This is a genomic window from Flavobacterium polysaccharolyticum (assembly GCF_038739875.1).
Taxonomy (GTDB): Bacteria; Bacteroidota; Bacteroidia; order Flavobacteriales; family Flavobacteriaceae; genus Flavobacterium; species Flavobacterium polysaccharolyticum.
The window spans coordinates 1-56993 of sequence record NZ_JBCGDP010000021.1 but is presented as its reverse complement, the minus strand read 5'-3'; the positions used below and the strand labels follow the sequence as shown (position 1 = coordinate 56993).

At 34.4% G+C, this 56993-nt stretch carries 61 protein-coding genes (1 of these 61 running past the window's edge); 33 read left to right on the top strand and 28 right to left on the bottom strand.

Annotation, left to right across the window (positions count from 1 at the left end; translation table 11 throughout):
* Together pepT and WFZ86_RS17260 are read left to right on the top strand one after the other, a co-directional pair.
* Nucleotides 1-1030 carry the 3' portion of a peptidase T gene (gene pepT / locus WFZ86_RS17265; RefSeq protein WP_342693085.1) on the top strand. It extends 248 nt beyond the left edge of the window, so only the last 1030 of its 1278 coding nucleotides appear in the window; its start codon lies off the left edge, out of view; the stop codon is at nt 1028-1030.
* 245 nt (nt 1031-1275) lie between these two features.
* A complete protein-coding gene (locus WFZ86_RS17260; protein ID WP_342693084.1) occupies nt 1276-1806 on the top strand; it encodes a hypothetical protein in 531 nt (176 codons plus the stop codon).
* A 79-nt stretch (nt 1807-1885) separates the two neighbouring features.
* Here the strand turns inward: WFZ86_RS17260 and yajC are convergent, their stop codons facing one another.
* From yajC to WFZ86_RS17245, 3 genes are all read right to left on the bottom strand, one after another.
* Nucleotides 1886-2158 carry a preprotein translocase subunit YajC gene (gene yajC / locus WFZ86_RS17255; protein WP_159685779.1) on the bottom strand — a complete coding sequence of 91 codons (273 nt, stop codon included), beginning with the start codon at nt 2156-2158 and terminating at the stop codon, nt 1886-1888.
* A gap of 60 nt (nt 2159-2218) precedes the next feature.
* Complete coding sequence (nusB, locus tag WFZ86_RS17250) at nt 2219-3130, bottom strand: transcription antitermination factor NusB (RefSeq protein ID WP_342693083.1); 912 nt, start codon at nt 3128-3130, stop codon at nt 2219-2221.
* A 194-nt stretch (nt 3131-3324) separates the two neighbouring features.
* Nucleotides 3325-4428 (bottom strand): Glu/Leu/Phe/Val family dehydrogenase, encoded by a 1104-nt coding sequence (locus WFZ86_RS17245; protein ID WP_342693082.1) that lies wholly within the window; start codon nt 4426-4428, stop codon nt 3325-3327.
* A 196-nt stretch (nt 4429-4624) separates the two neighbouring features.
* Here WFZ86_RS17245 and WFZ86_RS17240 point away from each other — a divergent pair, with 196 nt between their 5' ends.
* The 4 genes from WFZ86_RS17240 to WFZ86_RS17225 all read left to right on the top strand — a co-directional run bounded on the left by WFZ86_RS17240 (nt 4625) and on the right by WFZ86_RS17225 (nt 8461).
* The gene (locus WFZ86_RS17240; RefSeq protein ID WP_342693081.1) at nt 4625-6403 is read left to right on the top strand and encodes an ABC transporter ATP-binding protein; all 1779 of its coding nucleotides are present in this window, start codon (nt 4625-4627) and stop codon (nt 6401-6403) included.
* A 64-nt stretch (nt 6404-6467) separates the two neighbouring features.
* Entirely contained in the window at nt 6468-6848 is a 381-nt protein-coding gene (locus WFZ86_RS17235; protein WP_342693080.1) for a PUR family DNA/RNA-binding protein, read from the top strand.
* Between the two features lie 240 nt (nt 6849-7088).
* Nucleotides 7089-7916: an alpha/beta hydrolase gene (locus WFZ86_RS17230; RefSeq protein ID WP_342693079.1), complete on the top strand. Its 828-nt coding sequence runs from the start codon at nt 7089-7091 to the stop codon at nt 7914-7916.
* Nucleotides 7916-8461 carry an RBBP9/YdeN family alpha/beta hydrolase gene (locus tag WFZ86_RS17225; RefSeq protein ID WP_342693078.1) on the top strand — a complete coding sequence of 182 codons (546 nt, stop codon included), beginning with the start codon at nt 7916-7918 and terminating at the stop codon, nt 8459-8461. Before WFZ86_RS17230 ends, WFZ86_RS17225 begins: the two co-directional genes overlap by 1 nt.
* Here the strand turns inward: WFZ86_RS17225 and WFZ86_RS17220 are convergent.
* Both WFZ86_RS17220 and WFZ86_RS17215 read right to left on the bottom strand, forming a co-directional pair.
* On the bottom strand, nt 8458-8811 hold the full coding sequence (locus tag WFZ86_RS17220; protein WP_342693077.1) for a tRNA-binding protein: 354 nt from the start codon (nt 8809-8811) through the stop codon (nt 8458-8460). The genes WFZ86_RS17225 and WFZ86_RS17220 overlap by 4 nt on opposite strands.
* Before the next feature lie 93 nt (nt 8812-8904).
* Nucleotides 8905-9837: a peptidylprolyl isomerase gene (locus WFZ86_RS17215; RefSeq protein WP_298299872.1), complete on the bottom strand. Its 933-nt coding sequence runs from the start codon at nt 9835-9837 to the stop codon at nt 8905-8907.
* A 504-nt stretch (nt 9838-10341) separates the two neighbouring features.
* Between WFZ86_RS17215 and WFZ86_RS17210 the strand changes: the two genes are divergently transcribed.
* The 4 genes from WFZ86_RS17210 to WFZ86_RS17195 all read left to right on the top strand — a co-directional run bounded on the left by WFZ86_RS17210 (nt 10342) and on the right by WFZ86_RS17195 (nt 18093).
* A complete protein-coding gene (locus WFZ86_RS17210) occupies nt 10342-13296 on the top strand; it encodes a SusC/RagA family TonB-linked outer membrane protein (RefSeq protein WP_342693076.1) in 2955 nt (984 codons plus the stop codon).
* A 67-nt stretch (nt 13297-13363) separates the two neighbouring features.
* A complete protein-coding gene (locus tag WFZ86_RS17205; RefSeq protein WP_342693075.1) occupies nt 13364-15064 on the top strand; it encodes a RagB/SusD family nutrient uptake outer membrane protein in 1701 nt (566 codons plus the stop codon).
* 76 nt (nt 15065-15140) lie between these two features.
* Complete coding sequence (locus WFZ86_RS17200) at nt 15141-16283, top strand: alkaline phosphatase (protein ID WP_342693074.1); 1143 nt, start codon at nt 15141-15143, stop codon at nt 16281-16283.
* A gap of 4 nt (nt 16284-16287) precedes the next feature.
* Nucleotides 16288-18093 (top strand): alkaline phosphatase, encoded by a 1806-nt coding sequence (locus tag WFZ86_RS17195; RefSeq protein ID WP_342693073.1) that lies wholly within the window; start codon nt 16288-16290, stop codon nt 18091-18093.
* Between the two features lie 207 nt (nt 18094-18300).
* On the opposite strand, the gene WFZ86_RS17190 is transcribed toward WFZ86_RS17195, so the two are convergent.
* The 6 genes from WFZ86_RS17190 to WFZ86_RS17165 form a co-directional block, all read right to left on the bottom strand.
* Nucleotides 18301-18648, bottom strand: a complete 348-nt coding sequence (locus tag WFZ86_RS17190) for a cupin domain-containing protein (RefSeq protein WP_342693072.1) — start codon at nt 18646-18648, stop codon at nt 18301-18303.
* A 332-nt stretch (nt 18649-18980) separates the two neighbouring features.
* Entirely contained in the window at nt 18981-19127 is a 147-nt protein-coding gene (locus WFZ86_RS17185) for a hypothetical protein (protein ID WP_342693071.1), read from the bottom strand.
* A 25-nt stretch (nt 19128-19152) separates the two neighbouring features.
* Nucleotides 19153-19536 carry a VOC family protein gene (locus WFZ86_RS17180; RefSeq protein WP_342693070.1) on the bottom strand — a complete coding sequence of 128 codons (384 nt, stop codon included), beginning with the start codon at nt 19534-19536 and terminating at the stop codon, nt 19153-19155.
* Nucleotides 19537-19640: 104 nt separating this feature from the next.
* Nucleotides 19641-20207: a PepSY domain-containing protein gene (locus WFZ86_RS17175; protein ID WP_342693069.1), complete on the bottom strand. Its 567-nt coding sequence runs from the start codon at nt 20205-20207 to the stop codon at nt 19641-19643.
* Nucleotides 20208-20247: 40 nt separating this feature from the next.
* Nucleotides 20248-21042, bottom strand: coding sequence for a polysaccharide deacetylase family protein (locus WFZ86_RS17170; RefSeq protein WP_342693068.1), 795 nt, complete (start codon nt 21040-21042; stop codon nt 20248-20250).
* 172 nt (nt 21043-21214) lie between these two features.
* Nucleotides 21215-23338: a M3 family metallopeptidase gene (locus WFZ86_RS17165; protein ID WP_425402886.1), complete on the bottom strand. Its 2124-nt coding sequence runs from the start codon at nt 23336-23338 to the stop codon at nt 21215-21217.
* 162 nt (nt 23339-23500) lie between these two features.
* Here WFZ86_RS17165 and WFZ86_RS17160 point away from each other — a divergent pair, with 162 nt between their 5' ends.
* The 4 genes from WFZ86_RS17160 (at nt 23501) to WFZ86_RS17145 (ending at nt 27905) form a co-directional block, all read left to right on the top strand.
* Nucleotides 23501-23971, top strand: coding sequence for a DUF1569 domain-containing protein (locus WFZ86_RS17160; RefSeq protein WP_342693067.1), 471 nt, complete (start codon nt 23501-23503; stop codon nt 23969-23971).
* 229 nt (nt 23972-24200) lie between these two features.
* Complete coding sequence (trmD, locus tag WFZ86_RS17155; RefSeq protein ID WP_064714047.1) at nt 24201-24878, top strand: tRNA (guanosine(37)-N1)-methyltransferase TrmD; 678 nt, start codon at nt 24201-24203, stop codon at nt 24876-24878.
* 186 nt (nt 24879-25064) lie between these two features.
* Nucleotides 25065-25415, top strand: a complete 351-nt coding sequence (gene rplS / locus WFZ86_RS17150) for a 50S ribosomal protein L19 (protein ID WP_064714046.1) — start codon at nt 25065-25067, stop codon at nt 25413-25415.
* Nucleotides 25416-25682: 267 nt separating this feature from the next.
* On the top strand, nt 25683-27905 hold the full coding sequence (locus WFZ86_RS17145) for an NADP-dependent isocitrate dehydrogenase (protein WP_342693066.1): 2223 nt from the start codon (nt 25683-25685) through the stop codon (nt 27903-27905).
* Between the two features lie 161 nt (nt 27906-28066).
* Here WFZ86_RS17145 and WFZ86_RS17140 read toward each other — a convergent pair whose 3' ends face one another.
* The 6 genes from WFZ86_RS17140 to WFZ86_RS17115 form a co-directional block, all read right to left on the bottom strand.
* Entirely contained in the window at nt 28067-28813 is a 747-nt protein-coding gene (locus WFZ86_RS17140) for an SDR family oxidoreductase (protein WP_342693065.1), read from the bottom strand.
* A gap of 23 nt (nt 28814-28836) precedes the next feature.
* Nucleotides 28837-29916, bottom strand: a complete 1080-nt coding sequence (locus WFZ86_RS17135; RefSeq protein WP_342693064.1) for an alkene reductase — start codon at nt 29914-29916, stop codon at nt 28837-28839.
* Nucleotides 29917-29925: 9 nt separating this feature from the next.
* The gene (locus tag WFZ86_RS17130; RefSeq protein WP_342693063.1) at nt 29926-30789 is read right to left on the bottom strand and encodes a pirin family protein; all 864 of its coding nucleotides are present in this window, start codon (nt 30787-30789) and stop codon (nt 29926-29928) included.
* A gap of 114 nt (nt 30790-30903) precedes the next feature.
* Nucleotides 30904-31260, bottom strand: a complete 357-nt coding sequence (locus WFZ86_RS17125) for a DoxX family protein (protein WP_315250755.1) — start codon at nt 31258-31260, stop codon at nt 30904-30906.
* Nucleotides 31261-31407: 147 nt separating this feature from the next.
* On the bottom strand, nt 31408-31836 hold the full coding sequence (locus WFZ86_RS17120) for a nuclear transport factor 2 family protein (RefSeq protein WP_315250753.1): 429 nt from the start codon (nt 31834-31836) through the stop codon (nt 31408-31410).
* 275 nt (nt 31837-32111) lie between these two features.
* Entirely contained in the window at nt 32112-33092 is a 981-nt protein-coding gene (locus WFZ86_RS17115) for a hydrogen peroxide-inducible genes activator (protein ID WP_342693062.1), read from the bottom strand.
* A 100-nt stretch (nt 33093-33192) separates the two neighbouring features.
* Between WFZ86_RS17115 and WFZ86_RS17110 the strand changes: the two genes are divergently transcribed.
* Nucleotides 33193-33609 carry an OsmC family protein gene (locus tag WFZ86_RS17110; RefSeq protein ID WP_342693061.1) on the top strand — a complete coding sequence of 139 codons (417 nt, stop codon included), beginning with the start codon at nt 33193-33195 and terminating at the stop codon, nt 33607-33609.
* Nucleotides 33610-33677: 68 nt separating this feature from the next.
* Here the strand turns inward: WFZ86_RS17110 and WFZ86_RS17105 are convergent, their stop codons facing one another.
* Together WFZ86_RS17105 and WFZ86_RS17100 are read right to left on the bottom strand one after the other, a co-directional pair.
* The gene (locus WFZ86_RS17105) at nt 33678-34184 is read right to left on the bottom strand and encodes a nuclear transport factor 2 family protein (protein WP_342693060.1); all 507 of its coding nucleotides are present in this window, start codon (nt 34182-34184) and stop codon (nt 33678-33680) included.
* Between the two features lie 142 nt (nt 34185-34326).
* Nucleotides 34327-35334 carry a zinc-dependent alcohol dehydrogenase family protein gene (locus WFZ86_RS17100; protein ID WP_342693059.1) on the bottom strand — a complete coding sequence of 336 codons (1008 nt, stop codon included), beginning with the start codon at nt 35332-35334 and terminating at the stop codon, nt 34327-34329.
* 290 nt (nt 35335-35624) lie between these two features.
* Here WFZ86_RS17100 and WFZ86_RS17095 point away from each other — a divergent pair, with 290 nt between their 5' ends.
* The 3 genes from WFZ86_RS17095 (at nt 35625) to WFZ86_RS17085 (ending at nt 37538) form a co-directional block, all read left to right on the top strand.
* Nucleotides 35625-36452 carry a helix-turn-helix domain-containing protein gene (locus WFZ86_RS17095; protein WP_342693058.1) on the top strand — a complete coding sequence of 276 codons (828 nt, stop codon included), beginning with the start codon at nt 35625-35627 and terminating at the stop codon, nt 36450-36452.
* 105 nt (nt 36453-36557) lie between these two features.
* Entirely contained in the window at nt 36558-37277 is a 720-nt protein-coding gene (locus WFZ86_RS17090) for a dioxygenase family protein (RefSeq protein ID WP_342693057.1), read from the top strand.
* 57 nt (nt 37278-37334) lie between these two features.
* Nucleotides 37335-37538 carry a hypothetical protein gene (locus tag WFZ86_RS17085; RefSeq protein WP_342693056.1) on the top strand — a complete coding sequence of 68 codons (204 nt, stop codon included), beginning with the start codon at nt 37335-37337 and terminating at the stop codon, nt 37536-37538.
* A 4-nt stretch (nt 37539-37542) separates the two neighbouring features.
* Here the strand turns inward: WFZ86_RS17085 and WFZ86_RS17080 are convergent, their stop codons facing one another.
* Together WFZ86_RS17080 and WFZ86_RS17075 are read right to left on the bottom strand one after the other, a co-directional pair.
* The gene (locus tag WFZ86_RS17080) at nt 37543-38037 is read right to left on the bottom strand and encodes a nuclear transport factor 2 family protein (protein ID WP_342693055.1); all 495 of its coding nucleotides are present in this window, start codon (nt 38035-38037) and stop codon (nt 37543-37545) included.
* Between the two features lie 14 nt (nt 38038-38051).
* Complete coding sequence (locus WFZ86_RS17075; protein WP_342693054.1) at nt 38052-38951, bottom strand: SDR family oxidoreductase; 900 nt, start codon at nt 38949-38951, stop codon at nt 38052-38054.
* Nucleotides 38952-39076: 125 nt separating this feature from the next.
* Between WFZ86_RS17075 and WFZ86_RS17070 the strand changes: the two genes are divergently transcribed.
* From WFZ86_RS17070 to WFZ86_RS17050, 5 genes are all read left to right on the top strand, one after another.
* Nucleotides 39077-39409: a winged helix-turn-helix transcriptional regulator gene (locus tag WFZ86_RS17070; protein ID WP_342693053.1), complete on the top strand. Its 333-nt coding sequence runs from the start codon at nt 39077-39079 to the stop codon at nt 39407-39409.
* Between the two features lie 128 nt (nt 39410-39537).
* Nucleotides 39538-40110 carry a DapH/DapD/GlmU-related protein gene (locus WFZ86_RS17065; protein WP_342693052.1) on the top strand — a complete coding sequence of 191 codons (573 nt, stop codon included), beginning with the start codon at nt 39538-39540 and terminating at the stop codon, nt 40108-40110.
* An 11-nt stretch (nt 40111-40121) separates the two neighbouring features.
* Nucleotides 40122-40616: a cyclophilin-like fold protein gene (locus WFZ86_RS17060; protein ID WP_342693051.1), complete on the top strand. Its 495-nt coding sequence runs from the start codon at nt 40122-40124 to the stop codon at nt 40614-40616.
* Between the two features lie 13 nt (nt 40617-40629).
* Entirely contained in the window at nt 40630-41136 is a 507-nt protein-coding gene (locus WFZ86_RS17055) for a (R)-mandelonitrile lyase (RefSeq protein ID WP_342693050.1), read from the top strand.
* A gap of 1 nt (nt 41137) precedes the next feature.
* Nucleotides 41138-42193 (top strand): alpha/beta hydrolase, encoded by a 1056-nt coding sequence (locus tag WFZ86_RS17050; RefSeq protein WP_342693093.1) that lies wholly within the window; start codon nt 41138-41140, stop codon nt 42191-42193.
* 56 nt (nt 42194-42249) lie between these two features.
* On the opposite strand, the gene WFZ86_RS17045 is transcribed toward WFZ86_RS17050, so the two are convergent.
* The 7 genes from WFZ86_RS17045 to WFZ86_RS17015 all read right to left on the bottom strand — a co-directional run bounded on the left by WFZ86_RS17045 (nt 42250) and on the right by WFZ86_RS17015 (nt 47385).
* The gene (locus WFZ86_RS17045; protein WP_315250730.1) at nt 42250-42831 is read right to left on the bottom strand and encodes a Crp/Fnr family transcriptional regulator; all 582 of its coding nucleotides are present in this window, start codon (nt 42829-42831) and stop codon (nt 42250-42252) included.
* A gap of 51 nt (nt 42832-42882) precedes the next feature.
* Nucleotides 42883-43272, bottom strand: coding sequence for a nuclear transport factor 2 family protein (locus tag WFZ86_RS17040; RefSeq protein ID WP_342693049.1), 390 nt, complete (start codon nt 43270-43272; stop codon nt 42883-42885).
* A 65-nt stretch (nt 43273-43337) separates the two neighbouring features.
* Nucleotides 43338-44276, bottom strand: a complete 939-nt coding sequence (locus WFZ86_RS17035; protein ID WP_342693048.1) for an MBL fold metallo-hydrolase — start codon at nt 44274-44276, stop codon at nt 43338-43340.
* Between the two features lie 61 nt (nt 44277-44337).
* Complete coding sequence (locus tag WFZ86_RS17030; RefSeq protein WP_342693047.1) at nt 44338-45045, bottom strand: DsbA family protein; 708 nt, start codon at nt 45043-45045, stop codon at nt 44338-44340.
* Between the two features lie 79 nt (nt 45046-45124).
* Nucleotides 45125-45703 (bottom strand): Crp/Fnr family transcriptional regulator, encoded by a 579-nt coding sequence (locus WFZ86_RS17025; RefSeq protein WP_342693046.1) that lies wholly within the window; start codon nt 45701-45703, stop codon nt 45125-45127.
* A gap of 96 nt (nt 45704-45799) precedes the next feature.
* Nucleotides 45800-46510, bottom strand: a complete 711-nt coding sequence (locus tag WFZ86_RS17020) for a LytR/AlgR family response regulator transcription factor (RefSeq protein WP_184166258.1) — start codon at nt 46508-46510, stop codon at nt 45800-45802.
* Nucleotides 46483-47385 (bottom strand): sensor histidine kinase, encoded by a 903-nt coding sequence (locus WFZ86_RS17015; RefSeq protein WP_342693045.1) that lies wholly within the window; start codon nt 47383-47385, stop codon nt 46483-46485. The genes WFZ86_RS17020 and WFZ86_RS17015 overlap by 28 nt, the downstream gene beginning before the upstream one ends.
* 348 nt (nt 47386-47733) lie before the next feature.
* Here WFZ86_RS17015 and WFZ86_RS17010 point away from each other — a divergent pair, with 348 nt between their 5' ends.
* The 10 genes from WFZ86_RS17010 to WFZ86_RS16965 all read left to right on the top strand — a co-directional run bounded on the left by WFZ86_RS17010 (nt 47734) and on the right by WFZ86_RS16965 (nt 56667).
* Nucleotides 47734-48639 carry a hypothetical protein gene (locus tag WFZ86_RS17010; RefSeq protein ID WP_342693044.1) on the top strand — a complete coding sequence of 302 codons (906 nt, stop codon included), beginning with the start codon at nt 47734-47736 and terminating at the stop codon, nt 48637-48639.
* 41 nt (nt 48640-48680) lie between these two features.
* Nucleotides 48681-48890, top strand: coding sequence for a hypothetical protein (locus WFZ86_RS17005; protein WP_342693043.1), 210 nt, complete (start codon nt 48681-48683; stop codon nt 48888-48890).
* Nucleotides 48891-49026: 136 nt separating this feature from the next.
* Nucleotides 49027-50070 (top strand): alpha/beta hydrolase, encoded by a 1044-nt coding sequence (locus WFZ86_RS17000; protein ID WP_184166250.1) that lies wholly within the window; start codon nt 49027-49029, stop codon nt 50068-50070.
* 154 nt (nt 50071-50224) lie between these two features.
* Nucleotides 50225-52606, top strand: a complete 2382-nt coding sequence (locus WFZ86_RS16995; RefSeq protein ID WP_342693042.1) for a TonB-dependent receptor — start codon at nt 50225-50227, stop codon at nt 52604-52606.
* Nucleotides 52607-52611: 5 nt separating this feature from the next.
* Nucleotides 52612-53433 (top strand): DUF4249 domain-containing protein, encoded by an 822-nt coding sequence (locus WFZ86_RS16990; protein WP_342693041.1) that lies wholly within the window; start codon nt 52612-52614, stop codon nt 53431-53433.
* A gap of 22 nt (nt 53434-53455) precedes the next feature.
* Nucleotides 53456-53902: a DinB family protein gene (locus WFZ86_RS16985; RefSeq protein ID WP_342693040.1), complete on the top strand. Its 447-nt coding sequence runs from the start codon at nt 53456-53458 to the stop codon at nt 53900-53902.
* Nucleotides 53903-53967: 65 nt separating this feature from the next.
* The gene (locus WFZ86_RS16980; RefSeq protein ID WP_342693039.1) at nt 53968-54630 is read left to right on the top strand and encodes a thiamine diphosphokinase; all 663 of its coding nucleotides are present in this window, start codon (nt 53968-53970) and stop codon (nt 54628-54630) included.
* 43 nt (nt 54631-54673) lie between these two features.
* Entirely contained in the window at nt 54674-55621 is a 948-nt protein-coding gene (gene rlmF / locus WFZ86_RS16975) for a 23S rRNA (adenine(1618)-N(6))-methyltransferase RlmF (protein WP_342693038.1), read from the top strand.
* Between the two features lie 55 nt (nt 55622-55676).
* Entirely contained in the window at nt 55677-55937 is a 261-nt protein-coding gene (locus WFZ86_RS16970) for a hypothetical protein (protein ID WP_342693037.1), read from the top strand.
* A complete protein-coding gene (locus WFZ86_RS16965) occupies nt 55921-56667 on the top strand; it encodes an ATPase (protein ID WP_342693036.1) in 747 nt (248 codons plus the stop codon). The genes WFZ86_RS16970 and WFZ86_RS16965 overlap by 17 nt, the downstream gene beginning before the upstream one ends.
* The last annotated feature ends 326 nt before the right edge of the window (nt 56668-56993 follow it).

The window sequence follows — 56993 nt, the reverse complement described above, 5'->3', positions numbered from 1 at the left end:
AGATTTCACTGGAGCCAATGTAAAACCTCAAATTATACCTAATTACGACGGAAAAGACATCATACTCAACGAAGCCCAAAACATCGTTCTTTCGCCTAAATACTTTAAAGATTTGTTGCAATACAAAGGACAAACCTTAATCACCACCGACGGAACTACGCTCCTTGGTGCCGATGATAAAGCCGGAATCACTGAGATTGTTTCTGCTATGGAATTTTTGATTCAAAATCCAGAAATCCAACACGGAACCATTAAAGTTGGTTTTACTCCCGATGAAGAAATTGGCCGTGGCGCTCATCATTTTGATGTAGAAAAATTTGGCGCGGATTGGGCTTATACAATGGACGGAAGCCAAGTTGGCGAATTAGAATATGAAAATTTTAATGCCGCAGGAGCTAAAATTACCTTCAAAGGAAAAAGCGTACATCCGGGTTATGCTAAGGGAAAAATGATCAATTCAATGCTAATCGCTAATGATTTTATTTCTGCTTTACCAAAAGGGGAAACGCCACAAGAAACCAGAGGATATGAAGGTTTCTTTCACGTGCACCATGTAAAAGGTAGTATAGAAGAAACCGTTTTGGAATTAATCATTAGAGATCATTCTAAGACTAAATTTGAAAAAAGAAAAGAGTTGATTGAAAAAATGGTTCAAAAAATCAATAAAAAGTTTGCCAAACAATTTGGTAAGCCCATAGCCATAGCCGAGATCAAAGATCAGTACTACAATATGAAGGAAAAAGTATTGCCAGTAAAACACATTGTAGATATTGCAGAAGAAGCGATGAAACAAGTCGGGGTAAAACCGATTATCAAGCCTATTCGTGGAGGAACCGATGGCTGTCAATTATCCTACAAAGGATTACCTTGTCCAAATATTTTTGCAGGTGGTCATAACTTTCACGGAAAATACGAATATGTTCCCGTTGAAAGCATGCAAAAAGCAATTGATGTTATTGTGAAAATTGCCAAGCTTACCGCAAATACTGATTTTGAAAATCCCGCACCAAAATCAAGACGCAAAAGATAAGCATCTAAAATCTATTACCTAGATTAAGACTGTCTTCAAAATCACTACCTCCAAAAAGACGTTTGACTTTTTGGAGGTTTTCTTTTATTCCAAGTCTGTATTCCACTACAAACCCAATTAAAAAACTTAACATTGGAATTGATTTACGTTCACTACATTTGTTAATAATTAAGAAACATTTTGTTAACATTGAATTTTTATTAAATATTCACAATAGTAAAGTGACCCATTAAATAGACCACATTATGATAGAGAAAAAAGAAGACAATACCGTTACCGAATCTACACCTTCAGCAACAACAGAATTACCTAAAGTTGAAAAAACTGTCGCTCCAAAACGAAGAACTGCAAGAACTACGACTACAACAGCAACTACCAATAAACCTGAGGTAACAAAAACCACAGTTACAACTCCAAAACCAAGGGCAAGCAGAACAAAAGTTACTACTCAAGAAAACACCAATACTTCAGTTCCAGCAGCAATTAGTGAAGAAGAAGTAAAAAAAGAAGAACCGGAAATAGGTTCGAATGAAAAGTCTGAAGAAAAGTCCGAAGACAAAAAAAAGAAAAAAAACAAAATAAAAATGAGCGAAAAGGAAAAGGAAAAAGCAAAAAAAGCTAAAGCAAAAGAGAAAGCTAAAGCAAAAGCCAAGAAAGCAAAAAAGGCTAAAAAAGACAAAGCTAAAAAAGCAAAAGTTAAAGCTAAGGCTAAAGAGAAAAAAGCAAAAGCAAAGGCAAAAAAAGCTAAGAAAAACAAAAAGAGCAAAAAGAAATAAGCTGATTGTTCCAAACTAAAAAATCCCAAATTCCATTAATTAGGAATTTGGGATTTTTTTTATTTGATTAATAAAGCTACTATTTCTTAGCCAAAGCTGCGCTCATTTCCATAGATATCGCAGAACGCTCCATCTTTAATTTCCCTGACATTGTTTCAATAATAACTGTAGTCTCAGACAACTCGGCAACTTTACCGTGTAATCCACTTTTTGTTACAATTTTATCCCCTACTTTTAAACTGCTTTCAAATTCTTTTTCGTTTTTAGCACGTTTTTGTTGTGGTCTAATCATGAAGAAATAAATCACCACAAACATCAATAAAAACGGTAAAAACTGTTGTAATTGTCCCATAATAAAAATCTTAATTTGTTATTTTTTGTTTTGTTAAATTTAAATATTGCTCGTTATCGACTACATCAAGCCACGACCAACTTTTACCAACTTTTTGCTTTCAGTTAATTCTTTTACAAGGTTATCTAAAATTCCGTTGATAAAAATACTACTTTTAGGAGTAGAATATTCTTTTGCAATTTCTAAATATTCGTTCAAGGTTACTTTTACTGGAATCGATGGGAATTTCAAAAACTCACAAATAGCCATTTTCAAAATGATAGTATCAATTTCTGCAATACGATCACTATCCCAATTTGGGGTTTTATCATCATACGCTTTGGCTAATTCTTTTTCGTTCAAAACCGTTTTTCGGAACAAATCACGAACAAAATCTTTGTCTTCGGTATCCTTGTACAACTTTGGCACTCTAAAATTATCTTCCTCTAGAGGCTTCAATGCTTTTAACTGCTTCAAAATTTGAGTATTCACCATCGGAATATCGTCAATCCAAGTCAACTTATCGTCCTCTAAGTATTCGTATAACTTTTCATTAGGTACGATAATTTCTTCAAAAACAGCCGCAATAAATTCTTTATCTTCTTCAAAAGTATTTACTGTATTGCTCATGTATTTTGCAAACAATTTACTTTCTTTTATCGCATTAAGCAAAATAATAATATAATCATCGTTCAACGACCAATTATTAATTTTACGATTCTCCATCGCGATACTCAAAGAATTATTTTCAGCCAAAATCTGAAAAACAGCATTCTTGATAAACTTTTCGTTGGGTTTGCGTTCTTGAGGAGTAGCAAGGTGTTTCTGACTTGATAAATGCAAAAAGATTTGTTCTTTTTTACAAATTTCTAATAATGACGACACCATCGTAAGGTATAAATCTAGAATGCTATCAATACTATAAAAGAGAAATTTTTCTTCTTTTTCTAGATTATCAGAGCCGTTTTGATGCATAGCATAAATGGATTGCATGACTTTAACGCGTATGTGTCTTCTGTTTACCACCTTGTAAGAACTTTTAAAAATTAGTCTGCAAAATTAAGGATTTCATCCTTTAAATGAAAATTTGAACAGTAATTTATTTAATAAATAAAAAGTGTTCCAATTAATATAAAGATTCGAAAAACCTTTCTAAAATTGGAACACTAAAAAATTTATAAAAACTATTATTTACTATTTGCTAGTTTTCTTTCCGCAATACGTTGTTGCGCAATAGTCAAAGCTGCTTGATGTGTGGTCATTTTGTTAGCAATTGCAAAATCAAAAATCTCCAAAGTAGTATTATAAATATTTTCAGTTTTAGCCATAATTTCAGCTTTACCGTAATGCGCTAATTCTGCATACACATTAATAATCCCTCCAGCATTGATCAAGAAATCTGGCGCATACAAAATACCTCTTTCTTGCAAAATTGCACCGTGAACAGTTTCATTTGCCAACTGATTATTAGCTGCTCCTGCAATTACTTTTGCTTTAATTTTATGAATAGTTGCATCATTAATAGTAGCACCCATTGCACAAGGCGCATAGATATCAACTTCTTCCGCATATACATCTGTTCCAGTATAAACAGTGGCATTGTATTTTTTTCCTACTTCATACAAACGCTCTTCGTTGATATCTGAAATGGTAACCAAAGCACCTTCTTTCGTCAGGTATTCAACCAAAGCTTCACCCACGTGTCCAATTCCTTGTACTAAAACCTTTTTACCAGTTAAAACATCTGATCCAAATTGTTGTTTAGCAGCAGCTTTCATCCCCATATAAACTCCAAAAGCAGTTACAGGAGACGGGTTTCCTGCTCCTCCTCTTTCTTCTGAAATTCCAGTTACATAAGGCGTCACATCTCTCACAAGGTCCATATCAGCAGTTTCCATACCCACATCTTCAGCCGTGATATATCTTCCGCTTAAGGAGTGAACAAATTCACCAAACTTACGCATCAATTCAGGTGTTTTTTGTGTTTTGGCATCACCAATAATTACTGCTTTTCCTCCACCAATATTCAAACCAGTAATAGCAGATTTAAAAGTCATTCCGCGTGACAAACGCAAAACATCATTCAAAGCTTCCCATTCATTACTATAATTAAACATTCTTGTACCACCCAAAGCTGGCCCCATTACCGAATTATGAATACCAATTATTGCTTTTAATCCTGTATCTTTGTCGTTGCAAAATACAATTTGTTCGTGGTCATCAAATGAGATTTGACCAAAAACAGGATCCATTTTTTGAATTTCCTTAGCAGTGGCTAGTGTTGTATTCATAAGCTGTTGATTTTATTATTTTACAAATTTGATAAAATTTCGATTCAAAAATATAAAATAATTAAACATAACCTAATTTTAAAACTATATTTTGACAATCTCATAAATTTTTATTAAACATTACAAAGAAACCAGCTTGCTTTTTTTAACAAAAAAGTGATAATAGAAAAAGAAACAAGTCCGAATCTCAAAAAAAATGAAAGAATTACGTTATTTAGATAAATACTTTATAAAATACAAATACAGCTTCTCTCTTGGTATTTTAATCACAATTATCGCACAAATATTTTCTCTATTTACTCCAAAATTGATTAGTAGTTCACTTGAAGCTATCGAAAAATTTGACAAACTTTCTAGTGTAGAAAAATCATCCGTAGTAGTTATTGCAAATTACAGAGAAGAACTCATTCACAACGTTTTATTAATTATTGCAACAACCATTGTTGCAGGATTTTTAACCTTTTTGATGCGACAAACATTGATTGTAATGTCACGTCATATCGAATTTGATTTAAAAAATGAAGTATTTCGTCAATACGAAAACCTTTCGCAAAACTTCTACAAAAAAAACCGCACAGGCGATTTGATGAACCGTATTAGCGAGGATGTTTCAAAAGTGCGAATGTATGTTGGACCAGCGGTTATGTACACCATCAATACCTTTATTCGTTTTGCCATTGTTATTGCTTACATGTACAATGTCTCACCAAGATTAACCCTTTACACTTTGCTCCCACTGCCAATTTTGTCCTATGCCATTTTCAAATTAAGTTCAGAAATCAACATTCGCAGTACCGTTTTCCAACAATACTTATCCAAAGTTTCTAGTTTTACTCAAGAAATATTCTCTGGAATCCGTGTCATCAAAGCCTATTCGTTAGAAAATCAGCAACAAAATAACCTCATCGGTCTCGCGGAAGAAAGCAAAAGCAAAAGCTTAAGTCTTGCCAGAGTTCAATCATTATTTGGCCCATTGATGCTGGCATTAATTGGGATTAGCAACTTAGTCGTTATTTATTTTGGAGGCGTTTTGTACATCAATGGCTCCATAAAAAGCATTGGTACCATCGCCGAATTTATTTTATATGTCAATATGCTAACATGGCCAGTTGCTTCATTGGGCTGGGTTTCGTCTATGGTACAAGAGGCTGAGGCTTCTCAAAAACGCTTGAACGAATTCTTAAAAATTGTTCCTGACATCCAAAACAATAATTCAAATCCAAGTACAGTTGAAGGTCATATTGCTTTCGAAAATGTCAGCTACACCTACGAAGACACTAATATCGAAGCGCTTAAGAACATTTCATTCACTGTAAAAAAAGGAGAAACATTGGCTATTCTTGGCAAAACGGGTTCAGGAAAATCAACCCTTCTATCGCTCATTTCTAGGATGTATGATGTCACCGAAGGACAAGTAAAAATTGACGGAAAAGAAATCAGTCAATTGAATTTATTTGATTTAAGAAACAGTATCGGAATCGTACCTCAAGATGCCTTCCTATTCTCAGATAGCATCAAAAACAACATCAAATTTGGCAAAGAAAACGCTACTGACATCGAGGTTATTGATGCTGCCAAAAGCGCTGTGGTTCATGACAATATAGAAGGCTTCAACAAAGGCTACGACACTATTTTGGGCGAACGCGGCATCACTTTGTCTGGCGGACAAAAACAACGTGTTTCTATCGCCAGAGCCATCATCAAAAAACCCGAAATTTTACTTTTTGATGACTGTCTATCAGCAGTAGACACCGAGACCGAAGAAGCAATTTTGAATAATCTATTTGAAATTTGCAAAGACAAAACTACCATCATTGTAAGCCACAGAGTTTCATCTGCAAAAAATGCTGACAAAATCATCATCCTTGAAAACGGAAAAATTATTCAGCAAGGCTCTCATAATCAATTAATAAATGAAGAAGGTTATTATGCTGCGCTCTATTTAAAACAACTTTCGGAAAAAGAATTACTATAAATGTTGTTTTATCAATAATTTTTTATGATTTTTGATTGCTATTTATAAAAGGATCGAAAGAATTATGAGAGAAAATGACATGCTAGAAAAAGAAGAAATTTATTCTAAAGTGCTTCGCGCTGGAAGAAGAACATATTTCTTTGATGTAAGAGCCACAAAGGCTGACGATTACTACATTACCATTACTGAAAGCAAAAAATTTACCGAAGAAGATGGCTCTTTCCATTTCAAAAAACACAAGATTTATTTGTATAAAGAGGATTTTGCCGCTTTCGAAGAAATTTTAAACGACATGACTTCTTATATTTTAAACCATAAAGGCGAAGAAGTAATCTCGGAAAGACACCAAAAAGATTTCAAAAGAGAATTCTCTAACGAAACAGTAGAAAACGAAAGTACTCCAAAAGTATCTAGTTTTACGGATATCGATTTTGATGACATCTAAAATCAATTAACACTTACCTAAGTCCAAAAGTCAACTGATTTTTGGATTTTTTTTTGGAGCACAAGTCCACGCTATCCTTCACGTCTCCTCCTGCTGTACGCTATATCTTCCTGAGGCTCAAAAAAGAAGAGCCCCAGCAAGGATACCGCTTCCATTAGGGCTAAAAATCACGACTCTTTTTCATGACATCTCCCAATAAAAGTTGAAAAATCAATATATTTATGGAGTAAAAAATAATCAATGAAAACTACTTATTTTGCCTTTCTACTATTACTCATAAGCCCTTTTCTTTGGGGACAAAAAATAGAATATGTCCAAGAGAATAATATTCCTTATTACAACGAATCTGTTGCACAAAGCGATCCCTACATTAAAGAACGCTGCGTTTTAGACATTTATTACCCAAAAAACAGCAAAGGATTTGCTACCATCATTTGGTTTCACGGAGGAGGATTATCGGCAGGAAACAAAGAAATTTTATCTGGATTAAAAGAAAAAGGTTTCGCCATTATTGGGGTAAACTACCGACTTTCTCCCAAAGTAAAAGTGAAAAACTGTATCGAAGACGCCGCTGCCGCAGTAGCATGGACCTTTAAGAACATCGTAAAATATGGTGGCGATTCCTCTTTACTCTTTGTATCTGGGCATTCTGCTGGAGGCTACCTCGGAATGATGATTGGACTCGATAAAAAATGGTTACAATCTTATGCTATCGATGCCAATACCATTGCAGGACTCATCCCGTTGAGTGGTCAAGCCATCACTCATTTCGAAATCAGAAAAGAAAGAGGCATTCCAGACACACAACCCATAATTGACGAATTTGCACCCTTATATCACGTTCGAGCTGATGCTCCACCTTTATTATTAATCACTGGAGATCGCCAACTCGAACTTCTTGGTCGCTACGAAGAAAATGCCTATTTGATGCGCATGATGAAAATCAAAGGACATCCATCGACCACACTTTATGAATTAGAAGGATTTGATCACGGAATGATAGAACCCGCACTTCCGCTATTGACTAAAGAAGTAAAAAGAATAACGGCTTTAAAAAAGAAATCATAATGACAGTAAAACTCCTCATCATTCCTGGTTTAGGCGACTCAGGACTGGGGCATTGGCAAAACTTTTGGTTAGACCATTTTCCAAATGTCACCAAAGTAACTCAAGATAACTGGGATCAACCTTTACTCAACGATTGGGTAGAACGCCTAGAAAAAACCATACAAACCATTCAAGAACCAACCATTTTGGTCGCGCATAGTTTAGCCACCATCTTAGTCGCTCATTGGACAAAGACATTTGAAAATCCTTTTATTAAAGGAGCACTATTAGTAGCACCCGCTGATGTTGACTCCCCTCAACACACCCCAGAATGCACATGGAATTTTGCCCCAATTCCCACGCATCCACTGCCCTTTCCTTCGATTGTGGTTGGAAGCGAAAATGACCCTTATATGACTTTAGAAAGAGCTCAAGAGTTGTCCAAAAATTGGGGAAGTGATTTCATAAATATTGGCAGGAAAGGACACATCAATTCCGAAATGAATCTAGGTCTTTGGGAAGAAGGGCAAGAAATTTTGAAGCTTTTAATCCAAAAGATTAACTAAGCGATTCTCAAACCGTTTTCTATTTTAAAATCAGGGAACAGCAAAACCACGTCTCCCTGCTCATCTACAGCGCCAAGCACCAAACATTCACTATTAAATTTACCAATTTGCTTTTTCGGAAAATTCACTACCGCTACAATTTGTCGGTTTACTAATTCTTGTTTAGTATAACGTCTAGTAATCTGAGCCGAAGATTTTCGAATACCTAGAAGCGCACCAAAATCAATAGTGAGTTGATAAGCGGGTTTTCTAGCTTCAGGAAAATCATTAACTTCTAGTATGGTTCCTACTCGCATCTCTACTCTTTCAAATTCTTCCCAACTCAAAGGAGTCTCATTTTTTATACTCATAGAATTTTTATTTAGTTTCTATTCAATACTACAAAAAAAATCCCAAAACAGCTAATTAGTCTGTTTTGGGATCTATAAATTGATGCTTTTTTTTTATTTTACATCCATTAATTCAACATCAAAAATCAAAGTAGCGTGTGGTGGAATAACTCCTCCTGCTCCACTTGGTCCATAAGCCAAATCTGATGGGATTACAAAACGGGCTTTATCTCCAACTTGCAACAAAGCGATACCTTCGTCCCAACCTTCAATAACTTGACCTTGTCCTAAACGAAATTCGATTGGTTTTTTTCTTGGGTAAGAAGAATCAAAAACTTTTCCATTTTCAAGAGAACCTTCATAATGTACAGCAACTGTTTTTCCGTTTTCAGCTTTTTTACCAGAACCTCTTTGAATAAATTGGTAACGCAATCCACTTTCTGTTTTTTCAAAACCAGCAGCTAATTGTTCCATTTTTGCTTCTGCTTCCGCTTTCAAAGCAGCTTCTCTTTTCATTCTAGCTCCTCTTAAACCGATAAAAGCTTCAATAGCATTCCAGTTTTGCGCTTCTTCACCTACACGAATAATTTCTAAAGTCTCCAATTGGTCTCCTTGTGCTACAGCATCTACAACCTCTTGTCCTTCGATTACGTGCCCGAAAACGGTGTGTTTGTTATCCAACCAGCTTGTTGGAACGTGAGTGATAAAAAACTGCGATCCGTTCGTTCCAGGTCCAGCATTAGCCATAGATAAAACCCCAGGGCGATCGTGTTTCAAAGAAGGATGAAACTCATCATCAAATTTGTAGCCTGGATCACCAGTTCCAGTTCCTTTTGGGCATCCTCCTTGAATCATAAAATCAGGAATTACTCTGTGAAAAGATAAACCATCATAGTATTTTACACCTTGAGGCTTTACTTTATTTTCCATATTTCCTTCTGCCAAAGCCACGAAATTCCCAACTGTTCCTGGAGTCAAATCGTGAGTCAATTTTACCAAAATCGATCCTTTAGAGGTATTGAATTTAGCGTATATTCCGTTTTCCATGATAAATTATTTTTTATTGAGGCGCAAATTTACGAAAATAAATGCGATATCGATTTTTGCTTATTATTAATTTTAAGTGACCTAAATTTGAAAATTAATTAGTACCGAAAGTTGTTTTTTTAAAAACAAAACAATTACCCTCTCAAACAAAACCAGTTCTTCTCCACTTCCATACCATTGCATTTATATTCAAACAGAATCCAAAGAAACAAGATTGAGTTTTTAGCTGTTTAACACAAAAAACATAAATGAATAGATTCCTTAATATATTGTTAATTTTAAAACCAATATTGATTATTTACGACTAATCCTTTTTTTCTATAAAAAAAACATTAATTGTATAATTAACACTTCATATAATTGTATATTTTATCAAATAATGTTAAAAAAGCGACCAAATATCAATACAAAATCATTTAGCCAATATTAAAATATGATAACTTGACATTCATGTTAATTTAATGATGACCCATTTTCTTTGCTTCAAATTTAAAAAAAGCTGAAATGAAGAAAATTAATTATTTGTTAGTTGCATTTTTTATGATTTTTTGTACTACTTCGTGGTCACAAAATAAAGTAAAAGGTGTTGTATTAGATGAATCCAACTTTCCTTTAGCGGGGGTAAATATTACAGTAAAAGCGAAAAAAAATGCAGTTACCACAGATTTTGATGGGCATTTTTCAATAGAAGCTTCTATAGGTGAAGTGATTGAGTTTAGCTATTTGGGCATGAAAAATCAACAAAAAATAATTATTGATAAAGATGACTTAAAAATAATATTAAAGTCTGATGATAATCAACTAAAAGATGTGGTCGTTATCGGTTATGGAACTGCTAAAAAGAAAGACATTACAGGTGCGGTTACCTCTATAAAAAACGAAGAATTCAACAAAGGTATTGTAACTTCACCTGAGCAATTAATTCAAGGAAAAGTTTCGGGGGTAAATATTACTTCAGCTAGTGGAGAACCTGGAAGTACGCAAACAATAAGTATTCGTGGTCAAGGAGGGATTAGAACAGGGAACTCTCCATTGTTTGTGATTGATGGTTTTGCTATTGACAACTCTACTACGGGAGGCGCAACTAATCCATTGAGTTTTATAAATGCGGACGACATTGAGTCTATTGACGTCTTGAAAGATGCTTCAGCAACTGCAATTTATGGTTCCAGAGGAGCCAATGGAGTTATTATTGTTACTACAAAACGAGGAAAATCAGGTAAATCACAAATTTCATTCTCCACTAGTATGGCTAGCTCAACTATTGCCAGAGAATTGCCTGTATTTGGTGCAGATGAATTTAGAAAACAAGTAGTAGCATTAGGCGGTGCTTTAACTGATTTGGGTGGGAATACTAATTGGCAAAAAGAAATTACTCGTTTGGCTATTACGCAAAATCATAATTTCACCATGAATGGCGGTACAGACAACCTAACTTATTACGCTTCTATTGGTGCCTTAAACCAAGAAGGAATTATCAGAAATAATAATTTAAAACGCGTTACTGGTAGAATCAACTTAACACAAAAAGCCTTAAATGGAAAATTGAAAATTGATTATAATTTAAACGTAACTAATTCCCTTTCTGACCGACCAAATATTGAAACGCTAATAGGTAGTGCAATAAGTTTAAATCCTACTTATTCAGCTAGAGATTTAGCGGGCAATCCTACTGTTTTTTCCGATGTAGAAAATCCACTAATTACATTAAAACTATACAGTGATAAAACTGAAACCAATCGTATCATAGCCAACATTTCGCCGTCTTATGAAATCATTAAAGGTCTTACTTATAAATTAAATTTTGGTATTGATAGATCGAACGCTGACCAAGATATTCAAAATTTGCCAAGTACAATTCCTTTCAAAGAAGGCCGATTGGACGCTTACTATTTTAAAAACAACAATCGTTTGATTGAAAACTACTTAACCTACACTAAGGATTTTGGAAATCATAATGTATCGGCAATGGCTGGTCATTCGTATCAAAAAAATTACATCCAAACACGTAATTGGAGCATTAATAAATTTACTGACAACGGAATTGAACCTGTGTACAATCCAGGTTTAGGACAAGATTTGACTTTTATCAATAATCGACCAGGAGGTTCAGCTGCTATCAACGAATTACAATCCTATTTTGGTAGAATTGGATACAATTACAATCAAAAATATTTGTTAACCGCTACCTTTCGAGCTGATGGCTCATCTAAATTTGGTGACAACAACAAATATGGATACTTTCCTTCATTTGCCGCAGGTTGGGTGATCTCAGAAGAAAAATTCATGAAAGAAACGCCTTTTAGCAATCTAAAGCTAAGAGCTGGTTGGGGACAAACAGGTAATCAAGAAATCCCTTCAAAAATTACTCAAAGTTCTTCAACAGTATCAGTATCATCAGGCACCAGCTATCCATTAGATCCTTCTACTACTTATTATGGAGGTGCTACCTATGCTCGTTTAGCCAATCCTAATATCCAATGGGAAGTTTCTACACAATCTAATATTGGTTTGGATTTTGGTCTTTTTAATGATGCTTTAACAGGAACTATAGATTATTTCAACAAAGAAACTAGCAAAATACTAATGAAAGTTGTTCCTGCTGACCCTATTAAGCCCGCAACCACTTATTGGACAAATGTTGAAGATATGACTATTACCAATAAAGGATTAGAAATAGCTCTTGACTATAAACATAAATTCGAAAACGGTCTTTCTGTAGGAATCGGAGGAAATATGAGTTTTATTGACAATAAAATCAAAAATCTTCCTTACACTATTCTTACAACTGGAACTGCTTCGGGTAGTGGTTTGTCTTCTGCTGCCATAAATGGTTACATGAGCGGACAACCCATCGGTACTTTCTATCTAAAAGAATTCATAGGCATTGACGAAACCACAGGATTAAGTAAATACAGAGACACAAATAATGATGGTATTGTCAATGACTCCGATAGAATTATTGCAGGGACTGCTTTACCTGACAAATTATATAACTTCTATGGAAATCTAGGATACAAAGGTTTTGATTTGAGCTTTAACTTTAATGGTGTTTCTGGAAACAAAATATATGATAATACAGCCAACTCTAATTTTTATAGAGCAAAATTGGTTAAATCAGTAAATACTACAGCTGCTGCTACTGAGTATCCTAAAGAATCTAATACCAACCCAGCCTCAGTTTCTACCCGTTATTTAAAAGATGGTGCTTACCTAAGATTAAATAATTTATCATTAGGATATAACTTTGACATGAATGCCATCGGTTTATCTAATTGGATAAAAACAATGCGATTCTCAATAACGGGACAAAACTTATTCGTAATTACCAAATATGATGGCTATGATCCCGAAGTAAACACTGATAGAAGTTCAGATGGGATCTCTTCTTATGGGATTGATTATTTGAGTTATCCAAAAGCAAGAACTATTCTTTTAGGATTAAATGTTTCTCTTTAATTCCTCGAAATTATTTTAATAAAAGTCAAATACAATATGACTTTAAAATAACCTTAAAAAAAACACAATGAAAAATAGATTTATAAAATTAGCGCTATGCTCACTGATTCTTTTTCAAGTAGGATGTAGTGACCTCGATGAACAAATTCTAGACGAATCCTTAAACGGAAGTGTACCAGAAGCATTGGCTGCCGAAGCGACCCTTGTTCCTGCTTATGCAGTAATGGCTGATTTGTTTTTGCATACTAGATATTTTGCCCTTCAGGAAATATCAACAGACGAAGCTATATTACCTTATCGTGGTGGTACTGACTGGGGAGATAATGGAATATATATCGACCTACATCGTCATACACTTACCAGTTCACATGTACCTGTAAAAGAAACTTGGGATGCTATTACCAAAGGAATTGCAAGATCTAATGCAGCTGTGAGTGAACTAGCTGCTATGCAAACTAAAAACACAAAAGCAAGTCTTTATTTGGCTGAAGCGAAAGGAATAAGAGCCTATTATTCTATGCTAGCACTTGATCTATTCGGTTTAGTGTTTGTAAAAGAAGACCTTACTGCTAATTCTAAAATAATTCGTGGTAGCGAAGCTGTCAATTATATAAAAAACGAGTTAGTAGGAATTGAAAATCAAGTAGCGACAACAACAGGACCAGGTAGAATAACACAAGCAACCGTTTGGGGATTATTGGCTCGTTTACACCTTAATGCAGCAGTTTACAGCAATCCTTATGCAACTACTTTTGATTTTAAATCAGAGGATATGGACAAAGTGATTGAATACACAAACAAAATCACTCAATCCGGACAATACCAACTCTCACCTGAATACTTTGCTATTTTTGATGATGAAAACCATACCAATAAAGAACTAATTTTTGCTGTTGACCAACGCGCCGAATTAAATGGACACAATCGTTTGGCTTATTTTTCTCTATCAGGGGACATGTTTCCATTGCCAGCCTATGTGAACGCCAATGGTACAGATGGTCCTGCCATTACCCCTGACTATTACAATACTTGGATCAATGCCTACGGAACAACTGATCCAGCTACTGTAGATGCTCGTTTCTTTAAACAAAATCTAGTTATTCCAGCTGATTCTTGCTTAACAGCAAGCCAATTCAAAATAAACAGAGGAATTCTAAGAGGTCAACAATATGGTTTGATTACCACTGCCAAAGGACAACCATTTCAAAGATGTGCTGATGGAATTGGCTACAAAATTAGTAAACTAAGAAACATCACACGATCAGACAAAAAAAGATTAGTAAATCACACTTTAAATGTTGATTTCACCACCACAGGAAGCGGTTATAGTAACGGTTATAGAGTTTTGAAATATGAGTTTTCTAAAAAATCAGATACAGGAAGAAACAAAGGAGATGCTGATATTTCATTATTGCGTTTAGCCGATGTTTATTTGATGAGAGCCGAAGCTAAATTGCGAAAAAACAATGACATTGGAGGAGCTTTGGCCGATTTAAATACAGTAAGAGCTGCAAGAACGGCTAGAGCTGGATTAACCCCTCCAGCACTAACTAGTATTTCATTGGACATTCTTTACAGAGAAAGAGGATTTGAATTTTACTGGGAAATGTTACGTCGTACAGACATGATTCGTTTTGGCAAATATGAAGGTACTTGGACAGAAAAAACAGATACTGATGTCAAAAAACGCTTGTTCCCAATTCCGCAAAGCGCTATTGATGGTGCTTCGTCAGAACCAGGATACCTAAAACAAAATGAAGGGTATTAACTTTCAAACAAAAAAACCTAACAAGAACTATTCTGCCTACATGAAGCAGAATAGTTTTTTTTGTAAAAATTAAACTATGAAAAATACACGTTCACCTTTTTATGTCTTTGTAGCAACAATTTTACTAGTCCTATTTAGCCATCCTTTATTGGCTCAAAAAAAACATAAAAAAAACGAAGAACCCTTGAGTATCATTTTTATGATAGGTGATGGAATGGGGTTAGCTCAGGTTTCATCTGCCTTTTACTTCAACGATAGCGTTCCTAATTTTAGCCAGTTTAAAACCTTGGGATTGAGTAAAACGTCTTGTACTTCGCACAAAATCACAGATTCGGCTGCTGGTGCAACCGCTTTTTCTATTGGACAAAAAACATTCAAAAGAGCCATTGGTCTGACAAAAGATACCCTCAGAGCCGAAACAATTTTAGAAACCTTGTCCAATCGCGGATACAAAACAGGATTGGTATGTTTAACAGCTATTACCCACGCTACACCTGCTAGTTTTTATGCCCACGAAAATGATAGAGATGTTAATGATAATATCGCTTTGCACTTATTAAATGAAAAAGTTGATTTCTTCTCTGGTGGTGGACTTAAATTTTTTAACAAAAGAAAAGATGGTCGGGATTTGATTAAAGAATTGGAAAACAAAAATTACAAAATTCATACTCAGCAAGAACCATTTGATCCCTCCAAAAAAAATGGCTATCTCCTAGCCGATGAAGGAATTCCGTCAAAAGTTGAAGGCAGAAAAGCTTATTTGCAAGAAGCTACACAATTGAGTTTGGATTATCTTGATGCCCAAAAGAAACCTTTTTTCTTGATGGTCGAGGGGTCTTATATTGATTGGGGTGGCCATGATAAAAATGCTGATTTGATGATACAAGAAGTTTTGGATTTTGACAAAACTATAGGTGTGGTTTTACAATACATCAAAAAACATCCCAATACTTTATTAGTTATTACTGCCGATCACGAAACAGGTGGGGTAAGTTTGGATAAATTTTACGAAAAAAATCCAGTCACAGGAAAAGAGGAAGAAGTTCCATCGAAAGTAGCAGTTAACTTTAGTTCGAATCAACACACCACAATTCTTGTTCCTGTTTTTGCAAAAGGAAAATCAGAAGAACTCTTTTCTGGCATTTACGAAAACAACGAGATTTATCACAAGATGATGCAAGCTCTAAACATCAACACTAATAAATTGAAAAAAAACTAAAACTATGTACAAAAAAAACAGGCTATTTTTTTTATCCTTTATCATCATTCACTTTGTTGCATTAGCACAATCAAAGAAAAACATCACGATTCATTCCCACAACGACTATGAACAAAACATCCCTTTTTGGAACGCCTTCAATAATGATTTAAATTCAATTGAAGTGGATGTTTTTCTCAAAGACGACATCTTATATGTTTGTCATGAACCTAACAAAATTAAAAAAGAAAGAACATTAGAAAGCCTTTACTTACTACCTTTAGAACAAGCAATTGATCTACAACTAGGGCATCTATACAACTTTCAATTACTTATCGACATAAAATCTGAGGCTAATACCACTCTAGACAAAATTGTCAAGTTGCTACAAAAACACCCTAAATTAATTCAAAATAAGAACATCACTTTTGTCATTTCTGGCAACCAACCTGAAGTAGAAAAATACAACAGTTATCCAGAATATATTAAGTTTGATTACCAAAAAGAGAATCAATTAACGGCAAAACAATGGGAAAAAGTAGCTTTGATAAGTAGTAATTTTAAAAAAACATCCGATTGGAGCGGAAAAGGCAAACTGCCAATTGAAGAATGTAATCTTGTACAAAATATTGTAAACAAAGCTCATAGTCATGGAAAACCATTTCGTTTTTGGGGAACTCCAGATTACAAAAGAGCTTGGAAAACCTTTATCGATTTAGGGGTAGACATTATAAATACAGATTTACCTTATGAATCTTCGAAATATATTCGATCCTTATCAGAAAGAGTTTTTCATAACACTCAAGTTTCAGAAATATATACCCCAACTTTTGCTTCGGATAAAAAAAATACCGAAGTAAAAAATGTTATTTTGCTAATTGGAGATGGTAATGGATTATCTCAAATCTCTTCTGCTGTTTTAGCCAATGGTGGAAAGCTAACTTTGACACAATTGCAATCCATTGGATTTATAAAAACACAATCATCTGATGACTTTACCACCGATTCTGCTGCTGGTGCTACTGCTTTCTCTACAGGTCAAAAAACCTATAATCGTGCGATTGGATTAGATGCTAATCAAAATTTCATTCCAAATATTACTGAATTTTTATCCAAAAAAGGCTTTAACACGGGCTGTATTACCACAGACGAAATAATTGGTGCAACACCTGCTGCTTTTTACGCACATCAAAAAGATAGAGGAATGGATAATGAGATAGCCGCTGATCTTTTAAAAAGCAACTTATCTTTATTTGTAGGTGGCGGCGGTAAATATTTTGATAAAAACGCTTTAGAAAAAGTATTTACATTACCACAAAAAGTAGATGATATTGCAAACGTCACAAGTCAACGCATTGGCTTCTTTCTCGCTGAAGGCGGCGTAAATGGAGTTATAAATGGTCGAGAGGACGTATTAGCAAAGGCAACAAAAAATGGTCTTGCATTTTTACAAAATAAAAATAAACCTTTCTTTATAATGGTCGAAGGAGCTCAAATAGATTCATATGGTCATCATAACAATGTGGGAGGGATTGTTTCAGAAGGTATTGATTTTGATAAAGCTATTACAGAAGCAATTAAATTTGCTGATGCTACAGCTAATACCTTAGTTATTATTACTGCAGATCATGAAACCTCTGGATTTAGTATTCCTGATGGGAATTTGAAAGACAAAGTAATTGAAGGTGATTTTACATCATTCGATCATACAGCAACCATGATTCCTGTTTTTGCATATGGACCACAATCACAACTCTTCACTGGTGTGTATGAAAACAACGAAATTTACAGCAAAATAATAAAAGCATTAGGAATAGATAAAACGAATTAAATAGATCCTTGTTTGCATTTCCAATAGTTGTGGTACAAAAAGTAAATTGCTTTTTGTACCACAATTTTTTAAGCAAATCTTCTATAATTTTTCCATTACTATTAAAAAATCAGAAAAGTAATGCTGCTTACCTATTGCTCTATGTTATTATAACAAACATGAAAGATTTTTAGAGTAATCCATTAATCTCGATAGAGCAGATAATTATTAGCTCATAAAATCTTCACGCATGGGACTAAAAACATCTACCAGAAGTCCTGCCTCTAAACAAACCACCCCATGAATGGCATGCGGCGGAATGTAAAAACTATCGCCAGCCTGTAACGTTTGGGTTTCTCCATCTATAGTTACCTCAAAAATTCCTTTGGCAATATACGTTACTTGGGTATGATAGTGCTCGTGTAGTACGCCTACCGCTCCTTTTTCAAATTGCACATTGACGAGCATTACTCGTTCGTCATAAGCCATAATCTGACGTTGAATCCCCTCTCCTACATTTTCCCATTCTTGCTCTTTGGCTAAAAGAAATTTAGCACTAGTTGTTGACTGCTTCATTTTATATTTCAGAATAAATTTATTTATGTGTTCTTGCTTTTCCATCGGCAGAAATCGCAAAAACTAGAACTACGAGTAAGCGTTTTGATATAGATTATTCTTCTGAATCATAAAGCACTCCAATCTTCATCAACAGCTACCATACGAACGGGTTCAAAACCAAAATTTCCTAAAACCACCCAGCCATTGTCTCTATTGAATTCGCATTTGTATTTTTTGGAAGTTCCTTTTGGATAACAAAACCAAACGATAGCATCACCGTTAATTTTTGGAAAACAGCTGTTATCACTGTTTCTATTTTTTATAATTGAGTGACAAGAGCCATAACAAAATCAATAGGAATCAAGCTTTTTCTCATCAGTAAAAATTGAAGTCTCGTTGGCCATTATAGTCATCTCTAACTCAAAAGAAATAGGAGCATTAAGAACTGAAATCGCTTTATGATTTTTAAAATTTAATTTTTTGAATAAAGGAGACATTTTAATGTATTTTATTTGATCAACATTAATGCATTGAGTAAAAACCGATTGTATTGCCTTCGGTATCAGAAGCTAACCCACAAAAACCATGTTCACCTATAGCAAACTTTGGCGCAACGACTTTGCCTCCAGCTGCTTCCACTCTATTCAATTCATTCGCGCAATCTGTACAAGCAAAATACACCAAAGTTCCCTCAGCACTTGGCTTCCTCGTTTCATCTTGCACAAGCGCTCCTGACGAATTTGGAGCACCTTCTACCCATGGAAAAGCGACCATTTGACCAGAAAAACCTTCAGGCATTGGCATTGGCATCATCACTTCTCCTAAAACAGTTTCATAAAATTTTCTAGCTTTATCCATATCGTCAACATAGATTTCGAACCAAGTTACTGCATTTACTGTTCTCATAATTTCAATTTGTTTACATTAATTTTTAATACATAATAAAAATACAAATTACTAAAAAACAGAAAGTTACAAAAAAAAAAAAAAAAAAAAACAATAATACAAAGTTATTTTTCACGCATTCGCTTAGGTCCATACCAAAGCCAAAAACCAGTTATGGTAAATACTAAAAGTGCTAGTCCCATTACAGTAGTATAAACCAATTTAAAGGCACCGTTACCAGTTTTAAAATAAGTATCCAAGTAAGAAGCATCATGAATATTTTCTACAAAATCAGCATTTCGCCGTTCTAAATGGAGTAATGCTCCAGTAGCTCCATCCAATTGAACGCCCCAATAGTCTTCTTCAAAAACAAACTTCACCATTCCTTTATCGGGACGAATGTCAATTCTATTCAATGCTAAAGAAACATCTTGAGCAACCTCTTTTTGCAAATAATAGCAGGCTTTTTGTTTTAAACTATCCATGGGAAGCCATTGCCTCAAATCGGTAGTAGTTCCTTTGTGAGAATCAGCCAATAATAAGCCACCGCTATTTTTTTTCCATCCTAAAAGCAATCCAGTAATGGATATAATGAAAAAGAAAATAAATAAAAAAGCGCCCGTGGTTCGGTGCACTTTTCTAAATACTCTCAATGTTTTAGCCTGACTTTTTCTTTTGTTACTTTCGCTCATGCATTTAACAATTAAACAGATAATAAACTACTTTAAAAATTTACTTGCTCTTTTTGATATAATTAGCTACCTCAACCATTGTGGCAACCCAAATATCTTTTTCTCTTTTTTTAAGATAGGCCAATACTTTTTGATGCTCTTCGGCAGAGACATTAAGTCCGTGTTCCCCTCCAACACCATGAAACAAAAGAACCGCAAACGAAGCTGCTTTTTCTGCAGCTTCTATTTGTGCAATCATTTGCACAGCGGTGGATTCGCTTTGCCCAAAACAATTGATATTGGCCAAATCAACTTGTTGTTTTTGCAACAACGCCGATTCCACTCCTCTCGCTGCCACAAAATCTTCTTTTAGCAAATCATAATAATAAACATCTCCTATTTTACGATCCCCGCACGGATAAGCAAAAGTGCGCTCTTTTTTGCCGTCGATGGCTTCTAAAAGTGTGTTGGTAACTTTGATCTCGTTGATCGCTCGAGCTACTGAAAATTTAGACAAATCGGCTTCGGGAGTGACGAAATCTCTTCCTGCAAAAGTCCCGTCACAAGGGTGATTTAATGTGTGATTACCCAGTTCATGCCCTTTTTTAGCAGCCGCACGCCATTCGCTCAAACGTTTTGACACTACTGGCGATGATCCAACTAAATAAAAAGTTCCTTTAAACTTGAAAGCATCCAACGCTGGAATCACCTTATCTAAATGTACATTCAAGGCATCATCATAAGTTAACACAACCGCACACTTTTTACCATTCCATTGTCTTGATGTTGTTTGGGCCACCCCCCCTAAAGGTAGTACTAGAATACAACCCAATACCACTATTCTATAAAAATTCATAATGCTATTTTTTTGAATAATAATTAGTTTCAACCAAGAAACTTGTTGAGTAAATGTATTCAAAATTCTTTTATTCAAAGAGAAAAAAGTCAATATAGAAGACGTAAACACTAAAAAAAATGACACCCTTTCGAATGTCATTTTTAAGTCTTAGTAATATATTATCAGTCAATCATTTAGTCAATCCTGCATTTTTCAAATACGGTTCAATCTTCATATCGTGACCGATGAATTCTTTGAAAGCTTTATTCAAATCTACACTATTCCCTACAGACAAGATGTATTTCACAAAACGATCACAATTTTTTCGGGTCATTCCACCATTAGCTTCAAACCAATCGTAAGCATTATAATCTAAGGTTTTAGACCAAGTGTAAGCGTAATATCCTGCAGAGTAACCGCCTCCCCAAATGTGAGCAAAGTAAGGAGAATGATAACGAGTAGGTACTTCATTCACTAACAAACCATATTTTTGCAAAGCCTCTTTTTCAAAATCTAAAGTAGGTTTAAAATCCGACTCTTTTTCTACACTATGCCAAGCCATATCTAGTGTTGCGGCAGCCAACAATTCGGTTACTACATAGCCTTTGTTGAAGGTATCCGCTTTTTTAATTTTATCAATCAACTCTTGTGGAATAGCTTGTTTGGTTTGATAATGTACTGCGTAATTTTTCAAAACCGTTGGATCTAAAGCAGCATGTTCGTTGATTTGCGACGGAAACTCTACATAATCTCTCGGTACAGCCGTTCCAGAAAGTGTTACATATTTTTGGTTCGCAAACAATCCATGTAAGGTGTGTCCAAACTCGTGAAATAATGTCGTTACATCATCAAAACTAATTAAAGATGGATTACCATTAACTGGTTTTGCAAAATTGTACACATTGACAATGACTGGTTTTTGGTTTAAATAATGCGATTGATTCACCAAATTACTCATCCAAGCGCCTCCATTTTTATTGTCTCTCGCATAAAAATCCAAATAATAAATCGCGATTGAAGTCCCTTTATCATTGAAAACTTCATACACTTTTACATCAGGATTGTACACGGGTAAATCATTTCTTTCTTTGAAAGTAAGCCCGTACATTTGTTTTGCTGCAAAAAAGACTCCTTTTTCTAGCACCGATCCGATTTCAAAATACGGTTTGATTTGACTTTCGTCCAAATCGTACTTGGCTTTACGCACTTGCTCAGAATAGAAATCCCAATCCCAAGGCTCTAATTTAAAACCTCCATTTTGCGCATCAATTAAGGCTTGAATGTCTTTGGCTTCTTCATTGGCTTTGGCTACTGCTGGTTTTGCGATTTTGGCTAACAAATCCATTGCAGGTGCTGGAGTTTGTGCCATTTGATCTTGTAATTTCCACTCAGCAAAACTCTTTTTACCCATCAATTTGGCTTTTTGCAGACGCAATTTGGCCATTTTTTCAAGGGTTTCGCGAGTATCTCCTTCATCTCCTTTTTCGGCACGATACCAAGAAGCTTTAAAAACTTTCTCTCTAGACGCACGATTGGTCAAACTCATCAAAACAGGTTGTTGTGTGGTATTGATAATCGCTATCATATATTTCCCATCTTGTCCTGCTGCGGTAGCATTGGCTTTGGCAGCTGCAATTTCATCAGGAGTTAAACCTGCCAAATCCGAGGCCGAATCAAAAAACACGGCAGCATTTTTACGAGCAGTTAATAATTTATTGCTGTATAAAGTACTCAATGTAGCCAACTCTTCGTTGATTTTTTTCATTTTTTCTTTATCGGCTTCTGAAAGATTAGCTCCTGCTAATTCGAATTGTTGCAAGTAGTATTCGGTTAGTTTTTTATCTTCTCCCTTTAAGCTCGACAATGGAATGCTTTTGATGCGGTTATACAATTTACTGTTCAAGTAAATTTTGTCGTTATGCGCCGAAAAAATTGGTGCGTATTCTGCTTCAATCGCCTGAAGTGTTGGATTGGTGTTCGACCCCGAAAGATTATAAAAAACTCCAGTTGCTCTACCTAAATCTACGCCACAAGTTTCTAGCGCTAAAACGGTATTCTCGAATGTCGGTTTTGCCGTATTATTCGTGATTTTCTCGATTTCTTCGTCGTGTACTTTTAAACCATAGTCAAAAGCGGGTTTAAAATGTTCGTCTTTAATTTTATCAAAAGGTGGCGTTTGGTACTGTAAAGTACTGCGTTGCAAAAGAGGATTGTTCATAGGAGCAGTAGTATTTTGGGCATTCACGTTCTCTACTAGCAGCGTACTGAACAACAAAAGACAGCCCGTACTAGCTATTTTTGAAAAAGAATTCATATTGAAAAATTTACAAATTATTAGGTTTTAAAAGTACTAAAAAAAACAGTATTGCAGACAAAAGTTCCTTTTATTAAGAAAACAACAACAGCAATTAAGATGTTGAATAAAAACAACTGAATAGCAATAAAACAACCAGAATTTAGAGCGAAAACATTACTTTTGATACTACCTAAAAATGAATACATTATGGCTTCTATTTACGACACTTCAGACAACACTCAGTTAATCAATAGGATTCAGAAATTAAACGCCTCCTCTACTCCGCTCTGGGGCAAGATGAGCGTGGACCAAATGTGTGAACACTGTATTGCTGCTATAAATGTAGCTTTTGGAAAACAAGATTTAACAATTAGTTTTCCTATGCGTTTGTTGGGACGGTTATTGAAAAATAAAGCTTTTAACAGTGACTTTGGAAAAAATAGTCCGACGGCAAAAGAATTCCGTATCACTGCCCATTCAGATTTTGAAAAAAGCCAAGCACAACTTATAGCTTGTGTTCAAGAATTTGCCAAAGGAACTTCGGTAATTACGGTCATGCATCATCCGTTTTGGGGAAAGATGAGTTATGAAGATTGGGACAAATTGATGTACAGACACTTGGACCATCATTTAAGACAATTTGGGGTTTAAACGAAAAGTGTATTGATTTGCAGGGATTGTGTGAGGGATAGTAGCGGCATCCTCTTGGGGCGGGGTTCGACCCAAGAGATATAGCGGATAGCCCGACCCCGAGGAGCAGGGAGTTTTGGTGGAGCAAAGTCGTGTGCCTCGGGGTCACGCCCAAATAACTATAAGGATGTATCACTTGATTCGTGTCCTATCATTTAATTTGTACCTTTGCGCGATATAAAATACTACAATGAGAATTGATATTATTACCGTTTTACCTGAATTATTGAGAAGTCCTTTTGAGGCTTCGATTATGAAACGTGCTATCGACAAGGGGTTGGTGGAGGTGCATTTTCACAACTTGAGAGACTACACGACCAACAAACAAAAAAGTGTAGACGATTATCCTTTTGGCGGAGGCGCGGGTATGGTGATGACAGTACAACCTATTGATGCTTGTATCACGCATTTGAAGAGCGAGAGAACCTACGACGAGATTATTTATATGTCACCCGACGGAGATACGCTGAACCAAAAAATGGCCAATACGATGTCGATGTATGAAAACATTATCATTTTGTGTGGGCATTATAAAGGTGTCGATCAGCGAGTGAGAGACCATTTTATTACCAAAGAAATTTCTATTGGCGATTATGTTTTGTCTGGAGGCGAATTGGGCGCTTTGGTTTTGTGCGATGCCTTGATTCGATTGATTCCAGGGGTTTTGAGTGACGAAACCTCAGCTTTGACCGATAGTTTTCAAGACGGATTATTGTCGGGTCCAATTTATACGAGACCTGCCGATTACAAAGGCTGGAAAGTTCCTGATGTTTTGTTGAGTGGGCATTTTGCAAAAATTGACAAATGGAGAGAAGACATGGCTTATGAACACACCAAAAATAGGAGACCAGATTTGCTGGAGGAATAAAACTCTAATAATCAACATTTAAATCCCAAATCCCAAAAATAAAAATCAATTTTATTTACCCATAAAAAAAATTGGAATTTGGATTTTAAATATTCTTTTTTTGTTTACATTTGCACCCACATTAGACCAACCTCTGGCGAGAACCGTGAATGTTGCTCTATTTTAAACCATAATTAAACATTTATCATGGCAGATTTATTGAAATTCGTTCAAGACGAGTTTGTTACAAGAAAAGATTTCCCTGAATTCGGAGCTGGAGACACTATCACAGTGTACTACGAAATTAAAGAGGGTGAAAAAACAAGAACTCAGTTTTTTAAAGGAGTAGTGATTCAAAGAAGAGGATCAGGAAACACTGAAACTTTTACTATTCGTAAAATGTCAGGAGCTATTGGAGTTGAGCGTATCTTCCCAGTTAACTTACCTGCTTTACAAAAAGTTGAAATCAACAAAAAAGGTGCAGTTCGTAGAGCTAGAATTTTCTACTTTAGAGAACTTACTGGTAAGAAAGCAAAAATCAAAGACAAAAGAAGATAATCTTTTTTCTTTCAAATATAAAAGTCCCGACCTGTCGGGACTTTTTTTTTGGTAGTATATCGCCAAAATTTTTATCATTTTAAAGATTTACCCCCTTTAAAAATAACGATTTCGTAATATCACAAGAAGTCTAAGAATTATGATTTTTTTATAGCAAAATCAAGGAGTATTTACATCCGATTTCCATATATTTGTCCGCCTTATTTTTTTGCACTTTTCGCAAAGTAAGACACACATCCAAGTGATTTCGATTAAAAAAATAGAAAAATGACACAAAAATCAAAAATTTTTTACACCCTTACAGATGAAGCGCCATTGTTGGCTACTTACTCTTTTTTACCAATTGTTCAAGCATTTACTGCCACATCGGATATAGAAATTGAAACAAGAGATATTTCGCTGGCTGGAAGAATTTTAGCCAATTTTCCAGAATTTTTAAAAGAAGATCAAAAGACGAGTGATGCCTTATTAGAATTAGGAAAACTAGCTACTACTCCAGAGGCTAACATTATTAAATTACCAAACGTTTCTGCATCTGTACCGCAATTGAAAGCGGCTATTGCAGAACTTCAAGCACACGGTTATGCCGTACCTGATTTTCCAGAAGACCCACAAACAGAAGAAGAAAAAAACAATAAAGCTAAATACGCAAAAGTATTAGGCTCTGCTGTGAATCCTGTTTTACGTGAAGGGAACTCTGATCGTAGAGCTCCAAAAGCTGTAAAAAATTACGCTAAAGCCAATCCACATTCTATGGGAGCTTGGTCTTCTGAATCTAAAACACACGTTGCCTCTATGGAACAAGGTGATTTTTACGGAAGTGAGCAATCGGTTACTGTTAGCCAAGAAACTGATGTAAAAATTGAATTCGTAGGAACAGACGGAACCACAACAGTTCTTAAAGCAAGTACTCCTTTGAAAGCAGGTGAAATCATCGACAGTTCTGTAATGAATATTGCTGCTTTAAAAAGTTTTGTAACCAAAACAATAGAAGAAGCAAAAGCACAAAATATTTTATTATCTGTTCACCTAAAAGCTACGATGATGAAGGTCTCTGACCCTATCATTTTTGGAGCTATCGTTGAAGTATATTTTGCCACTGTTTTTGAAAAATATGCAACGTTATTCAATGAATTAAATATTGATACTCGTAACGGTTTAGGTGACGTTTACGCAAAAATAGCTGGACATCCACAACAAGCGGAAGTAGAAGCAGCTATTGATGCAGCAATTGCTAATGGACCTGCTTTGGCCATGGTGAATTCGGACAAAGGAATCACCAACCTTCACGTACCATCTGATGTAATTGTAGACGCTTCTATGCCTGCAATGATTCGTACTTCTGGACAAATGTGGAATAAAGAAGGAAAGCCACAAGATACTGTAGCCATCATTCCAGACCGTTGTTATGCTGGTGTATATACTGCAACTATTGATTTTTGTAAAAAACACGGTGCTTTTGTGCCCACTACTATGGGAAGCGTACCTAACGTAGGTCTTATGGCTCAAAAAGCAGAAGAATATGGTTCACACGATAAAACCTTCCAGATTCAAGGAGAAGGAGTGGTTCGCGTGGTAAATACAGAAGGTACCGTATTGATGGAACAAAAAGTGGCTAAAAATGATATTTTCAGAATGTGTCAAGCCAAAGATGCTCCAATTCAAGACTGGGTAAAACTAGCCGTAAACAGAGCACGTTTATCAGCTACTCCAGCGGTTTTCTGGTTGGACAACAACAGAGCACACGATAGAGAATTGATTGTAAAAGTTGAAAAATATCTAAAAGACCACGATACAACAGGATTAGACATTCGTATTTTAAACCCTATCGAAGCGACTAATTTCACCTTAGAGCGCATCATCAAAGGCTTAGATACCATTTCAGTAACCGGAAATGTACTACGTGATTACTTAACCGATTTATTCCCAATCTTAGAAGTAGGAACTTCGGCCAAAATGCTTTCTATCGTTCCATTGATGAATGGTGGTGGTTTATTTGAAACTGGTGCAGGAGGTTCTGCTCCAAAACACGTAGAGCAATTTATTGAAGAAGGCTACTTACGTTGGGATTCCCTTGGTGAATTCTTGGCTTTGGGCGCTTCATTAGAACATTTAGGACAAACCTTAAACAATTCAAAAGCGATTGTTTTAGCAGAAGCCTTGGATGTGGCTACTGAAAAATTCTTAGCAAATGACAAATCTCCTTCTAGAAAAGTAGGCGGAATTGACAATAGAGGCTCTCATTTCTACTTAGCGATGTACTGGGCCGAAGCATTAGCCAATCAAGATAAAGACGCTGATTTAAAAGCAATTTTCTCACCTATTACAGCTGAATTTATTGCTAACGAAGCACAAATCAACAGCGAACTAATTGGTGCTCAAGGAAAACCTCAAACTATCGGCGGATACTACCAACCGAATCCAGAGTTGACGAGCAAAGCAATGCGTCCAAGTACCACTTTCAATACGATCTTGGCAAAAATTGCATAGTTTTAAAAATAAGCATACTAATAAAAAGACAACTGGAAACGGTTGTCTTTTTATTTGAAATTGATGCTTTTATAAATCTGATATTTTTGTTTAAATATAGATCATAGTTATACATTTTTACTTCTTGAGTAAGATTAAAAATCTATAAGCAATATTAAAAATTATACTCTGCCTCCACCGTTTGCAATGATTTGTTGTCCGTTTATCCAAGCTCCTTCAGTACTTACAAGGAACGCTACAACACCAGCAATATCTTCTGGTTCTCCCATTCTTCCTAAATTCATTCCTTGGGCAATGCGTTCCATTTCTTCTTTAGAAACTTCTTTTTCCATCAAAGGTGTTCTGGTTGGTCCAGGAAAAACACTGTTGACGGATATTTGTCGATGTCCAAGTTCTTGTGCTAAAATTTCAGTAATCACTTTTCCTGCGGCTTTACTTGGAGCATAAATTCCTAGACCTGCTGCTGGATAAAGAGAACTCGATGAAGAAATTTGAATAATACGTCCTCCGTATCGAACCTTTTTGGCTGCTTGTTGCAACACAAAATAAGTTCCTTTGTAATTTACAGCATTAATGCGGTCGAAGTCCGCTTCGGTAACATCAGCAATCGGGATTCCCATTTTTGCGATTCCTGCGTTTGCAACTACAATGTCGATACCTCCATATTCTTGAATTACAGCATCAAAAAGATTAACAATTTCTGAGACTACACCAACATTTGCTTCAAAAGCTACTGCAATTCCACCAAACATCCTAATTTCATTCACTACTTCATCGGCTAGTTTAGAATCTCCAATATAATTTACAGCTATAGCAATTCCATCTTTCGCCAACCGAATGGCAATTGCACGACCGATACCTGTTGCAGCACCTGTTACCAATGCTATTTTTTTTATTGAGGTTGTCATAATTTGTTAGTTGAATAATTGATTTATTGTAAACTTGGATAATCGGTATAACCTCTTTCATTACCTCCATAAAATGTAGTACGGTCGGCTTCATTGAGTTCAGCGTTAAGTTCAAAACGTTTTACCAAATCTGGATTAGCGATGAATGGAACACCAAAAGAAATAAGTTTTGCAATTCCTTTTTCTAATTCTTGTTCAGCAGTTTCACGAGTATAGCCTGCATTAGCAATTACAGTATGTTTTGTTAATGTTCCGAAAGTTCCCATTACATCTTTTGCATACTGCTCAAAGCCTTCTTCAGGAAGAAACAAAGGATTCATTATGTGAATGTATGCCAAAGGCAAATTGTTCAGTTCTTTTATTAAGTAAGAATAGGTTGCAACTGGATCACTTTCGATAATACTGTTATATGGAATACTTGGTGATAATTTAATACCTGTTTTTCCTTCACCAATAGTGGCTGTTATTACTTGCATTACTTCCAGAATAAAACGACTGCGATTTTCGATGCTTCCACCATATTTATCAGTACGTAAATTGGAACTTTCTGCTAAAAATTGGTTGGGTAAATATCCTGTTGCAGCGTGCAATTCTACGCCATCAAAACCAGCTTTGATAGCATTGATAGCGGCTTGTTTGTAGTCTTGAATAACTTGTTTTACTTCAACTATTTCTAATGCTCTTGGGATTTCATAATCTACAAGTCCTTGCGACGAAAAGTGTTGTTGTCCTGTAATAGCAATTGCCGATGGAGCAACAGGCAATACACCATTTTTATCTACCGAATGCGCCACACGACCTGTATGCCAAAGTTGGGCGAAAATTTTACCTCCTTTTTCGTGAACGGCATTGGTCACTTTTTTCCAGCCTGCTATTTGCTCTTCGGTGTAAATACCGAGTGTAAAAGGGCTTCCCAATGCTTGTTCAGAAATATTGATTCCTTCAGTAATTATCAATCCAGCAGTTGCTCTTTGGGTGTAATATAAAGTAGTCAAATCATTTGCGATTCCTTTTCCTTCGCCACGAGCACGTGTCATAGGAGCCATAACTATACTGTTTTTTAGGATTAAGTTTCCTATTTTATTCGCTTGTAATAATTTCATTTTTTTTATTTATTTATTATTAATTTGGCCATATTTTCCCGCATAAAAATCACGATACGCAACACATATTTCATCTAGTGAGTTCATCACAAACGGACCTTCTGATACAATAGGTTCAGTATATTCTTCACCACCGAATAGTACAACATCGATAGCTACTTCTGATATATTTTTTATTTCGATTTCTCCTGCTTTCCTTCCAAATTCTACAAACTCTCCAGCCTGAAATTCAGCATCATTGAGTATAGCATTTTGTGCAGTCAAAAAAGCGGCTACCTCAATTTTATCCTTCAAATTGATAGAAAATTGCTTTCCATTTTCTAAATGAATATGATATAAAAACTGCTCAGAATAATTTGGAATCTTAGAACTCAATCCTTCATAATTACCTACAATTACTTTTATCCAACCAGCGTTGTCTTGCAATATTTTTTTAGGTACTTGATCTGCTTGAATGGCGATATGGGCTGGACTCTCTGCTTTGTTTTTGGCAGGCAGATTGATCCAAAACTGAAAGCCTTGAATCATTTTACTATTCGTTTGAGAATCATAATTAAAATTTTCGTCGTGTACGATTCCATTTCCGGCTTTCATCCATTGCATACCGCCAGAATATATTTTTCCTGTATGTCCTGCACTGTCAAAATGTTCTACTTCGCCCTGAAGAATATAGGTTAGTGTAGCAATACCTCGATGCGGATGTGCACCCATACCGTTTGTATTGATGACTTCTTTGATAATAGGGGCTACGTAATCAAGAAACACAAAAGGACCTACTTTTTTTGCATAGCGATTGGGTAGCATTCGATTGATAATCAAAGGACCAAGGTCTGTTTTATTTCCTTTTGTAGAGAAACTGGTTTCCTTTTTCATTGTTATATAATTTGTTTTTTATCAAGCTTGTTTGAATATCCATTGCTAACTTCGGTTGCCTTTTAGCTGTTGATTTTAACAGAAGTAAACTTTTGTTAGCAAAGATTTAATTACTTAAATTTTATCTTGGTAGTAATAGGATATTCCTAGAATTACTAAAAAAATAATAGGTGCAGCTGCCACAGCTATTGGGTCACCACTGGCAGTATGGGCAATAAAGGCTGAAACAAAGGTCAATGCAAATCCAAAATAAGCGAATGATTTAATTTTATTAGGAACCATTGGGAGGATTAATGCTAAAGCTCCTAAAACTTTGAGAACTCCAAGTTCTATTCTGAAATAATCAGGAAAACCTAAATGCACGAATGCTGCTTTCATATCTGGATTTGAAAAATATCCATAAGCACTAAATACCATCATAGCACTAATAATTCCAGTTGTTGTCCAATAAATAATTTTGTTCTTGTTCATTTTTTCTAATTTTTAAGGGTTGATTTTATATATTTTAATACTGTAAAATTGCAATAGTAATGTCTCTTAAAACGATGCGATATGATAAAAAAAACCATTGATAAATGTCAATGGTTTTTAAAGTAGGTTTAGTTCTAATAGGAATTATTATTCTGCAAAACTTCCTCCACTCATAGCTTTCATGAAAGCTTGTGGATTCCAGTACTCACGGTAGTTAACTATAAGTCCATCTCGGAAGGTTACAAAAGTAGCATAACTCATTTCATAGGGATTACCATTACTAATGACAACACCTGAAGCACTCCATTCTGCAATAGCAATATTGGCATCATCTGTTGGGTAAATTTTCAAAGTAGGAATAGATTTTACATCAATGTAACTTGGATAATCTTTCAAATAAGCATACAATGCTTCGCGACCTTCAAATCGAGATGGGGTTCCTTCTGGAGCAAATGGAAATTCAGCTATTACATCATCTGCACAAAGTTCTGACCAAGCTTTCATATCTTTTGCTAAAAATGTATCTAAACTGTTGCGGAGAAGTTCCGTTGCTGGTGTGTTTTTTAAATTTTTCATTTTTGATTAAATTTTTAATGTTCTAATTAATTATAATTTGATAAGACAAAATTGCATCAGAACCACTCCTAATATTAATGACATTTGATAAAAAAAACCGTTGACAAATGTCAACGGTTTTAGTCCCATTATTTTTTATCAAAACTACCACCAGCCATTGCTTTTTGGAAAGCTTGTAGATTCCAATATTCACGGTAGTTTATAATAAGACCATACCAAAAGAATACATTATATATGATTTATTTAAAACTTTTACTAAATAGGAGATTAAAAAGTTATTTATCCTTAAGCGACGAATGTACTGCCTTTTTAAAATAAGGCGAGTCATTCCAACTTATTTTTTTATAGTTGGCTGTTTGTTTCAATTTTTGTGGAAGACAATCCCAAATTATTTCCCTTATTTTTTCGAGTAAAACATTTTTAGCAAATGTGTCCGAAACTACTAAACTAATTTCTCTTACTGGTTTGGGGTCTTCAAAAGATTTATAGCAATTATTTGGTTCATCATTAATTATAGATAACTCAGGAAGAATTGCAAAACCCAAATCGGCTCGAACTAAATTTTTTAAAGTTTCAATCGAGTTGATGTTGTAGAAGAATTTTTGTTGCGCTTTATCTGCGTTCGTCAAATTACAAATATCCAGCAATTGCGCATTAAAACAGTATTCGTCTTGGAGCAATAATAAATCGGCTTTGTTACTTTCAGAAAGTTTGAAAAGAATGTCAGCATTTGAACCATACGATTTATTGATAAATGCTACAAATGGTTCATAAAAAACAGGAAATTCTAATAATGAAGTACTTCCTGTTGGTGTTGCCATTATTGCCATGTCTATACTTCCTTCTTCTAAATTTTTCATTAAACCGCCTGTGGAGTCTTCTTTAATTGTAAAAATTACCTTGGGCAGTTTAGTCCTTAAATCTTTAATTAATAAAGGTATTAAGTAAGGAGAAAGCGTTGAAATGACACCCAATTTTATTTCTCCTTCTAGTATATTTTTTTCATCAATTACAAAATCCCTAATCGAATCTATTTCTTTCAATACTTTTTTAGCTTTTGAAATAATGGAAACTCCTAAAAGAGTCGGTTTGAGTGGCACTGTAGATCGGTCAAATATTTTAATTCCTATCTCCTCTTCCAAACTTTTTAGCTGTAATGTTAAACCTGGTTGTGATACAAAACAGGCTTCAGCAGCTCTAGCAAAATGTCTTTCTTTATCTAAGGCGATAATATATTTTAATTGTTGTAAAGTCATAATTATATTTTTTATTTATGATATATAAAAATTATTAATTTGATTTATAATTACAAACATAACACCTTTGTACCGTTAAATGACTTAAAATAATATAAAAATGAAATTTACAAGACAAGCAAATGCCAACTGGCAAGGAACAGGAATGGAAGGAAAAGGAACTATCTCTACCCAAAGTACTACTTTAGACAAAGCGCAATTATCCTTTAAAACCAGATTTGAAGAAGGTGTGGGAACCAATCCTGAAGAACTTATTGCAGCCGCACATTCAGGATGTTTTAGTATGAAATTAAGCTTTGTACTTACAGAAATAGGTTTTATAGCTACGAGCATTGATACTATTGCAAAAGTAACTTTTGAAGATGGAAAAATAACACTAATTCATTTAGATCTAAAAGCAAAAATTGATGGAATAAGTGAAGTACAATTTCAGGAAGCAGCTTTAAATGCAAAAGAAAACTGCCCAATTTCACAGTTGTTAAATACTGAAATTACTTTGGCAGCAGCGCTTCTATAAATTAAATTTTCAATTAATTTAACAGCCACAGAAGATTTTTTTTTGTGGCTGTCTTACTTTAAATAGCATTATTTCTTATCAAAACTACCGCCAGTCATTGCTTTTTGGAAAGCTTGTGGATTCCAATATTCACGGTAGTTTATAATAAGTCCGTTGCGGAAAGTTACAAAAGTAGCATACTTCATTTCATACGGATTGCCATTACCTATTACCACTCCAGATGCACTCCATTCTGCTATGGCAACATTTTCGTCATCAGTAGGATAAATTTTCAAAGTGGGAAGCGATTTTACATCAATGTAATTGGGGTAATTTTTCAGGTATTCATAAATAGCCTCACGTCCTTCAAATTTTGCTTGCATACCTTCTGGTGCAAAAGGAAATTCACACACTACATCTTTATCGCAAAGTTCTGACCAGGCTTTCATATCTTTAGAAAGAAAGGTGTTTAAGCTGTTGCGGAGTAATTCTGTCGCCGGAATTTTTTTTGTTGTTTTTGCTTTTTTTGTTTGAGCCGATACGGTTGCTCCGAATGCTACTAATATGGCTAATGCTATTGTTTTTAAGTTTTTCATTTTTGAATCAATTTTAATGTTGTTTTTTTATCGTTTTGATAAATCAAAGTTGCATCGTAAGCAAGTCTTAAAAAGATGCGATTTGATATAAAAAACCGTTAACATTTGTCAACGGTTTTAAATTTTAAAAAGGTGTTTTGACTTATACATTCACTACAATTTTCCCAAATTGTTGGTTGGATTCTAAATAATTGTGTGAAGCAACGATGTCATCAATATTAAAAACTTTATCGATAACTGGTTTTAATTTTCCTTCTGCTAATCCTTTGTCAATAAAAGTGATGGCTTGTACTAAAACTTCCATATTACCCATTACTTCAATAGCAGAATATCCTCTTATAGTTGGTGTTTTCATCAAGACATCAAATGCTGGAAAACTAGCAGGTTCGTGACTTAATGCGCCGTAAACAAATACTTTTCCGTTTTCGGCAACTGCGCTTAATAGATTACTGAATTTTGCTCCAACAACAGGGTCTAAAATTATATGCGCCCCTACATTTTCTGTGATTTTTAAAACTTCGGCTGCAATATCTTGTTCAGATGCTACAATTACGTGAGCCGCACCTGCTTTTAATAAAGCCTCTTTTTTCTTTTGTGAAGTAGTCAAAGCAATAGCAATTCCTCCAACGTAGTTTGTCATCTGAATGGCTGCCAATCCTGCACTGCTAGAAGCTGCGTTAATTACTACAAATTGCCCCGCTTTTAATTGACCTGAATGTACCACCATTCCAAACATTGTCAAATAACTTGTCCAAACAGATGCAGCTTCGTCAAAAGACAAATTAGAAGGATATTTATGTATGGCATAGGCTGGCATATTGATATATTCGCCATAAGACGCATAGTTGTGTAAAGAAAAACCAGGAACAACATTTACTAAATCCCCAACGGCAATATTTGCAACTTCAGATCCAACAGCTTCAACAATTCCAGCGGCTTCATAACCAATTTGAGCTGGAAAAATAGGATTTTCGATATACATTCCTTGACGATACATTGCATCAGCTCTGTTAACACCTATCGACTTAACCTGAATACGTACTTCTTGTGCTGCCGGAAAAGCCACTTCAACTTGTTCAACTTTTAATACTTCTGGAGCTCCAGCTTCGTGAAAAATAACTGTTTTTGATGTTTTTGATAAATTACTCATTGTTTTATTTTTTTAGATTTTAATAATTTTTGATAAGGCAAAGTTGCATCAAAGGCAAGCCTTGCAACAATGAGATATGATAAAAAAAACCGTTGACAAATGTCAACGGTTTCAATAAATAAAACTAAAATGGAGCTTATTTAGTTGCTTGTTTCTATTTGAGCTTGACACTTTTGTTGTAATTGTTTATAATCAAATGAGCCTTAGAGAAAGATAAAACGAGCCTTACAGCAAAGACATTTGAAAATATAAATTCTATTTTTGCAGGCGTATCATACAACAATACAATTATGAACGTGCAACAAGACGATAAATTAAAGACCTTAGGCTATTCAGGGATATTCTTGTCTTGCTATAGTGATTATAGCGAAAAATGTATTCACGCTACGCCCGAACACGTTTTGGTTTATTTGTATTCTGGCGAACAAGTGATTGAAGACAGAAACAAAAAAATAAAATTACAGGCAGGAGATTGTGCGTTTATTAGAAGAGATCATCGCTTGAAAATGTACAAAAACAGTAAAGGCGAAGATTTATATAAAGGCATTTCGTTGACATTCAAGCGTAGTGTATTGCGAGATTTTTACAGGAAAATGAATAAATCTGAAATCCCTACGGCTGTAAAAATTTCCGATAATACGGTATTCAAGTTAGCCCAAAGTCCTGCGATAGAAAGTTTATTTCAATCGCTTACGCCTTATTTTGACAGTAATATAAAACCTACCGAAGGTGTTGTTCATTTGAAATTACTAGAAGGAATTTACGCTTTACTAAACAGTAACGAAGAACTTTACCCTATACTTTTTGACTTTGCTGAACCTTGGAAAATTGACCTTTTGGATTTTCTAAACAGTAATTATGCAGAAGAACTTTCGATGGAACAAATTGCCTCTTTTACAGGAAGAAGTTTGGCCACTTTCAAGAGAGATTTCAAAAAAATAAGCAGTCTCACACCACAAAAATGGTTGATAAAAAAACGTTTGGAAATGGCTTATATCAAGCTGAAAGAAGAAAATAAAAAAGTGCAAGATGTTTATATAGAAGTTGGTTTTAAAAACCCTTCTCATTTTTCAACTGCTTTCAAAAAACAATACGGAATTCCGCCCACCGAAATCTAAAATTGAGCTTTATAGAAAAGTAATTTGAGCCTGATGGAAAAGTCAGTCCGAGGCTTTCTCTTTAACTTTGTAATGATAATTCGACTTTTAAAAAACTGAAGCAAAATGGATAGAAAGAAATTTATAACAAACGGAATTATAGGTCTAGGGGCCATTGTTGCTTTGCCATTTGCATTATCGGCTTGCACAAAAGATGATAATGATGTTTCAACTACTAGCCCAACAAACGGAAGCGGAAACAATACAGATAATTGTGATGTTTCACCAACAGAAACCATTGGTCCATTTCCTATAAAAACACCAGCACAACTTGCACAGGCAAACATTATTGGCAATAGAACAGGAGTACCTTTACTAATGAATATTACCATTAATGACCAAAGCAATGGTTGTAAACCACTTGCAAATGTTTTTGTAGATGTTTGGCAATGCGACAAAGACGGAAACTATTCGCAATACGGAGGTAATTTTTTGCAAAACACTAACTATACCAATCAAAATTTTCTTCGAGGAAGACAGACTACTAATGCCAACGGACAAGTTTCATTTATTAGTATTTTTCCGGGTTGGTATCCTGGACGAGCACCGCATATTCATGTAGAAGTACTAACAGCCAATGGTGTTTCGCTTTTGGTTACTCAAATTGCATTTACCGAATCTGTTTACTCTCAAGTTTATGCCACTAGCGGATATAATGGTACTCCAGATAGAACAAACACACAGGACAGCATATTTTCAAATAGTTTAAACTACAACATGGCAGATGCTATAATAGGTAATACATCTGACGGTTTTACACTGTCAAAAACAATTACTGTGGCATAATTCATTTTCAAATATTGTATTAAAGTAGTAGTCTCATTATATTAAAAAATCGAAACAATGAAAACAATAACAATATTCGAGCGGTTACAAAACGGAGAAACAATATTGTCAAACGACCCCAAAGCTTATAAATTAATAGAAGCTTCTTTTGATACCAAAAAAATATTGGTTGAGATGAATAACGCATCCAATCCGAATGTTAGCGGTAAACAAAAGAGAGACTACTCAAACAGAATAATCTCTCTTTTAAAATTTGACTAAAAAATTAATCCCAAAATAAATCTTCGGCGACTTGGTCTTCTGAAAATAACCAAACTTGAACAATTTTACCATCAACAACTTCATACAAATCGTTTCCGTTCATTTCAACAGACTTTTCGCCATTTTTTGCACTAAATCGAACAGGACAAGAAACGAAATTACCATTAACCATCATTGCACCAGCAGGTTTAATAGCTAATGAACCTTGAGTTGCACCCATCATATCGCCAAGCATTTTGCCGATGGCTTCAAGTCCTGTTTGAGTTCCTGAAAATTTATTGTTTCCTGGTTGGTGCCATTTGGCATTTGGACTGAAATACGAAAACGCTGTGGGTACATCACCTTTTGAAAGGGCTATCGAGTATGCCTCTACTACTTCTTTTGCTGTCATTTTATTTGTTTTTAAATTGTTTGTTTTCTTTGAATTATTCGGTGTTTGTGCTTGAGAAATTGTTGCACTCAATACTAAGGTTAATGCGAATACTATTATTTTTTTCATTTTTCTATATTGTTTTAATTATTTAAAAAATACACTTTATTCTGTTTTGCCCATTGAGCTAACGATGTCATCTTAACAGGTAGTTTTTCTAAGACTTCTTTCATATTAGGATTGAATTTTGGCGGAAACGCTGTTGAATTTTGAAGCCCTTCATAGTAAGAAGCCACACCCGCTGCACCTTCTTCACCAACCCAGGGTTTTAAAATATCACCAAATTCTTTGGCTGGCTGTGTATAATAAACGATTTTTTCATCTACACCTTTAGAAAATTGTTCTGCCAAATCATTTCCATTTAAATTTTCTAATCCACTGATTTGGAAGGAATCGGCTTTTAAATTTTCGTTATAAATAGCTTCTACAACAAAAGCACTGACATCTCTTGAAGCAATCCAACCAATAGGCATTATTTCGGGAGTAGGATAAGCTAATTTTTTTTCATTTTTTATGAAAGGAGCACAAAATGGACCCATCATATTTTCCATATAAATTGACGGTTGTATAATTACATAATCCAAACCACTGTTTATTAGATAATCTCTGATGTCTAATTTCACATCTTCTCCAGGTATTCCTATTTTCTGAGGAACTAACCAACCGCTTACATTCCATACAATTTTCTTAACATCATTTTCTTTTGCTGCATCAATTACATTTTTTGCATATTGCAAACCATCTAAAGGATTGGGCAACGAAACAGGAATCATAAAAGCTATTGCATCTATCCCTTTTGTTACTTCCATCATTTTATCAGCATCGCTCAAATTTGCCAAAACAGGGGTTGCACCTGCTTGCTTTAACTTGTCAAAACTTTTTTCTGAACTGGTAGCAGCAATTACTTCCGCTCCTTTTTTAATACCTTCTGATATTACATTAAATTGTTGTGAGCCTGTGGCTCCGAATACTAAAATTTTCATTTTCGCTATTTTTAAATATTATTTGATTGATTTTATTTGTACAAAACTATATAACTACTTACTTTTGTACAAGTACCTACCACTTAGTCAAGTACTTACCAAATAGTTAGAATTACTGAATATCAATGAAAAAAAATATAAAAATAATTTCGCCTTGTGATGAAAAGTGTCCAGTTAGAGCTTCTTTAACATTATTGAGTGGTAAATGGACGCTATTAATTTTGTTTCAAATCAACGAAAATGTAGTGCGATACGGAGAACTCAAACGAGCCATACCAGGCATCAGTGAAAAGATGCTGATACAAGAATTAAATATGCTTGTGGAAAATAAATTTGTAAGCAAAAAAGCCTATCCAGAAATTCCGCCAAAAGTAGAATATACCTTGACAGAACTTGGACTTAAAACCTTACCAATAGTTGATACACTTGCAAGTTTTGGATTAGAGAATTTAATGTAAATAGCCTAACTCTATCATAGTTTTAGCAAAAATTGAGCTTTAGAGAAAAGTAATTTGAGCCTCGTAGTAACGTCACTGCGAGGCTTTCTGTTTAATTTTGTTTCACCAACAAATAGTTTTAGAAACAAATGGAAGCCATTACAAACACTATTTTCAACAGATTGAAAGCGGGCGAATCTATTTTGCCAAACGACCCCGAAGCTTATAAATTAATAGAAGCTTCTTTTGATACCAAAAAAATATTGGTTCAGATGAATAATTCATCAAACCCTGATGAAATTAGAGATTTTTTAAGCCAAATTACGGATACTGAAATTGACGAAAGCGTAACCGTATTTACACCATTGTATATCAATTACGGAAAACATACCAAAATTGGCAAAAATGTATTCATTAACTTCGATTGTGTCTTTCTGGATTTGGGTGGAATTACCATTGAAGATAACGTGTTAATAGCACCAAAAGTAAGTCTTTTAACAGAAGGGCATCCAACAACAATTGAAGACCGACATTCTTTAATTCCGAAACCTATTCATATCAAAAAAAATGCCTGGATTGGTGCCAATGCCACCATTTTGCAAGGTGTTACTGTTGGCGAAAATGCTATTGTAGCATCGGGTTCTGTAGTTTTAAAAAATGTTCCAAACAATACCATCGTAGGCGGAATTCCTGCAAAAATCATTAAAAACATTCAACCTTAAAAGCCATAATTATGAAATTGAAATCTTTAATTACAGTTATAGTTGTTGTTTTTACTTTTTCTTTTTGTACTGCAAGTTGTAGTAATAATGATGGTGCATCGCCAACCCAAAACACTGGAAACGAAACAACTGGCAACGGAAATAATAACACTTCAACTACCAAAATGAAAATTACTATTGGCACAGCAGTTTTTACAGCAATTTTGTATGACAACCCAAGTGCAACTGCTTTTAAAGCAAGGCTACCACTTACTATCAATATGACAGAATTGAATGGAAATGAAAAGTACTACGACTTTCCTAGTCCACTTCCAACAAATGCTTCAGTTGGAGGCGATATAAAAGTGGGCGACTTAACACTTTACGGGAACAATGTTTTAGTGCTTTTTTATAAAGATTTCAATACTTCGTACAGTTATACAAAACTCGGATATATAGACAATCCTACAGGACTTGCTACTGCATTGGGTTCAGGAAATGCAACTGTAAAATTTGAGAATAATTAAAAATCAAATCAGGATGAAAAGTAATTTAAAAATAGCATTACTACTCATTATTATGACATTAGTGATGGCTTGTAAAATCAATAAAAATCAAAAAGAAATGGACACTAACAAAAACGAACTGACCGAAATTTTCCCGAAAGGAAATCCTTTACCGCAAGAATGGTTCACAGGGAAAACCTATTTGCATTCTATGGTTGCCAAAGACAAAAACAATGATTTTTCGGCAGGAACTGTGACTTTCGAGCCTGGCGCAAGAACCAAATGGCATACACACCCAAAAGGACAAGTTTTAATTGTAATTGGAGGCAGCGGTTTTTATCAACAAAAAGGAAAACCCGCACAAGTCATAAAAAAAGGAGATGTGGTAAATATTCCCGAAAACACCGAACATTGGCACGGTGCAAACGCAACAAAAAAAATGGTGCATATTGCCATTACCAATTACAAAGACGATGTACAGGTGACTTGGCTAGAACCAGTAACAGATGAAGAATATAACGGAGTTAATAATCAAAAATGAAATGAAAAAAATCACATTAATTATAGCAGCAGTGATATTGTCTCTAGGACAATTAGCAGCGCAAACAAAACAGCAATCTACAAATAAAAATTCAAAAAAAATGGAAACAACTGAACAGTATACTTTTGAATTAAGCAAGAATGTTACAAGACAAAAAATATCATTCAAAAACCGTTATGGTATCACGCTTTCAGGCGATTTGTATCTTCCAAAAAATGCAGGAAACCAAAAATTGGCGGCTTTGGCAATCAGCGGGCCTTTTGGTGCCGTAAAAGAACAATCATCCGGTTTGTATGCCAACCAAATGGCAGAACGTGGTTTTGCAGTGGTAGCATTCGACCCATCTTACACAGGCGAAAGCAGTGGCGAACCAAGAAATTTGGCTTCACCAGAAATCAATACCGAAGATTTTAGTGCTGCTGTAGATTTTTTGGGAATTCAAAAAAATGTGGATAGAAATAAAATAGGCATCATCGGAATCTGTGGTTTTGGCGGTTTTGCATTAAACGCAACTGCGGTTGACAAACGAGTAAAAGCCGTTGCTACTGCTACTATGTATGATATGACCCGAGTAATGTCTAAAGGATATAATGATTCCGTAACTTTGGAACAACGTACAAAAATGCTGGAGCAAATAGGACAACAACGTTGGAAAGATACTGAAAATGGCACATTTGCTTACGGACCAGAGGGCAATAAAGCGTTAACTGATGATGCACCACAATTTTTAAAAAATTATTACGCCTATTATCGAACCAAAAGAGGCTATCATGAACGTTCGGTAAATTCAGGAAACGCTTGGACCGCAACTACACCTTTAGCGTTTATGAATATGCCCATCTTAACCTACATCAAAGAAATTTCGCCTAGACCCATTTTAATTATTGTAGGCGAAAAAGCACATTCAAGATATTTTAGCGAAACGGCCTATGAAAATGCAGTAGAACCAAAAGAACTAATGATTATTCCAAACGCTGTACATATAGATTTGTATGATAAAGTAGATGTTATTCCTTTTGCAAAATTGGAAGTTTTCTTTAAAGAGAATTTAAAATAGAAGTTAAATCACAAAAAACCGTTGACAATTCATCAACGGTTTTTATCATTTTAAAACTATTTTATGGCTTGTTTTCTAATTCGGCTCAAGGTCTCTTTGGTAATACCCAAAAAAGAAGCGATAAGATGTTGTGGAAACCGTTGAATAAATTGAGGATGATTTTTAGCAAATTCTTCATAGCGTTTTTCGGCTGTATTGCTAATAGTAGAATTTAATCTTCGTTGATTAGCAATAGCATTTCGTTCGTCCATTAAACGTATCATTTCTGTCATCGAGGGAATTTTCGCCATTAAATCAAGCATATCTGCTCTAGTTATAAGTAGTATGTCAGTATCCTCCCAAGCATCAATATTATATATAGAAGGCGTTAACATTGTAGAACTTTCTCTATCATTTGCCCAATAATTTTCAATGAATAGTTGCACAATATGTTCTACACCTTTTTCATCTACGCGGTATTGACGCATAGCGCCTTTTACAATAAAACCAGCGTACTTGCATACATCACCTTCTTGCAAAAAATATTGTTTTTTTCTTAACTTTTTTGGTTGAAAAGTCGCTTCGATTACAGCAATTTCTTCACTTGTGAGTGGCTTAGTCGCATACTGATTGATGTAAATTATTAATTTATCATGCATTTGATTTCGTCATTATATTAAAACAATGCAAGATATAAAAAAAGTGTGACTCTATTTAGTCGCATCATTTACTGGCTGGCTATCTACAAACTGCTCAAAACTGATGATTTTACTATCGTTTAATTTCCAAACATGAGCCACTCTAGCGGTGAATGATTTGCCTGTAATCTTATAGGTTCCTGTGTAAGTTCCGTAAGCCACTACTTTATCATCGCTAGCAACATAATCTTCTGGAGTAAATTTATAATCCATCCACTCGCTTCCTAATCGGCTAAAAACGTTTTTGATTACATTTTCTAAACCAATATAAGTTCCTGCATACGGAAAACCTTTGGCTTCGGTCCAAATTATATCTTTAGCTACATATTTTGCCAAATTTTTACCGTTTTCTTCCGAAGTTTTTCCTTCGTAGGTGCTTTTTATAATGTCAAGATTTGTCATTGCTTTTTTATTTAAAGAACAGCTTGACAATGCCAAAAGCAAAGCCAAGCTGCATAGAATTGATTTTACCATTTCATTTCTCCTGTATTTACTTTTGCTCCTATTTGCAAACCTGTTTCAAAAGTAAGGGTTGGATATTTTGTTTTCAAAGCTGTAATTAAAGCTTCGGATGTTGTATTGGTTTTTAAAGCTTCTTCATAGAATTGTATGTACGTTTTCGTGAAATTTACGGCAGTTACATCAAATGGGGAATTTGAATTGGCGTGAGCAGGAATTACAATTTCAGGATTCAAAGCTGTAATTTTATCTAAAACTGAAATCCAGTTTTTGCGAGCTTCTGCAGTTTGTGCATCTGCCATCCAAAGATGAAAAGTGGTTCCAAAAACATTTATTCCGCCAACAACTGCTTTTATAGAAGGGATCCAAACAAAAGTTTTAGAAGGAAATTCTTGTAAGCCAATAATTTCTAATTGATGACCTTCTAATTCAATGCTGTTTCCTTTTAAAACCTGAGGTAAAATAACATTTGAAGTAATATTTTTACCCAATCTTCCGCCCCAAACTTCTAATTTTTTTTGAGCTGTTGCTTTAATATGTTCAATGGTTGCAGGTGTTGCATAGGCTGTAACTTCTGGGAAATGTTTTTTGAATACTTCTAGACCAAAGTAAAAATCTGGATCGCCGTGAGAAACAAAAATGGTAGTTAATTTTTTTCCAGATTTTTTTAGTTCTTGTGCTATTTTTTCGGCATCCGCCAAAGTAAATTGTGCGTCAATTAAAACCGCATCTTTTTTTCCCGATACAATTACAGATGCTACACCAAAACTGTTTTCGGATGCGTTGTAAACTTCAAGTTTTAAATCTTTGCTTTCAATTGTTTTGAAAGTTTGTGCTTGTGATTCCATAGTTAATAAAGTTAAAATGGTTAAAAATACTGTTGAGATAATTTGTTTACTCACGGTTTTACTGTTTATTTTTCCGTGTTCGTGACTAATTGATTTCATTCTTTTAATGTTTAAATTACTATTACAAAGATGAAACGGTATGGTATCTCAAACCATTAAACTAGTTTAAAATAGTATCAATCTGTTTTAAAATACCTTCTATTGGTGCAAAACCTTGTTCTAAAATATAAAGCTTACCCTCTTTTTCTATTAAAAGTGTTGGATATGAACTGGCATATTGTTGTGCTAAAGCAAAAGTTTCTTGCGTTTCTTTTTTGATGGCTTGCGAATGAAAAGCTTCTATAAATTGTTCTTTATCCAATTTCAAATTTTCGCAAATGCTTAAATAGGTAGCATCATCATTAAAATCTTTTGCGTGCAAGTATCTTGCTTTTTGCACTTCAATAGCAAAAGAGACTGCTTGTGTAGCCCAAATTCTCTTAACAGTAACAATCGCTCTTGATGGTATTTCGCTATCTAAAACTATATTCTCATTTTCTACAAATTTAAAATAGTCTTGACCAAATGCTGTTCCTGTAACTTGTTGTATCTGCAAGTCGTGTTTTTTGATATATTGAGCCATAGGTTTCGATTGTTTTCTGGCATTTTCTCCTATCCACATTCCTGCAGGCAAAATCTCAAAATCAATTTGATTTTTATACGTATCATACAAATGTTGTGTATTGGCACTATTTCCATAACACCAGCCACAAAGCGGATCCATTACATAAATTAATTTACTCATTTTTTTATTGTTCATTTGTTGTGCATTTCCATTGCATCCATATAGCGCTAATACCGTTAGAATGCCAATTACTATTTGTTTCATTTAATTAAATTAAACATACAAAGATGGCGTCAACAGAAATAAAAAACATTAAAGTAATTTAATAAAAAAAGAATCTTTATTATTTCGAACTAATTTTCTTTCTAATATTACTCAAAAAAACATTGGTAATACCCAAATAGGCAGCCACCTGAATATTAGAAAGACGTTGTATAAGTTGTGGATATTTCTCAACAAATTCTACATAACGAGACTCTGCTGTTTTACTCATGCTATCAATCATTCTGCGTTGAAGTGCAACATGCGTTTTTTGGGTCATTATCCTAAATAGCTTTTCTATTTTTGGCAAATTTTCATAGGCAAAATCCTTGTCTTTTTTTGAAATTAAAAGTACCTCACTATCCTCAAGTGCCTCTATAAAAAGTTGAGAAGGTATTTCATTAGTAAAACTATCAATATCTGTAATCCACCAATCTTCTATAGCAAAATAGAGTATTTGCTCAAAACCATTTTTATCAATGTGATAGACTCTAAAAAGGCCTTTTGTTACAAAACCTTCAAACTTGCAAATTTCACCTTCACGCAACAAAAAACTTTTTTTCTTGATCGTTTTGTATTCAAATAAATTACAAAATGATTCCATTTCGGTTTCTGAAAGTGAAATATGAGCTGCGATGTTTTTCTGAAGAAGCGTTGTCATAGGCTAAAAATTTATATGCTATTCCAAAGGTAAATAACTTCTACTGACAATATGATTTTCTGTTCAAAACATCAAAAATCCTTTCCTCCCAATGGCTTACTTTAACAAATTATCCAATAAAATTTGATATTTTCTACCAACAGGAAGAACTTCACCGTTGATCATTGTTAAGCTTTTTGAGGTAAAGTTTTGTATTTTATTGGTATTGACAATAAAAGAACGATGTATTTGAACCACATTATTGACTTGCAATTCCGATGAAACACTTGATAATGAACCGTAAATAATTATAGGTAAATTTACTCTTGAACTGAACAATTTCATATAATTACCCAAACTTTCTATATAAATAATGTCATCTAAGGGTATTTCAGTAATCTGACCATTTACCCTGCAGGAAAGCACTTTTTCTTTCGTATTATTTTCTTTTTTCAGACTAAAACCAGAGTAATAGGTCTTGGCTTTTTCGATTGCTTTTAAGAATTTTTCAAACGAAATTGGTTTCAGTAAATAGTCAATTGCATCATTTTGATAAGCAGAAAGAGCAAAATCTGAGTAAGCTGTAGTTATAATCGTAAGAGGCCGATTGGGCTGCATTTCCATTAACTCCACTCCAGAAATAATTGGCATATTAATATCTAAAAAAATAATATCGTAACTGTTCTCATTTAACATTTTTAATGCTTCCATACCATTGAAGGCGCTTCCTGAATACACCAGTTCTTCACACTTTGCAATATGTGCCGTCAAAGCCTTATGCGCTGGTGTTTCATCGTCAATTATAAGGCAGCGGTAGGTAGGTTCCATATTTTTAGTTTTACAACAAAAATCTCACTCTCTTTTTTACAAATAAGTTCATGCTTCAATCCATAAACTTCGAGACGTCGTTTTAAATTTTCTATCCCAATCCCAGTACTTGAAAGCCTTGAACCTGTATTCAAAAAATTATTCTTTAAGGTAAAAGATAAACTTTTGCATTTTAATTTTAAATCTGCCACAATAAGAGGTGCTTCTGTTTCTCCAGAGAATTTAATTGCATTTTCAAACAGAGGCAAAAAGAATAATGGAGGAATTTCGATTGCATCAAAAGACCCTTCATAATTTTTTGCAATTGCCAAACGTTCGTTTCGAAAAGTATAATATTCCAGATACTTTTCAACAAAAGCTATCTCTTCGTTTAACAAAACATAATCTTTTTTGGTAGCTTCTATTTGATACCGAAGCATCTCAGAAAGATTTAATATTCTGTCAGGTAATTTATCTGGTTCAGTTAACGATTCCCCATATAAATTATTCATAGCATTAAGCAAAAAATGAGGATTGAGTTGTTGCTTTAGAAAGGAAAGTTCTGCCTTGAAATTAATAATATCCTTATCAGTCTGTGAAACTTTCTTAGTGATTATTATGTGAATAAAAAAGAACGCAATTCCATTCACGACAAGTGATAAAATAGACAATGTTCTAAATTTTCCAAGATCTGCAATTGGAAAATACCAACGCATAAAAAAATAAAAGCCCGCCCAATATACCAAAAGAAGAACAAAAAAAAGCTCATACTTCTTTTTGAATAAAAAAGGTTTAATGATGAAAAGATTAAAGCACGTTATCCAAACAATACAAGGAAAATATCCTAAACAAATTTTGGAAAAAACATAAACCCAGCTATGCTCTTCAAATTTCATTTCATCAAACACACAAACAAAAATAACCCCAAAAACAATAGCATTTAGTATAAGATTTCGGAGAAAAAAGTTTTGATAAATTTTGAGCATCGTCATAACTGCAAATTTAAAGTAATATTACAACCTATGGTTATTAACGACATGAAATTACACTAACGCCATTGGTATAAATGTTACGCCACTTAAATAATTTCACTATCATAAAATAACCTACTAAATTACATTTGTCCAAAGTTTCAATCATCATCCAAAAACAATCATTAATAGTGAGTACCGTTTATGAAAAAAAATATCTGCTTTTTATTTTTATGTACATCCATACAAATTTTAGCTCAGGAAAAAACAAGCATGAAAACCTTTGGAAAATCAGTTACCGACAAATTTCCAACAACAAGGATTTTTGATATTCAATACGAACAATTGGGAGCTACTGAATTCAACTCCAAACTCCTTGGAGAAAAATTTGAACAAGGAAGAATTGATGATCACAATAGACTGAAAATTGCTTTTAATTTGCCTTTTTATGTTTCAAATTCAAAACGCTTTATTTTAACTAGTTCCCTACGGTACAAATATGAATCGTATGCATTTGATAATCGAGAGACAAATACTTTGAGCGGTCCTTTTCCAAATGAAAAAGAAGATTTTCATTATTTCGCAGGCGCCATTAGTGCAACCTATATGTCAAAATTATTTAATAAACCTATCATCTATAATGCAACTACAACTGTAGATGGAAATCAAGAAAATATTCAACGAATAAAAGGATTTGTATCAGCCACTTTAGTGCTAAAAAAAACAGCTAGTACCACAATCACAATTGGTGCTTTAGTCATGATGGATCCTTCATCAATAATTCCAATTACACCGCTTTTTACCTATAATCATAAATTCAAAAACTCAACATGGGATATTGATTTTATCCTACCGCAACGCCTTTTATTCAGAAGAGATTTATTTGAAAACGGACGTTTTTCTTTAGGTACTGAACTCAATTCTGAGAACTTTTATTTGAATCTAAAAGCCAAACCATTAACTGGAATATATGAATTAAACCAACTAGAATTAAAATCAGGCATAACTTATGAACATCGTTTCTCTGCAAAAGTGCATGGATTATTTAAAGTAGGTATCAATAACATTATAAATACTCGAATTACCGAAAGAGGTGAACGAACCACCAAATATGTATATGAACATAAAGAAAACCCGCAAGCCTATTTTAGATTGGGAATATCTTATAATCCCTTTTAGCTTTTAAATCGATTATAAAAAGTATTAAAAATGAATAAACCATGATAGAAATTTTTAAAACAAATGTTCAAAAAAAGTCAGATTCAAACTATATCATTTCTATTATTAAGCAACAATTCCCAGATTGTAAAATTAACTTTGACTTAGAAGATTGTGACAGAATATTAAGAATTGAAGGAGGTCGTTTTAATCCCAAACAAATTATTGAACACTTAAATCTTCAAGGATATATCTGTGTTCCTCTAGAATAGAAACTCTTTCATAATTTAAGTTTTTTTGTTGTTATCCTTTTCTACTTATTGTTGTTGTAAAATCTTAAATAATTGATTTAAAGATTAAACCCTTTCAAAAATTAAAAGTCCAAACAAGGAACCAAATAACTAACCTATGAAACTAATTCTACAAATCTTGCTTACGGGTCTATTTCTAGTAGCTTGTTCTAAAAATGACAACGAATCATCCACTCCATACCTAGACGACGACTTAGCTGGACCAATTTCAAGACCTCAAAGTGGCTATGGCGCTGACGGAACGTATACAGTGGCAAAAGTATCTTTTGCAAGTCCATTGTATAATGGAAAAAACGTAGACGTCTTTTATCCGAAAGAATTAACTGGTCCAAGACCAACCATTTTTTACTCACATCCTTTTGGCGGAGAAGATAGTACTTACAATATTGGATTATATGAATTTATTGCTAAAAAAGGTTATGTTGTAGTTTTTGCTCCCTATCCAACAATTGGCGTAACAGTTGATGAAAGATACGCTACCCTTTGGGAAAGTTTCAAAAAAGCTGTTAGCAACTACCCCAATATAATCGATACTTCGAAGGTAGGTTTCATGGGACATTCTTTTGGCGGAGGAGCTTCCTTTGCCATGGCTCATAAAGGATTTATTGATGAAGGTTGGGGGCAAAATGGTCGTTTTATTTTTGCTATGGCACAATGGTATTCACATCAAATCACTTCACAAGAATTAAATAACTTCCCTGCCAACACCAAACTCATTACGCAAGTTTATGATGATGACACTACGAACGATCATCGTCTAGCTATTGATATTTTTAAAAACAATAATATTCCGAATACTGAAAAAGACTTTATCTTAATCAAAAAAAGTGTCTTACCTACTTATACGTATATAGCAGATCACGTAGTGCCAAATACGCAATCTGCCTATGACGCCTATGATTATTACGGTATTTACAGACTACTTGATGCTTTAATAGATTATAGCTTTAACGGTAATTTAGCCGGCAAAAATGTAGCACTCGGGAACGGCTCCAAAGAACAAATCACAATGCCGAGCCATAATGGGCAAGCTTTGGCTCCACTAGAAGTTACAGATAATCCATCTACAAACTACCCTCAGAGCAAATATCAATTCCCGTGTAGCTCTATTAACAATCCTAGACTAGGAAATTGTCAATAAATAAATAAATAACCACAAAGAATCCTAATTACAATTAAGAATAAGACTTTATTTCAATCAACACCTCTCGTCTCCTATCTTAACTCATATTTAACAATTATTTCGCAATAATATCGCGATACAATTGTTAACTATGTAGATTAAAAACTAGACAATGATTGCAAAAAAAATCAGTACGTTCATAATACTTTTTACTACGTTCTTCACTGCCTTAGCTCAAGAAAAATTTACGTTAAGCGGAACCATTACTGACCAAAACAGTAATGAGACATTAATTGGAGTCAATATTATTTTCCCTGAATTGAAAACTGGCGTAACTACCAACGAATATGGTTTTTATTCCATTACACTTCCCAAAGGAAAACACCAAGTTCAAATTTCTTATTTGGGCTACAAAACGGTAAATGAAACCATCGATCTAACGCAAAACACCAAATACAACTGGCCTTTGTCCAATGAAGATAATGTGCTCAAAGAAGTCATCATCACAGACGACAGAACCAAAACAGACATTAGAAAACCCGAAATGAGTGTGAATAAACTCTCTATTTCAGCCATAAAAAAAATGCCAGTCGTTCTTGGAGAGGTTGATGTATTGAAGTCAATTTTATTACTCCCAGGAGTGACCAATGCTGGCGAAGGTGCTTCTGGCTTTAACGTTCGTGGTGGTGGAGCGGATCAAAACTTAATTCTTCTGGACGAAGCTACTATTTTTAACTCATCTCACGTTTTTGGTTTTTTTTCTGTTTTTAATCCCGATGCCATCAAAGATATTCGACTCTACAAAGGTGGAATTCCATCTCGATATGGAGGAAGAGCTTCGTCAGTTTTAGATATTTATCAAAAAGACGGGAGCAGCAAAAAATTCCATATGAATGGAGGTATTGGTTTAATCTCAAGTCGTCTTCTAGCAGAAGGTCCATTGGTAAAAGATAAAGGTTCCTTCCTAATTGGTGGCCGTGGTTCCTATGCCCATTTGTTTTTGAAATTATCTCCAGAACAAAAAGACAATGCAGCATATTTTTATGATCTAAATGCAAAATTCAGTTATAAATTAACCGAAAATGACAATCTGTATCTTTCAGGTTATTTTGGACGAGACGTTTTTAGTATAAACAAAAGTTTTACCAATACCTATGGGAATTCTACCCTAAACTTACGTTGGAATCATTTGTATTCTGATAAATTATTTTCTAATCTTTCCTTGATTTACAGTGATTACTATTATGGATTAGATCTTGATTTTGTAGGATTCAAATGGGATTCGGGTATCAAAAACTATAATATCAAGTACGATTTTAAAAATTACCTAACGGACTCGTTCAAATTAAACTACGGACTGAACGCGATTTATTACGACTTCAATCCTGGTACCATTGTTCCTTCTAATAGTACTTCTGGAATCAATTCCGACCAATTGGATAAGAAATATGCCTTTGAACCCGCTATCTACATCAGTGCCGATCACGATTTAAGTAAAAAAGTGAGTATTTCTTATGGATTACGCTACAGTTTATTTTATCGCTTAGGGCAATCTACAGTAAATATTTATGCGAATGACAATCCTGTTCTTTTCAATACTGACCTAAAATTGTATGAAAAAGCAACACCTATCGATACAAAATTTTATGGCAAAAACGATGTCATTCAAAGTTTTGACAATTTTGAACCAAGGTTTTCTGCTGCTTATCAATTCAATGATACTCAATCCGTAAAAGCGAGTTACAACCGTATGGTGCAATATTTACAGTTAATTTCGAATACCTCATCACCTACTCCACTCGATGTTTGGACACCAAGTGACAACTTTATTAAGCCTCAAATCGCCGACCAAGTGGCACTAGGGTATTTCAAAAACTTCAGTGACGGAATGTACTCGCTAGAAGTAGAAACCTATTATAAGAAAATCAAAAATCGTATCGACTACATAGATGGCGCTGAGTTAATTGCTAACAAAGCTTTGGAACAAGTCATTTTGAATGGACAAATGAGAGCCTACGGATTAGAAATTTTGCTAAAGAAAAACGAAGGCAAACTCAACGGATGGATTTCTTATACCTTATCTAGATCCGAACAACAAACGCCGGGTAGAACCCCACTAGAAACAGGAATTAATAATGGTCAATGGTATAAATCTGTTTACGACAAATTGCATAATTTGGCCGTGACCAGTTCTTATACTTTTAACGACAAATGGAGCTTTGGAGCTAATTTTGCTTTGCAAAGCGGTCAACCTGTTACCTATCCTGAAGGACAATATGAGTATTTAGGAATCACTGTACCAAGCTATGGTTTGCGCAACGAAAATCGTTTACCAGCTTATCATCATTTAGATATTGCTGCTACGTTGACTCCAAGAAAAAACAACAATCGTAACTACAAAACCGAGTGGGTTTTTAGTATTTATAATCTGTACAACAGAAGAAATGCTGCGTCAATCAACTTCAGACAAAACATTGACACAGGTAATAATGAAGCAGTAAGAACTTCAATATTTGGTATTGTTCCAGCTGTGAGTTATAATTTTAAATTTTAAGCATTATGCAAAAGATCACTTTCTTTTTCGTTTTTATACTAGCCACCTTATTCGTAGGATGTGAAGATGTAGTAGATGTAGACTTAAACACTGCTCCGCCAAAATTAGTTATTGAAGCCTCCATCAATTGGCAAAAAGGAACTTCAGGAAATCAGCAGCGCATAAAATTAACTACAACAACGGATTATTTCAGTAGTACAATCCCTAAAGTTTCGGGAGCAATTGTGACCATTACCAATAGCACCAATACTGTTTTTAATTTTGTAGAAGCACCAAATACAGGCGAATATTTCTGCTCGAATTTTGTCCCTGTAATCAATGAAACATATACGCTGACTGTGATTAGCAAAGGACAAACTTATACCGCTACAGAATCTTTACAACCTGTGGCTCCAATTACCAAATTAGAACAAAAAAATGATGGTGGTTTTACAGGAGACGAAATTGAAGTAAAAACTTTTTATAACGATCCAGCAGGTATACCTAATTATTATTTGTACAAATACACCTATTCTAATCAAGTAAAATCCAATCTTTATGTGGACAGAGACGAATTTTTTGATGGGAATGAGTTTTTTAGTATTTCTCAAAACGACGAACTTAAAAAAGGAGATAAAATTGAAATCACACACTACGGCATATCAAAAGCCTACTATAACTATATGAGTATTTTAGTAAGTATTGCGGGTAATAATGGCGGTGGTCCTTTTCAATCTCCTCCAGCTACCGTTCGTGGAAATATCATCAATACTACAGACAAAGCCAATTATCCGTTGGGATATTTTTCCTTAAGTGAAATTGACTTTAGAAGTTATACTATTCAATAATACTCTTTTCAAGTATCTTTTTATGCTAATTCAGACCTTACAAACACTTTTCAAAAGGGATTTGACTTCCTTAAAAAGAGAAATAAATGCCTATCAGAACGAGGCTGTAATCTGGTCTAGTGACCAACAAATCAACAATTCGGCAGGCAATTTATGCTTGCATCTTATTGGTAATTTAAACACTTACATTGGAGCTGAAATTGGTAAAACAAATTATGTTAGAAATAGAGACTTAGAATTTTCTGCTAAAAACATCTCCAAATCAGAGTTGGTTCAAAAAATAGATGAAACCATAGCTGTTGTTCATCAAGCGCTTGATCAACTATCGGAAAAAGATTTAGAAACAGAATATCCACTGCTAGTTTTGGACAAAAAGGCCTCTTATGGTTTTTTCTTGGTGCATCTAGCTTCACATCTAGCCTATCATTTGGGACAAATTACCTACCACCGCAGACTACTTGATGCATAAGAAATGAACTAGCTCAATAACTTTTGTACATTTGTTTCGAATAATCTTAAATCTAAATCCAAAAAATGTCCTCACATCATATCGTTCGCGACGACCAAGAACCTGCTTTAATTATCGCCAATGGAGCTTCTTGCCAGCCCGAATTATTGGGTCAATTATTAGAATGGTCTCCACTAGTTGTAGTGCTTGATTCTGCTATAGAACGTGTGATGCATCTTGATATTAAAATCGATGTGCTCTTGGGTGACTTTGATCGTGATTTTGACCCAGAGGTATACAAAACCAAACAATATCCACTGGAAATTGTGCACACGCCCGATCAAAACAAAACCGATTTAGAAAAAGCATTAGACTATTTAATCGAGCGAAAAATTCCTTCAGTCAATATAGTTTGGGCTACTGGAAAAAGAGCCGACCACACCATAACCAATCTCACAAATATCGTACGTTATCGCGATTTAATCAAAATTGTGATTTTGGACGACCATTCCAAAATATTTCTTTTACCCAACAAATTCAAAAAGTGGTACACGGCAGGCACACCTATTTCCCTAATCCCAATTGGCGTGGTAAAAGGCATTCATTCGCAAAACTTAGTATATCCTTTAGCAAATGACACTTTGACTATTGGCTATAGAACCGGCAGTAGCAATGCTGTCGCGACCGATGGATTGGTTACTATTGAACATTCTGAAGGGGATTTATTGCTGATGGAATGCTTGGATTAATTTCCAAAAAAGGAATGCCTATCTTTGCACCGAAATTTAGAAAATGAAACGTACAAAGCAGCCCGAGAAAAAAAACCTACATCCAAGAAATCAGCACCGTTTAGGATACGACTTTGATTCCTTAATAAAGATATTGCCTGAACTCAAAAATTTTGTAGGCATCAACGAACATCAAATTCAAACGCTAGATTTTAGTAATCCAGATGCTGTAAAAGCATTGAACAAAGCTTTATTACTAGCGTACTACGATATTCAATTTTGGGAAATTCCTTCTACTTTTCTTTGTCCACCCATCCCAGGCAGAGTAGATTATATTCATTACTTAGCCGATTTATTAGCCCAAAGTAATAATGGTGTTATACCAAAAGGAGAAGCTGTTCAGGGCTTAGACATTGGTATAGGTGCGAATTGTATTTATCCTATTTTAGGAAATGCAGTTTACGGTTGGAGTTTTGTAGGCACGGATATCGATGAAAAAGCAATTCAAAATTGCAAAAAGATTATCGAAAAGAATCCAAAATTAATGGATGCCATTAGCTTACAATTACAAACAGAGCCTCGTTTTATTTTCAAGAACATTATGGAATCTGAGGATAAATTTGCTTTTACCATTTGCAACCCTCCCTTTCATAATTCAAAAGAAGAAGCCACAAAAGTAGCCTTACGAAAAGTCAATAATTTGAACACCAATAAAACCAATACTCCAACTTTAAATTTTGGTGGACAAAACGCTGAGTTATGGTGTCCAGGAGGTGAATTGGGTTTTATCACTCAAATGATTTACGAAAGCGCTAAATATCCTATGCACTGTCTTTGGTATACTACTTTGGTCTCTAAACAAGCGCATTTAAATAGTTTGTACAAAACTTTAAACAAAGTAAATGCCGCCAACATCACCACCATTGATATGGCACAGGGCCAAAAAACGAGTCGCATCTTGGCGTGGACTTTTTTGACCGAAAAGCAACAAAAAGAATGGAAGTTTGAATAGTGATCAAGTAGCAAATAAAAACTTTATATTTGTATATAATTAAAATGCAGTAATCATGTTACCTGAAAAGAAAACTAAAAAAATAGTGTTTCGATCAAATGCTAAAGAAGTCTCAAATTTAATAGTAGCAGGAAAAAAAGCAGCGCTAAACGCAATAAGAGAAAACAAAGCGCTTGGATTATCCTTTACCTATAACAACGGCAATAAAGTTGTTAGCGAAAGTGCCAATGGAGAAATCCTTGAACTAAACGCTAAACCTTTGAGATCCTCTTTAAAAATAAAGAAAGGTACAATATTGTATGTCAAATCAAAGTAAAATAAGACTTTTTGCTGGCCCAAATGGTTCTGGAAAAACATCTTTGTACTCTATAATAAGTAAAACTTACCATTCTGGTATCTTCATAAATGCTGATGAAATAGAAAAAACATTACAAACTAAAGGTTTAATTGATCTAACCGACTTTGGTCTAAAAGTAACTTCAAAAGATCTGGAACAATACGCTCTTCTAGATGACAGCCAATCTTTATTAACCAAAGCAAAACAAGAAAACTTTACTATAGATTTAATTATAGCCGAAAATTTCATTGTAAATAAACCAAAAAAAACAAACAGTTATGAAGCTGCTTTTGCAGCAGCCTTTATTCGTTTTTTACTCCTAAAAGAACAAAAATCATTTTCTTACGAAACTGTAATGAGTAATAGTTCTAAACTTAGAGAATTGGAAATAGCAAAAAATTCTGGTTTTAAAACTTATCTTTATTTTATTTGTACCGATGATTTCCATAAAAATATAGACCGAGTTAGACTTAGAGTTGCCAAAGGAGGTCATAATGTTGATGGAAGTAAAATCGAAAAAAGATACTTTAAAACTTTAGAAAACCTTTCAGATGCGATAAAAATAGTAGACAGAGCTTTTTTATTTGATAATTCTGGTAAAAAAATGGATTTACTTGCAGAAATTTACAAGGGGCAAGCTATAAAATTCTACACTTCAGACCTTCCCTTGTGGTTTGAGGAATATGTCTACAACAAATTTGAGTTGTAATTTTTTTCTTTAAAAAAACACCACCACAATCGATATGGCACAAGGCCAAAAAACGAACCGCATCTTGGCGTGGACTTTTTTTACCGAAAAGCAACAAAAAGAATTGACGTTTGAATAGTGTTCGCTTTTAAAATTTCCGCCACAAATAACATGAATAAACACTAATTCATAACCACTTTTTATTCCACAAATTCTTAAGATTGTCTTGTCCTGAAATAAGTTTACATAAAAATGTAAATTTATGATCAATCGTGCAGGAACAAACACTACAAAACGTTATTCTAATTATTCGGAGGAATTCAAACGTAAGGTTTGCGAAGAATATA

Coding starts and splice junctions, on each gene's coding strand:
- WFZ86_RS17220 (WP_342693077.1), bottom strand. CDS start 8,811: ATGAGTATAAAAAATGAGACTCCTTTGAGTTGGGAAGAATTTGAAAGA.
- WFZ86_RS17090 (WP_342693057.1), top strand. CDS start 36,558: ATGGATAGAAAGAAATTTATAACAAACGGAATTATAGGTCTAGGGGCC.
- WFZ86_RS17000 (WP_184166250.1), top strand. CDS start 49,027: ATGAAACTAATTCTACAAATCTTGCTTACGGGTCTATTTCTAGTAGCT.
- WFZ86_RS17100 (WP_342693059.1), bottom strand. CDS start 35,334: ATGAGTAATTTATCAAAAACATCAAAAACAGTTATTTTTCACGAAGCT.
- WFZ86_RS17215 (WP_298299872.1), bottom strand. CDS start 9,837: ATGGAAAACGGAATATACGCTAAATTCAATACCTCTAAAGGATCGATT.
- yajC (WP_159685779.1), bottom strand. CDS start 2,158: ATGGGACAATTACAACAGTTTTTACCGTTTTTATTGATGTTTGTGGTG.
- rplS (WP_064714046.1), top strand. CDS start 25,065: ATGGCAGATTTATTGAAATTCGTTCAAGACGAGTTTGTTACAAGAAAA.
- WFZ86_RS17260 (WP_342693084.1), top strand. CDS start 1,276: ATGATAGAGAAAAAAGAAGACAATACCGTTACCGAATCTACACCTTCA.
- WFZ86_RS17045 (WP_315250730.1), bottom strand. CDS start 42,831: ATGCATGATAAATTAATAATTTACATCAATCAGTATGCGACTAAGCCA.
- WFZ86_RS17080 (WP_342693055.1), bottom strand. CDS start 38,037: ATGAAAAAAATAATAGTATTCGCATTAACCTTAGTATTGAGTGCAACA.
- WFZ86_RS17040 (WP_342693049.1), bottom strand. CDS start 43,272: ATGACAAATCTTGACATTATAAAAAGCACCTACGAAGGAAAAACTTCG.
- WFZ86_RS17065 (WP_342693052.1), top strand. CDS start 39,538: ATGGAAGCCATTACAAACACTATTTTCAACAGATTGAAAGCGGGCGAA.
- WFZ86_RS17175 (WP_342693069.1), bottom strand. CDS start 20,207: ATGAGCGAAAGTAACAAAAGAAAAAGTCAGGCTAAAACATTGAGAGTA.
- WFZ86_RS17055 (WP_342693050.1), top strand. CDS start 40,630: ATGAAAAGTAATTTAAAAATAGCATTACTACTCATTATTATGACATTA.
- WFZ86_RS17225 (WP_342693078.1), top strand. CDS start 7,916: ATGACAGTAAAACTCCTCATCATTCCTGGTTTAGGCGACTCAGGACTG.
- WFZ86_RS17200 (WP_342693074.1), top strand. CDS start 15,141: ATGAAAAATACACGTTCACCTTTTTATGTCTTTGTAGCAACAATTTTA.
- WFZ86_RS16995 (WP_342693042.1), top strand. CDS start 50,225: ATGATTGCAAAAAAAATCAGTACGTTCATAATACTTTTTACTACGTTC.
- WFZ86_RS17245 (WP_342693082.1), bottom strand. CDS start 4,428: ATGAATACAACACTAGCCACTGCTAAGGAAATTCAAAAAATGGATCCT.
- WFZ86_RS17005 (WP_342693043.1), top strand. CDS start 48,681: ATGATAGAAATTTTTAAAACAAATGTTCAAAAAAAGTCAGATTCAAAC.
- WFZ86_RS17030 (WP_342693047.1), bottom strand. CDS start 45,045: ATGAAACAAATAGTAATTGGCATTCTAACGGTATTAGCGCTATATGGA.
- WFZ86_RS17050 (WP_342693093.1), top strand. CDS start 41,138: ATGAAAAAAATCACATTAATTATAGCAGCAGTGATATTGTCTCTAGGA.
- WFZ86_RS17145 (WP_342693066.1), top strand. CDS start 25,683: ATGACACAAAAATCAAAAATTTTTTACACCCTTACAGATGAAGCGCCA.
- WFZ86_RS17135 (WP_342693064.1), bottom strand. CDS start 29,916: ATGAAATTATTACAAGCGAATAAAATAGGAAACTTAATCCTAAAAAAC.
- WFZ86_RS17230 (WP_342693079.1), top strand. CDS start 7,089: ATGAAAACTACTTATTTTGCCTTTCTACTATTACTCATAAGCCCTTTT.
- trmD (WP_064714047.1), top strand. CDS start 24,201: ATGAGAATTGATATTATTACCGTTTTACCTGAATTATTGAGAAGTCCT.
- WFZ86_RS17205 (WP_342693075.1), top strand. CDS start 13,364: ATGAAAAATAGATTTATAAAATTAGCGCTATGCTCACTGATTCTTTTT.
- WFZ86_RS17240 (WP_342693081.1), top strand. CDS start 4,625: ATGAAAGAATTACGTTATTTAGATAAATACTTTATAAAATACAAATAC.
- WFZ86_RS17110 (WP_342693061.1), top strand. CDS start 33,193: ATGAAATTTACAAGACAAGCAAATGCCAACTGGCAAGGAACAGGAATG.
- rlmF (WP_342693038.1), top strand. CDS start 54,674: ATGAAACGTACAAAGCAGCCCGAGAAAAAAAACCTACATCCAAGAAAT.
- WFZ86_RS17015 (WP_342693045.1), bottom strand. CDS start 47,385: ATGAAATTTGAAGAGCATAGCTGGGTTTATGTTTTTTCCAAAATTTGT.
- WFZ86_RS16985 (WP_342693040.1), top strand. CDS start 53,456: ATGCTAATTCAGACCTTACAAACACTTTTCAAAAGGGATTTGACTTCC.
- WFZ86_RS17010 (WP_342693044.1), top strand. CDS start 47,734: ATGAAAACCTTTGGAAAATCAGTTACCGACAAATTTCCAACAACAAGG.
- WFZ86_RS17070 (WP_342693053.1), top strand. CDS start 39,077: ATGAAAAAAAATATAAAAATAATTTCGCCTTGTGATGAAAAGTGTCCA.
- WFZ86_RS17165 (WP_425402886.1), bottom strand. CDS start 23,338: ATGAATTCTTTTTCAAAAATAGCTAGTACGGGCTGTCTTTTGTTGTTC.
- WFZ86_RS16970 (WP_342693037.1), top strand. CDS start 55,677: ATGTTACCTGAAAAGAAAACTAAAAAAATAGTGTTTCGATCAAATGCT.
- WFZ86_RS17140 (WP_342693065.1), bottom strand. CDS start 28,813: ATGACAACCTCAATAAAAAAAATAGCATTGGTAACAGGTGCTGCAACA.
- WFZ86_RS17235 (WP_342693080.1), top strand. CDS start 6,468: ATGAGAGAAAATGACATGCTAGAAAAAGAAGAAATTTATTCTAAAGTG.
- WFZ86_RS17185 (WP_342693071.1), bottom strand. CDS start 19,127: ATGTCTCCTTTATTCAAAAAATTAAATTTTAAAAATCATAAAGCGATT.
- WFZ86_RS17120 (WP_315250753.1), bottom strand. CDS start 31,836: ATGAAAAATTTAAAAAACACACCAGCAACGGAACTTCTCCGCAACAGT.
- WFZ86_RS17190 (WP_342693072.1), bottom strand. CDS start 18,648: ATGAAGCAGTCAACAACTAGTGCTAAATTTCTTTTAGCCAAAGAGCAA.
- WFZ86_RS17035 (WP_342693048.1), bottom strand. CDS start 44,276: ATGAAATCAATTAGTCACGAACACGGAAAAATAAACAGTAAAACCGTG.
- WFZ86_RS17105 (WP_342693060.1), bottom strand. CDS start 34,184: ATGAAAAACTTAAAAACAATAGCATTAGCCATATTAGTAGCATTCGGA.
- WFZ86_RS17060 (WP_342693051.1), top strand. CDS start 40,122: ATGAAATTGAAATCTTTAATTACAGTTATAGTTGTTGTTTTTACTTTT.
- WFZ86_RS17115 (WP_342693062.1), bottom strand. CDS start 33,092: ATGACTTTACAACAATTAAAATATATTATCGCCTTAGATAAAGAAAGA.
- WFZ86_RS17075 (WP_342693054.1), bottom strand. CDS start 38,951: ATGAAAATTTTAGTATTCGGAGCCACAGGCTCACAACAATTTAATGTA.
- WFZ86_RS17180 (WP_342693070.1), bottom strand. CDS start 19,536: ATGAGAACAGTAAATGCAGTAACTTGGTTCGAAATCTATGTTGACGAT.
- WFZ86_RS17020 (WP_184166258.1), bottom strand. CDS start 46,510: ATGGAACCTACCTACCGCTGCCTTATAATTGACGATGAAACACCAGCG.
- WFZ86_RS16965 (WP_342693036.1), top strand. CDS start 55,921: ATGTCAAATCAAAGTAAAATAAGACTTTTTGCTGGCCCAAATGGTTCT.
- nusB (WP_342693083.1), bottom strand. CDS start 3,130: ATGCAATCCATTTATGCTATGCATCAAAACGGCTCTGATAATCTAGAA.
- WFZ86_RS17125 (WP_315250755.1), bottom strand. CDS start 31,260: ATGAACAAGAACAAAATTATTTATTGGACAACAACTGGAATTATTAGT.
- WFZ86_RS16990 (WP_342693041.1), top strand. CDS start 52,612: ATGCAAAAGATCACTTTCTTTTTCGTTTTTATACTAGCCACCTTATTC.
- WFZ86_RS17095 (WP_342693058.1), top strand. CDS start 35,625: ATGAACGTGCAACAAGACGATAAATTAAAGACCTTAGGCTATTCAGGG.
- WFZ86_RS17025 (WP_342693046.1), bottom strand. CDS start 45,703: ATGACAACGCTTCTTCAGAAAAACATCGCAGCTCATATTTCACTTTCA.
- WFZ86_RS17170 (WP_342693068.1), bottom strand. CDS start 21,042: ATGAATTTTTATAGAATAGTGGTATTGGGTTGTATTCTAGTACTACCT.
- WFZ86_RS17210 (WP_342693076.1), top strand. CDS start 10,342: ATGAAGAAAATTAATTATTTGTTAGTTGCATTTTTTATGATTTTTTGT.
- WFZ86_RS17130 (WP_342693063.1), bottom strand. CDS start 30,789: ATGAAAAAGGAAACCAGTTTCTCTACAAAAGGAAATAAAACAGACCTT.
- WFZ86_RS16980 (WP_342693039.1), top strand. CDS start 53,968: ATGTCCTCACATCATATCGTTCGCGACGACCAAGAACCTGCTTTAATT.
- WFZ86_RS17195 (WP_342693073.1), top strand. CDS start 16,288: ATGTACAAAAAAAACAGGCTATTTTTTTTATCCTTTATCATCATTCAC.
- WFZ86_RS17085 (WP_342693056.1), top strand. CDS start 37,335: ATGAAAACAATAACAATATTCGAGCGGTTACAAAACGGAGAAACAATA.